The following is a 55,827-nucleotide window of genomic DNA, read 5'->3' on the forward strand; positions in this document are numbered from 1 at the left end:
ACGGGCCTGGGCCTGTCGCTGTCGTACGGCATCGTCAACAAGCACGGCGGACGCATCGACGTGGCCTCGGAAGTGGGCCGCGGCACGCGCTTTACCGTGCACCTGCCGCTGCAGCCGCCGGGCGCCGCGAGCGCCTAGGCTTCCTTCACGGGCGCATACACGCGGATGCTCAGGCGCCCGCCATTCTTGCTTTCGAAGTCGAGCAGCTGGGCGATCACGCGGGCCGTCAGCACGTGTTCGGCCGCCAGCAGCATCAGGCCGTCGCGGCTGATCAGGTCGCGCGACAGCACCATGCCCGGCTCCAGCTGGCCCGACAGCACGGTCAGGTCGCGCGCCGGCGGTTCCGTCTCTTCCATGATGCCGCGGAAAGCGGCCACCACGGCCGGGTCGTAGCGCTTGCCGACGCTGTCGTAGATCAGGGTGCGGGCTTCGTCGGCGCGCAGGCTGCGCTGCACCATGGCGCCGATCTGCAAGCCGTCGTAGTCCGACGCCAGCGCCAGGATGCGCGCGCCCAGCGGAATGGCCAGGCCCACCATGCCATCGGGAAAGCCGCCGCCGTCGAAGCGTTCCAGCTGCGAACGCAGGATCACGGAAACGGCGCGCAGCTCGTCGAGCGCCATCAGCAATTGTTCGGCGCGCAGCGGATGCTTGCGGAACGCGGCCAGCTGCTCGCCCGTCCAGGCGCTGGCCGGCAGCTCCAGCACATCGTCGCTCAAGCTGAGCTTGCCGATATCCTTGAGCAGGGCCGCGATGAACACGTCGCGCGCCTCCTGCCCTTCCAGGCCCAGCGCCTGCGCCAGCTTGCGCGACAGCTCGGCCACCCGCCGCGCATGGCCGGCCAGCTTGCCGCCGCGCATCTCGATCAGGTTGGAAAACACCTTGATGGTCGTCACGAACGTGGCCTTCAGGCGCTCGTTGGCCGCCTGCACCTCGTCGTGCGACAGTTTCAGCTGCTGCGTGCGCGTGGCCACCTTCGCTTCCAGGCTGGCGTTGAGCGCCTGCAGCTCCACGTTCTGGCTGGCCGTCAGCGCTTCCAGGCGCCGTTTTTCCTGCTCCAGCGCGCGCCGTTCCAGCGCGTGGCGCACCACCAGCACGATATCGTTCTCGTCCCAGGGCTTGGTCACGTAGCGATAGATCTCGCCCTGGTTGATGGCGTCGAGGATGGACTGGATGTCGGCATAGCCGGTCAGCAGCAATCGCATGGTGCCGGGCCAGCGCTGGCGCACCTGGGCCAGGAATTGCGCGCCATCCATGTGCGGCATGCGCATGTCGGAGATGACCAAGTCCACCGTCTCGCTGTCGAGCAGAGCCAGGCCGGACGCGCCGCTCTCGGCCGTCAGCACGCGGTAGCCGTGCGGGCGGAACAGGCGGCGCAGCGACGACAGGATATTCGGTTCGTCGTCGACGCACAGGATGGTGGGCGGCGGCGCGGCCGCGGTGCTGGTGCTCATGTTGTCCTGTTCGGTCATGGTGCGACGGCCTGCGCCTGGCGCACGGGCAAGGTGATGCGGAAGGTGGTGCCGCGGCCGATGACGCTGCGCACGTCGATGCGGCCGTGGTGTTTCTGCACCGTCGTGTAGGCCAGCGACAGGCCCAGCCCCGTGCCCTTGCCGACGGCCTTGGTGGTGAAGAAGGGGTCGAAGATGCGCGACAGGTGTTCGGGCGCGATGCCGCCGCCCGTGTCCTCGACTTCGATCCACACTTCCGTGGCGTTGTCGCTGCCCGTGCGCAGGGTGATGCGTCCGCGCTCCTCGCCCATGGCGTGGGCCCCGTTGACGACCAGGTTCATGATCACCTGGTTCAGTTCGGAAGGCTGGCATTCGATATCGGGAATGTCGGCATACTCGCGCACCACGTCGGCCTTGTACTTGACCTCGTTGTTCACGATATTGAGCGTGGTATCGATGCCCTGGCGCAAGTCGGCCCAGACCCACTCCTGGTGCGCGTCCGTGCGCGAAAAATCCTTCAAGTCCTGCACGATGCGGCGCACGCGCGCAATGCCTTCCTTCGATTCGCCCATCAGCATCGGTATGTCGGTGCGCAGGAAATCCAGGTCGATCTGCTCGCGCAGCGCCCGCAGGCGCGCCGCCACCACGGGGTCGGCGACGGCCGGCTCGGCTTCCTCATAGGCGTCGAGCATGGAAAACAGGTCGTCCAGGTAGCCTTCCAGGGTGCCGACGTTGGAAAACACATAGCCGATGGGATTGTTGATCTCGTGCGCCACGCCCGCGGCCAGCTGGCCGATCGAGGCCAGCTTTTCCGACTGCAGCAGCTTTTGCTGGGCCAGCGACAGCTTGCTGTTCAATTCCGTCAGGGCCAGGTTGCGCTCGCGCAACTCCAGATCGGCGATCTGGCGCTGGCGGATATCGTCGGCCAGGCGCTCGTTCATTTCGGCCAGCTGGGCCGTGCGCTTGGCCACCAGGTGTTCCAGGTTGTCGTGCGCCTTGCGCAACGCCAGTTCCGCCAGGCGCCGCTCGCTCACGTCGCGCAGGGTTTCGATGGCGCCCACCAGGCGTCCCTGGCGGTCGCGCAGGGGTGCCGCCGTGAAATGCAGCCAATGGCCGTCCGGGCCGATATCGGCAAAGAAATCCTCGGCCTCAAAGGCGCCGGGGATCACGGGAGAGCGCTTCAGCTTGCCCAGGTAAAGGTCATTTTCACCGAGCGCGATATCGTCGGCCACCAGCAGGTCGGCCAGGCAGGCGCGCGGCTGCGGATAAAACGCCTTCCAGTGGTCGCGCGTGCCGACCATCTCGGCGGCCGTAAAGCCCAGCAACTGTTCGCAGGCGCTATTCCAGTGCGTGATCACATGGTCCGTGTCGATGGCGAACGTGGCCACGGGATGGCCGTCGAAAAACGCCGACAGCGCGATGGTGTCTCCCTGGCGGCGTTCCGGCGTGGCGGGCAGTGCCTGCCCTGCTTCTGTGTCCATGGCCTGTATCCTGTTCATGCCAGCATGATCCGCGACATTTCATCGAAGGTGTGTTCCGTTTGCCGCAGCAGCGCCAGCCAGGCGGGCTCGTCCAGGGCGACGCTGCGCCAGCCCGTGGCCGACAGGGGCGGCACGAGCGCATCGTCGACGCCGGCCAGGTCGAGCCCCAGGGCGACGGCATTGGCCAGGTGCACGGCCAGCGGCAAGCCGCCCGCGTCCAGGCGCTCGATGGCGTGGTGGTCGGCCACCGCCTGTTGTATCGCTTCGGGAAACTTCCAGTAAGCGGCCAGGGCGCTGCCCACTTGCGCGTGATCGATGCCGATGACGGCCAGTTCCGCCTCGGCCATCTGGCAATCCTGCGCCTGGCGGTGGCTGCGCACGAGCGCGTGCTCGTCCGGGAAGCGCGTCACCAGCACCAGGGTGCCCAGGTCGTGCAGCAGTCCCGCCGTGAACGCCGTTTCGGGATTGACGCGCAAGTGCGGCGCCAGCAGGCGCGCGGCGATGGCCGTGGCCAGCGAATGGCGCCAGAACGCCTGGAAATCGAAGCCGCCGCTGACGGGCGCGAAGCTGCCCGTCAGGGCGCAGGCCGTGACGACGGTGCGGATGCTGTGAAAGCCCAGCACGGAAACGGCTTGCGGAATGCTGGTGACCTTCGATTGCATGCCGTAGAACGAGGAGTTGGCAATGCGCAAGGTCTTTGCCGCCAGGGCCTGGTCCAGCTCGATCTTTTGCGCCAGCACATGCACGTCCGTGTCGTCCTGGTCCATACTCGACAACAGTTCCAGCACCACCACCGGCAGCGAGGGCAGTTCCTGTATCTGGCGAATGATGTGTTCAAAACTGAGGCGTGTCATGCCGCACCCCCTTGCCGGTAGCGCTGCAGCAGCGCCAGCAGTTCCGCCCCCGCGGAATCGGGCGGCGTGGCGCGGAACAGCACGGCCAGCCGTTCCAGGCGGCGTACCCGTTCCTGCTCGGCATGCGCCTGCGCGGCGGGGTCAGGCTCCGCTTCCATGACGACGTGGCAGCGCTCCACATTGCGCCTGCGCAAGGCCGTCAGGTTCGCCGCCGTCAGCGTGGCACCCTGGGCCAGCAGCACGGCGCCGCTGGCGTCATTCAAGGCTTGCGCCAGCACCATGCCTTCCTGCGCCTGCTCCATGGAAATCTCGCGGCCGCTTTCACTCACGCTTGCACTCACGCTTATACTCATGTACCCGCTCCATGACGACTCAGGGTGACCAGGCTGCCGCGCGAGCGCGAATGCAAGCCCATGGGATGGACGGCCACGACATACGGCTGGCCATCGATGGCGGCCAGGCGAGGCGTGCCCTGCCCGTCGAACAGCTGCGGCAGGACGATCGCCGCCTCGTTGCCCAGCAAGGCCGCACCCCGTTCGAACAGGCTGGCGGCTGCCCCGTTGATGAAAGCGATCATGCCTTCGTCGTCGAGCCCGATCACGGGCAGCGGCAGGAATTGCAGCACTTCGCGCGCGATGCCCAGGCTGACCTCGTCGCGGCTGATCTGGTGCTGCTGCTGGCACACCAGCGCCTGCATGGCGGCATTCGCGGCCGCCAGCGCCTGGTTGACGTCGCGCAACTGCGCATTCAGGCGCACATTGTCGTCGTCGATGCCCTTCAGGCGAAACGCTTCGGCGATATGCTCGCGCAGCTGATGGTCTTCCCAGGGTTTGGTAAGAAACTTGAAGATGGCGCCTTCGTTGACGGCGTCCGTGACGGCCTGCAATTCGGTATAGCCCGACAGCATGATGCGGATGGTTTGCGGACACAGCAGCTTGGCCTTGCGCAGGAAGTCGGCGCCCAGCATGCCGGGCATGCGCTGGTCCGACACGATGACGTCGACGGCATGGCTGGCCAGCACTTCCAGCCCTTCCTGGCCGCTGCCGGCCGTCAAAATATGGTAACCGTCGCGCCGCAGCAGGCGCTTCAGGGAAGCGAGGATATTCGGCTCGTCATCGACCAGCAGCAAGGTGCGCGGCGACGCCACGGCGTCCGCCGCCACAGTCCCTGGCATACCATGCTCATCGTGCACATCCATCGGACCATCCTCTCATCGCCATGGCGATACGGGAGCTTGCCTGAAGGGGGGATCCGCCGCGCGGGAGAGTCTTGCGCGGCAGCCAGCCTGCCTTGAAATTATACGACTAAATATTCCTCTATGGCACTTATCCGCCATTTATCCGGCACTTATCCGCGCCGTGCCGGACACGGCGTGTCGCGGTAAAACACAAAGCCGCCCAGGCCGATGGCTTGCGTATCGGCTTTCACGGCGTACACCAGCGTGTTCCTGGCCGCCTCGACCCTCAGCAGGTTCTGGTGCAGCACCGTTTGCGCGTGCGCCAGTTCCAGCGACGGGGTCGGCGCCAGCTGCAAACGCAGTTCGGACGTGGCCCCATCGTAGGCCCAGCGGCCCGGATTGAAAAAGGCGAAACCGCCGTCGAAACGCAGGCTGCCATCCTTGAACTGGGTCAGGCAAATACCGGGAAATTCGCTGGGTGGGTTGTACCAGGTGGCGGCCACGGCGGCATCGGCCGGCGTATTGCCCGGCATCTGCATGCCGGACGTGCCGTGGTTGCCGCCCATGCCGGCGCAAGCGGCCAGCGCCGCGAGGCAGGCGGCAGCGGCCGCCCGTTTGATGATGATCCCGTGCATTTCCGTCCCCTTGCTTTATAGAAACACAATCTTAGTCCGGGAAACGTGGCCGTTCAAGCGGCTAGCGCACATAAGGTGGATTTAATTGCCCTCGGCCGCCTTCGCCGCCAGGGCCGCCGCTTCGCGCAATTTGTCCTTTTTGCTCTTGCGCGCACCCTTTACGCCGCCGTTGACCGTATCGGTGACGGGATGCACGGGCGCGGGCAGCTCCGTCGGCTCGAAACCGGCCACCACTTCGCGCACGATGCGCAAGTCGTTGCGGTTTTCGATCAAACGGAAATGCGCTTCCGTATCGGCCGTCACGAAACTGATGGCCGTGCCGCTTTCACCGGCGCGGCCCGTGCGGCCGATGCGGTGCGTGTAGTCGACGGCCGAACGGGGCAAGTCATAGTTGACGACGGCCGGCAGGCCGGCGATGTCGATGCCGCGCGCGGCCACGTCGGTGGCCACCAGCACCTGCAAGCGGCACGCCTTGAAGTCGGCCAGCAGCTGGCTGCGCGTGCCCTGGCTGAATTCGCCGTGGAAGGCGCCCACGTGCAGGCCAGCGCGCTGCAGCTTGTCGGCCACGTGTTCGGCCGCGTACTTGGTGGCGACGAACACCAGCACGCGCTCCCACTGCTGCTGCAGGATCAGGTAGCGCAGCAGCTGCGTGCGGCGCGGCACGTCCACCGTGATGGCGCGCTGCACGATGTCGGGCTTGTCCTGCGGTTCGGACGCCACTTCGATGCGCACGGGTTCGCTGAGCAGGCCGTCGGCCAGCGCCTGCACGTTGTCGGGGAAGGTGGCGGAGAAGAACAGGTTTTGCCGCTGCTTGGGCAGCAGCGCCAGGATGGCGTTGATCTCTTCGCTGAAACCCATGTCGAGCAAACGGTCGGCTTCATCCAGGACGAACAGCGACACGCCGCCCAGTTTGACGGCATTCTGGCGCACCAGGTCCAGCAGGCGGCCCGGCGTGGCGACGACGATATCGGCGCCGCCGCGCAAATCCATCATCTGCGGATTGATCGACACGCCGCCGAACAGCACGGAAATCTTCAGTTTGATCGGCAGCGGCTTGGCCAGCGCGTGCACCGTCTGCCCCACCTGCGCCGCCAGCTCGCGCGTGGGCACGAGGATCAGCGCGCGCACCTGGCGCGGGCCGGAAACGGGCGCCATCAGCGCCTGCAGCAGCGGCAGCGCATAGGCGGCCGTCTTGCCGGAACCCGTCTGCGCCGCGCCCAGCACGTCGCTGCCGCGCAGGATGGCGGGAATGGCGGCCGCCTGGATGGCCGTCGGCGCGGCATAGCCGGCCTTGTCGACGGCGCGGACCAGGGCGGGAATCAGACCCAGTGAGGAAAATGGCATAGCGGGCCTTCTTATTATTTAGTCATGAAGTGAGACCGGCCGCAATGTGCGGCCGGTCGGGATAGCGACAGTATAAAGCAATGACAGATAACGCCCAACCAAGCCTACTGCGCGTCGGCATAGGCGGCCTGCGATGCTCACTGTACTAAAGTACAGTTCCGCTTCTCGACCACCTCTTCCTTCCGCTCGCTACGGTTTGGTTGGACGTTGTGCTGCAAGTTGATTACTGCCTGGGCATTTGCAGCTTCGGGTGGCCCGTTTCATCGTAGCCCGGCATGCCGCGGCGGATCGCATGCGAAAAGTCCGCGTCGTCGTTGGCCGCCCGCGCGCGCGCCGTGACGTGGCCGCCATCGCGCAGCTGCTGGAAGGTCTGGCCGGGCACCAGGCCCTTGACGTCGAACAGGTAGCGGTCCAGGTAGCCCGAAGCCATCAGCCGGTAGTCGAGCGGCAGGCCCGGCACGATGCGGCGCACCATCTCGAAGACGATGGTGGTGCAGTTGGCCGTCAGGGTGTTGTAGAACTGCGGCTGGTTCTTCAGCGATTGCGCTTCGTCCAGGTAGGCGAGGAACAGCGAGCGCATGGCCGCCTTGGGCATCATCACGCGGTACAGATGCATGTCCTCGCCCCGCGCATTCGTGCGCACGCGCAGGATGTCGCGCTCGTCGGCGGCGATCAGGCTCATCTCGAAATGCTTGAAAAAGCCGCCGATGGCGGAAAAGCTCTCGCCCTTTTCCTTGCGGATTTCGATGGAAAACGTCAAAAAGCGCCCGTCCGCAAAGCCGAACGAGATCAGGGTGTGCGCAATGTACGGCCCCGTCCAGTACGACAGCGCCGTGTCCACCGTGCGCAGTTCGTCGAGGTCGTAGCTGCGCCGTTCCCACTTGACCGTGTAGTCGTCATCGCTGCGCCAGTCGAAATTGCGCACATTGTCCAGGGTGACGGTGTTGCCCTTGACCGTGCCCGTGACGTTGCGCGCCACATCGTCGGCCCACACGCGCTGCTGCTTCGGCGTGATCAGGCTCCACCACAGGAGCAGCAGGAGAAACCCGGCCGCATACGGCAGCAGCACGCGCGCATCGCCGCGCGTCCACCACAGCGCGACGCTGGCCACGCCCAGCGCGCCCCACAGCAGCGCGCCGACGGCTTGCGCGGCCGTGCCGCCGGACAGCTGGTACCACAGCGCCAGCGCGCCCCACAGTGCGGTCGACAGGAGAATCAGGGAAACGGCCATTTTGCCGATACTGCCCAGCACGGAGCGGGCACGATGTGATAAGAAAGTCATGCCGCAATTATAGGGCCAAGCGCAGGAACAGGTACGTTCAGGCAAGTACCGCGGCAACAGGCCCCGACGGCGCAATCATTGCTTGCCTGCTAATTTATTTCATGAGAGCATATTGCCAAAATAAAATGTATAGACAAGGTGGCCTGTCACGGCGGCGGCGCCTTGGCTTTCCCAGGAGATACCTTGCAACCCCCTTCCCTGTACGCCCTTGCCGGCAGCCTCAATTCCCTCTTCATCGTCGTCAGCCTGTACGGGCTGTGGTCGCAGCTGCAAAAAATCTGGCAGCGCAAGCGCGATGCCGGCATCGGCGCCGGCAAGACGACCGACATCCTGTCCATCAACCAGTTCACCGTCAGCTTCCTCGCGTATTGCGCGTTCTTTGTGTACGGCTATTCGATCACGCCGTTCAACCACTACATCGTCTGGCCCCGTTTGATCGCCTCGCTGATCGCGCTGGCCATCCTGTATGAAATCCACCGCGACCGCCGCAGCTTGACATCGCGCAATGCGCTGCTGGCCTGCGCACTGCTGCTGGGCGCGGGCATGGCGGGGCTGGCCTTCGGCCCCACCTTCAGCGATGAAAAGCGCGTGATCTCGCAAGGCCTGCTCGTCGCCGTCACCGTGCTGCTGGCGCAGGGCTACGCGCACCAGATCCGCTTGATCTGGCGCTCGGGCAAGACGGGCGCCGTCTCCCTGAAAATGAGCCAGTTCATCCTGGCGATGGATGCCAGCACCATCTTCTTCGCCTGCGTCATGGGGCTGGAAACGGGCTGGCCCCTGCTGCTGCTGGCCTGCGTCAGCGCCACGACCAAGCTGATCATCATGTGGCTGTTCCGCTGGGAAAAGAGCAGCCCCGCCGCACAGATGAAACGCCAGGCGCCGGCCTGAGCCTATTGCCCGCTCAGCGCGCGCATTTCCGCATACAGGTTCGCCTTGCCCTCGAAGCCGATGCCGACCAGGTCCGGCATGGTGATGTGGCCGTTTTCCACTCTGACGCCGTCGGGGAAGCCGCCGAACGGCTGGAACAGATCGGGATACGATTCATTGCCGCCCAGGCCCAGGCCGGCCGCGATATTCAGGGACATCTGGTGGCCGCCGTGCGGAATGCAGCGGCTGCGCGACCAGCCGTGCTGCTGCAACATGTCCAGGGTGCGCAGGTATTCCACCAGGCCGTAGCTGAGGGCGCAGTCGAACTGCAGCCAGTCGCGGTCGGCGCGCATGCCGCCGTAGCGGATCAGGTTGCGCGCATCCTGCATGGAAAACAGGTTTTCGCCCGTCGCCATCGGCTTGTCGTAATAGCTGCGCAAGGTCGCCTGCAGCTCGAAGTCGAGCGGATCGCCCGCCTCCTCGTACCAGAACAGGTCGTACTGGCGCAGCGCCTTGGCGTAGGCGATCGACGTGTCGAGGTCGAAACGGCCGTTGGCATCCACGCACAGCTTCTGGCCATCCTGCAGCACGTCCATGATGGCGTCGATGCGGCGCAAGTCTTCGTCCAGCGAAGCGCCGCCGATCTTTTTCTTGACCACCGTGTAGCCGCGGTCGACATAGCTGCGCATCTCGTCCTGCAGGGCGGACAGGCTCTGGCCCGGGTAGTAATAGCCGCCGGCCGCATACACGAACACTTGTTTGTCCGGCACGCCCGTGCCGTGGCGCTCGGCCAGCAGCTGGAACAGGGGCTTGCGCTCGATCTTCGCCACGGCATCCCAGATGGCCATGTCGATGGTGCCGATGGCCACCGAGCGCTCGCCATGGCCGCCCGGCTTTTCATTGGTGTACATGCAATCCCATACCTTGTGCGGGTCGAGATTGGCGCCGTCATCCGTCACGAGGCTGGCGGGATCGGCGTCGAGGATGCGGGGAATGAAGCGCTCGCGCATCAGCATGCCCTGGCCGTAGCGGCCATTCGAATTGAAGCCGTAGCCGACGACGGGCTTGCCGTCGCGCATCACATCCGTGACGACGGCCACCAGGCTTAACGTCATCTTGGTGAAATCGATGTAGGCGTTGCGGATGGGGGAAGAGATGGGGATGGTCTTTTCGCGGATCTCGACGATTTTCATGCGGGTCTCCTGTGCTTGAATGGTGACGCCAGCTTAACCGCGATATACAGTCGTATAATCGATAGCAATTTAAACCATTCTTCACTTGAAGTTAATAATGAAAAGCGACGCCACCACGGAAATGGCCTTCTTTGTGCTGCTGGCCAAGCTGGGCAGCCTGTCGGCCACGGCGCGCGAACTGGGCATCACGCCGCCCGCCGTCAGCAAGCGTCTGCAGCTGATGGAGCAGCGCCTGGGCGTGCGCCTGCTGAACCGCAGCACGCGGCGCATCAGCCTGACGGGAGACGGCGAAAGTTATTTGCAGCAGGCGCGGCAAATCCTCGACGATATCCGCGCCATGGAAGAGTCGCTGGCCAGCGGCAGCGCCGAACCGCGCGGGCTGCTGCGCGTGAATGCCACCTTGGGTTTCGGCCGCACGGTGATCGCGCCCCTGCTGTCGCAATTCGCCCTGCGCCACCCGCAGCTGGAAGTGCAGCTGCAACTGACGGACAGCCCCATCAACCTGGTCGAGCAGGCGTACGACCTGGGCATCCGCTTCGGCGACTTGCCCGACACGCGTTTGTCGGCGCGCAAGATCATGTCGAACCGGCGCTTCCTGTGCGCCTCGCCCGCCTACCTGCAGGCGCACGGCACGCCGCACACCCCGGACGAGCTGGCGCAGCACCGCTGCATCGTGCACCGGCAAAACGATGACGCCTACGGCATCTGGCGCTTGAGCAAAGGGCGTGCCACCCACACTGTGAAGGTGCGCGGCACGGTGGCCAGCAACGATGGCGACGTGGTGCTGGGCTGGGCCCTGGACGGGCACGGCATCCTGCTGCGCTCGGAATGGGACCTGGCCCGCTACCTCGACAGCGGCCGCCTGCGCGTTGTGCTGGACGATTACGCGCTGGCGCCGGCCGACCTGTACGCCTATTATCCGAGCCGTCACCAATTGCCCGCCAAAGTGCGCGCTTTTATCAATTTTCTCATCCAGCAATTGCAGCCGGACGCGGCTACCGCAGGCAAATCGGGTTACACTACAATATTGCGATATGGCAATATTATGAAGGAGTAGGTTTTGCTAGTCATACTCGGATTTCTCGTCGTGCTGTTTTCCGTCTTCGGCGGCTTCGCCATGCAGGGCGGCCATTTGGCGGCCCTGTTCCAGCCGCTGGAACTGCTGATGATCGGCGGCGCGGCGCTGGGCACCTTCTTTGTCGGCAACGACGCCAAGGCCATCCGCGCCACGTTCGCGGCCATCCCCACCCTGTTCCACGGCTCGCAATACACGAAGGCCCGCTATATGGAACTGATGGGACTAATGTATGAAATCCTCAGCAAGATCCGCAAGGAAGGCTTGATGTCGGTCGAGGACGATATCGACGACCCGTACCGCAGCCCCATCTTCGTGAAATACCCGTACACGCTCGGTGACGAGCACATCCTGGAATTCATTACCGATTATCTGCGCCTGATGGTGTCGGGCAATATGGATGCTTATCAGATCGAAAACCTGATGGATAACGAGATCGAGACGCACCACGAAGATGCGGAAATGCCGATCCAGACGATTTCGCAGCTGGCCGACGCCATGCCCGCCTTCGGCATCGTGGCCGCCGTGATGGGCGTGGTGCACACGATGGCGTCCGTCGGCTTGCCGCCGGCCGAGCTGGGCGTGCTGATCGCGCAGGCGCTGGTGGGCACCTTCATCGGCATCCTGCTGGCCTATGGCTTCATCGCGCCGCTGGCCAGCTTGCTGCGCCGCAAGCACCATGAAACGGCAAAGATGTACCAGTGCGTGAAAGTGACCCTGCTGGCCAGCCTGAACGGCTATGCCCCGGCGCTGGCCGTGGAATTCGGCCGCAAGGTCATTTCCGCCACGGAACGCCCCTCGTTCAGCGAACTGGAAAACCACGTGCGCCAGGTGCGCACGAAAAACTGATCCGGCCTGTTCCGCTTGCTCGGCGCTTCAGGCTTCCGGCGCCGTCCAGACCAGGTTCCACAGGTGGCCATCGATATCCTCGAAGCCCTGGTCGTACATGAAGCCATGGTCTTCCGGCGGATGCGGTATGCGGCCACCGGCGGCCTTGGCCCTGGTGATCAGGCTGTCCACCTCTTCCCGGCTTTCGCAACTGAGGCAAATGACCACTTCATTGGCCTCCTTTGCCTTCGCCACCGGCTTGCCGATCAGGGACTGGAAGAAGGCTTCGGTCGTCAGCATGGCCTGGATGGTGTCGTCGACGATGTTCATGAAGGCCGCGTTCTCGCCGCTGAAGCGGGAATTGAAGGTAAAGCCGAGGGCGGAAAAGAAGGCCCTGGATTTCTCCAGGTCCTTCACGGGCAGGTTGAGGATGATCTGTTTGTTCATGGCGCTTCCTTATTTCCCTGGTGAAAGTGGAATGGACAACCGGTGCGCCGTCCCGGCGACGGGTGGCGGCACACCAAATTGACACGCTGGCGAAAAAAGAACCCCTCCAGAATATCAACAAATGACAAGGAAAGGCGCAGACCATGCTCAGGGCTTGCCGCCGAGGCTGGCGGCGGCGCTGGCGCGGGCCAGGCTTGAGCGTGCGCCAGCCACCGCGCGCAGGCGTTCTTCAAGGTAGGCGCTCACGCGGGGATGCTGGCTGAAGGCGACGTTGAAGCGGATGTGCTGGTCGGGCGTGTCGTTGGCCGAGAACGCGGCGCCGCGCATCAGCAGGATCTTGTTGCGGTAGGCGTCCTGCACCAGCAAGTCCACGTCCAGCCCTTCGGGCATGCTGCCCCACAGGAAAATGCCGGCGTCGCCGGGCTGCTCGAACAGCACGCCGGCCGCGCTCAATTGCCGCGTGCTGGCGTTGCGCGCCACCATGATCTTGCGTTGCAGCCGCTCCAGGTGCTTGCGCAGGTTGCCGGCCTTGAGCACTTCCAGCAAAACGTATTCGTTCAGCGCAGGCAAAGTCATGATGGCGTGAATCTTGGTGCGCATCAGCAGCTTGAGCAGGGCGGGCGCCGCGGCCAGGTAGCCCATGCGCAGGGCCGGGCTCAGCGCCTTGCACAGGCTGGAGTAGTAGATCACGCCGTCCAGCCCGGACAGCGATGCCAGCCGCGTGCTGTGGCCCGGCTGGAAATGGCCATGCACGTCATCTTCGGCGATCAGGAAGCCATGCTGCTGCGCCATGATCAGCACCTTGTGCAGATTGGCGGCGCTGCTGCTCCACCCGGTGGGGTTGTGCAAGGCCGTCTGCACGAACAGCAGGCGCGGACGGTGCGCGCGGCAGGCCGCTTCCAGCTCGTCCAGGTCGAGGCCATCGGGGCGGCGCCTGATGGGCACCAGGCGCACGCCATCCTGGCGCAGCCTGCCGAACATCAGGAAATATCCGGGGTCTTCCACCAGCACCGTATCGCCGGGCTGCAGAAACGTGCGGCAGATCAGATCGATTGCATGGGTGCCGCCGAACGTGGTGAGGATGTGGCTGGCGTCCGCGGCGACGCCGATGCCGCGCAACAGCAGCGCGATCTGCTCGCGCAGTTCGGCCAGCCCTTGCGGCGGACAGCGCGAGGCCATGCCGGCCGCGCTGCGCGCCAGGCCGCGCTGGACGGCGGCCGCCGGCAGCGCATCCTGCAGCCAGGTGGGCGGCAAGGCGCCGCTGCTGGCCAATATCACGCCCGGACGCTGGTCGTTCACTTGCTGGCTCAGCCACACCGGCTCCTGCTCCTGGCCCGCTTCCAGCGCCACCTCGTCGGGAATGGCGCTGCCGGCGTCAGCTGGCGTGCAGACGAAGAAGCCCGTCGTGCCGTGGGTATCGATGACGCCTGCGGCCACCAGCCTGTCATACGCCACCACCACGGTGTTGGTGCTCACCGCGAGCTGCGTGGCGAGCTGGCGGATCGACGGCAGCCTGGTCCCGCCGGGCAGGACGCGTTGCGCGATCTGCTGGCGCAATGCGGCCTCGATCTGCTGGAACAGGGCGATGGGCGAGGAGCGGTCGATGGCGAACATGGGTGGCAGTCTAACGCAAAAACAGCACGGCGAGGACCAGCAGGACGGCCCCCATCGCCAGATTGAAGATGCGCTGGTTGCGGGGCGCTTTCAGCACGCTGCGGATCGAGACGCCGAACAGCGCCCACATGGCGTTGCACGGCGTGCCCACCACGGTGCCGGTCACGGACACCAGCAGCGCGCTGGCGAGCATATTGCCCTGCGCAGGCATGAAGACGGACGCCATGGTGACCGCCTTGAGCCAGCTCTTGGGGTTCAGCGCCTGAAACAGCGCCGCCTGCGCAAACGACACGGCCTTCGGCGCGCTGCTTCCCGCCACCGAGGCGCCGGCCAGCTTCCAGGCCAGGAATATCAGGTACAGCGCGCCCGCGACCCGCAGCACCTGCTGCGCCATCGGATACGCGACGAACACGCTGCCCAGCCCCACGCACATGAGCACGGTCTGCACGAAGATGCCGGCCTGGATGCCGAGGATCACCGGCAGCGCACCGCGATAGCCGAAATTGGCGCCGGTGGTGGCCAGCATGACGTTATTCGGCCCGGGCGTGGCGGACATCACGAAGCAATAGCTCATCAGGGGCAAGAGTTCGGTCATGGCAGGCAATCGCAGCGTGGAGAAGGCCCCAGTCTAGAAGCGCGGCACGCCAGGGACAAGGCACAAGGCGACGCATACAAGCACATGCTGTATCAGTCGAACGACTGCTACAGCGGCCCCCCGCCCGGACAAGCATGCGGAAAGCTCTGCTCGCGGCCTGAAGCGGAACCGTCTGCGTCAGCCCGGGGAATCGATGCGTTTGTCCAGCGGCTTCGCGTGGAGGGCATCGGCGGCCCGATCCACGAATTGCCTGACGTCCCCCACCTCGGCAAACAAGCCGGCATAGGCCGCCCGTATCAGCACCGTGCACTGCCCGAATTTCGCCAGCTGCGACAAACCCTCATCAGTGGGCATGAATATCCGTCGCCGGGCATCATTGTCATCGTTCCGATGCTGTATCAGGCCCAGGCGGAGCAGCTTGGGTATCTTTTGCATGACCAGCTGGTGCGAATGTCCGAGTTCGCGCGCCAGGTCCGAGGCGGAGGCCGTGCCGAGCGTCGCAAGAACAGTCATCAGCGAACACGAACGCACCGGGATGACGATCCCCATCGTGTCGAAGACGCTCTTGGATTGCTCAGCGATCAGGACGCTCAGCCGTTCGACGGCGCGGCCGAGAAACACGGCGTCATCGATCGCGGCCGGGTGAGGTGTCTTCTCAGTCAAGGCGCTTGTACCTCTGGATGCTGCCGTCCTGGTTCACGCGTTCCAGCGCCGTCACTTTCCCACGCGAAACATTCAAGCGGTATCGAAAATCCGACACGCCTTCCACCGCGAACAGGTCGGGACCGATCGGCTCCAGCGCGACGCGAAACCGGTCGCGCCAGATAGTGTAGAGCGTGCCCTTGTCCAGGACGATCTGGCGGCCTTCATATTTTCCGGCGGCTTGCGTCAACAGCCCGACATCGACATGCGGGCGCTCGATCGCTGCCGTCAAGCCGGGGAGCAGCCAGGCAAGTTCGGTTCGCCTGGCCTCATCGGTCTTCGCCAGATGTTCAAGCGCCAGCTTGTGCGCCAGAGGCAGCGCGCGGATGGACGGGCTTGGAATATCGGGTTGCACGCCGGTTCCTTCGAAATCGCCATGCTCCACGGGATCCTGGATCTGGCCGATCGGCACTTGCACGAAGAAATCGTCGTTGAGCGGCTTGCGCGCCACCGGATGCGCACCACCGGCGGTGCGCTCCCCGATCAGTGTCGCTCGCCCGAGCTTCTTCATCGCATAGGAAAACCATTCTGCGGAGGAAAACGACGTGGAGCCGGTCAGGATATACACGGGCTTGTCCACCATGCGCTTGCCCGGCAAGCCCGGCAACACCCATTGCCCGCGCTGGATACGCTTGCCATCCTCATTATAGTAATAGTCGAAGAGCAGCTGGTCTTTCTCGCTGGAGAAGAAATAGCTCGCCAGAAACTGCGCCATTTCCAGATGCCCACCATTGTTATAGCGCAAATCGATGATGAGGGCGTCCGTATTGCCGACGAAGCGCATAACGGACGCCGCCGTATCATGGGCAAGTTCCGGATCGGCAAAATAGCTGAAGCGTAGGTAGCCGATGTTTCCCTTCAGGCGAGCGACCTCATCGAAACCGAAATTGGTCTCCTCCAGCCGGCTCAATTCCTCTTTTCGTATCTTGGCCTTGAGCGTCGGGTTGGCCTTTGCCTTGAATTCCGCGATCCATGCTGGGTCGGCGCCCACGAAGAAATGCAGGTCGCCGCTGACTTTGACGAGGTCGTCCGTCAGCTTGCCCGCAAACTCTGCCTGCGTCGTCGCCGAGTCATAATCGCCCTTGGTCAGATGTTCCTGAAGCACCGGCGCAATTTTTCTTGCGATGTCCGGAAACGCGTAGTTTGCATTCAAGGTGCTATTGAGGGAGGCGATGATCTCGCTCTTTTCATTGCGCGAAAGGCCAGGCTCCCCGGCAAAAGCGCCCGGTGCGCACAGGATGGACAAGGCCGACAGCGTTTGAAGCAGACATAAGTGATAACGCATTCTGATGTTCCCCCCTCGGTGAGATTCAATCATACAATATATTGCGCAACATATTGCAGAAAAATTAAATCACCTCGGTGAGGAAAATAAACAACCTCCGCTTCCGTCCGATCTGCTCTCGCCAGAAGGGGGCTTCGGCCAGCGCCGTCAGATTCAACGCTTCAGTGGCAGCCTCCGGCCGGCCATCGTCATTCGCAGCTTCCGCCGATACGGGACCGTCGCAATGATTCAGTGCACGACCTTGCTGCCTTCAGGGCACGCTGGCGGTTCCATCCCGCGCTGCAAGCCGCGCTACAAACCCCGCTGCGCGCCCGCTTCCTGCCATCTACGGGACCGGCGCCGTCTCGTCCGGGCAGCTGACCTCGTCCTCCGGTGTATACAAGGTCATCGGCACGCGCTGGCCGTCCACTTCCAGCTCGCGTACCTTCGGCGGCACCAGCTGGAACTGGCCCGCTTGCAGCTTCTCGCGCAGGGGCTTGCAGCGCAGGGCATCGGTGGGGATTTGCCCGCGCGCCGTCCAGCTGCCGTCTTCTTTTTCCGCCAGCAACACCGACGAGGCGCGCGGATCATTGCTGATCAGCAACACGTCCTGCTTGCCGTCGCCATCGAAATCCAGCAGGTAGGCGTCGCACTGCGGCCCTGCCCGCTTCAAGCAGGCGGGCAGGCGCCAGGCGGGGCCCACTTGCGTCCAGTCCTGGCGCAGGAAACTGTCCGGCAGCTTCGCCGTCGCCGGACGCAGGGTCAGGTTGATCGACACGTCGCTCAGCGCGCCCGTCTCGTCGAGGCGATTCTGGCGCTTGAGCATGGCGTCGGCGCGCGCCCGCACGATGGCCGCATCCGGGCCCGTCGTGCGTTTCGTCAATTCCTGCAGGGCCGCCTGGCCATAGCGGGCACCCTGGAAGCGCAGGTATTCGAAATCGAACTTGTCCACGCCAACCTTGCCGCTGTCCAGGCGCGCCATCTGGCTGGCCACGGAAATGCGCGCCGGGTCCGCCAGCGGCGAAAACAGGGCAAACAGCACCAGCAGGGTCACAAAGGCGGTGGCCACGTTGACGTTGGCGATCAGGTGCAGCCAGTCGCCATACTTGCTGGCCGCCCAGGCATAGCCGGCGGCGTAGCAGGTGGCGACCAGCAGGCAGGCGGCCGCGATCAGGCGGTCGGACGTCCAGCCGTGCGACATCACGCGCAAGGTCAGCGCGTAGATGGCGATGCCCACCACCCACGGCAGCAGCAGGCAGGCCAGACGCGTGCCCAGGCGGATGCCGCGCGCCACGCCATGGCCCACTTCGCCATTCTGGAAGGCGGCATTGATCAGCACCACCAGCACGCCGGCCATGCCCAGCAGCACGGACGCCGCATGGCGCGTGGCCCACAGGCGCTCGAAGCCGATGAAAGGCAAGGTCAGCAGGAAACCGGAGACGAGCACGGCGGCGATCGGCATCAGCCACGACAGCAGCACCAGCAGCAAGGTGCGGATGCCGCGCACGATGGATGGGCGCACGTCCGTGATATGGATGGCAAAGGAAAACGCGAAGCAGATGACGGGAATCACGAACCAGGCCTGGCCCAGCAGCTTTTTCAGGAAACTGAGCTTAATCAGCAGGAACAATTGCCCGCCCAGCCACAGCACCAGCCACAGGCCCAGCACGAACAGCAGGGAAAACAGCAGCTGGATACCCAGCTTCCAGGCGATTTCAAAGTAGGTCGGGTAGCGGGCGATGCGCCGGCCATCCTGGGCGCTGGCCAGCACCAGCGCGTGGGCGATATAAAACCCCACCACGCAAAAACCGAACAGCTGGGCCGAAATCACGCGCAGCGGCGCGCCCGGCTTGTAGTTGCCCCAAATCACATGCTCGGCGCCGCGCGCCACGTCGTGCCAGGCCAGCACGGCCAGCACGACGGCCGCGCCGGCCATCCACAGGGCGATGCGCTTGAGCGACATGTGGCCCAGGCTGGATACCAGCAGGATGGGCAACAGCAAGCTGATCAGCATCAACGGGCCCAGCAGATAGGCTTCCGTGGCAGGCCACACCTTGTCTTGCGCCGTGCTGTACAGCCAGTACAGCAGCAAACCTTGCAGCAGGCCCGTCACCAGGCGCGTCACCGCGATACGCGGCGCCACCACCGGATCGAGCAACGCCATGTTTTTTCCTACGGCATCCTGCTGCATAGTCATTCCCTTAATAGTCGTTCATTGCAGTCATTGTTGCACTGCGAGCACGGCCATTATTGCATTTCGTTATCGTCATCTCAACAGCGATTCGCGCGCGCCCCCTTCCCGCCCACCCTCGCTGCGGCGCACCGGCAAGCTTTGCGCGAGGCCCCAGGCCAGCTCCGGCACGAGGAATAGCCACAGCAGAGGCTGGCCCGTCATGAGCAAGGCCCACGCCATCCAGGTGGAAAACAGGTAGCGGGCCACCGCGTCGTAGCGGCCGAAGCGCGGCTGCGGATCGAGCATGCGCAGCACCGACCAGACCATCACCACGCTGCCCAGCAAGCTGCTGATGAGCAAATGCAAGGGTTCGAACACTGGCAGTGGCGCGCCGCCCAGGGCCAGGTTGATGGCGTTCAAGTGCTCGCGCAGCAGCAAAAACGTCCACGGCGTGGTAAACGGGGCAATCATGAGCACATCGTAAATGGCGCTGGCGCGCACCACGCGGCGGAAGGCGGAAACGGACAACATGGCAACTCCTGTGTATGGAAAGCATCCATTCTCAAGGCTGGAGTACACTCCATGGTCAAGCATTTTATGAAGGAATATTTCCATGCAGATCGGCGAGATGGCGCAGGCGACGGGCTTGAGCCGCGACACCCTGCGCTTCTATGAAAAGCGGGGCTTGCTGCGCGCGCGGCGCGGCGCGAATGGCTACCGCGACTATCCGCCCGAGGCGGCGGACTGGCTGCGCTACCTGCGCACGGCGCAGCAGCTGGGTTTTACGCTGGCGGAAATCGAGGCCGACATGCCGCTGCTGGCCGGCGCAGGCGATCCAGCCATGGCGGAACTGCTGCGCGCGGCGCTGGCGCGCAAGCTGGCCGACATCGATGCGCGCATCGCCGGCTTGACGCAGTTGCGCGGCGAACTGGCGCGGCGGATGGAGCCGCAGGCGGCCGCCTGTCCGTTGCGGGGAGATGCCGATGCAGCACCAGCTCCCTGAAAAACAAAAACCGCCTGGGCATGGCCGCAGGCGGTTTTGACGTGGCGCAAGGCTGAAATTACTTGGCGGCCTTGCGGCGGCGCAGGAAACCCATCAGGCCCAGGCCGGCCAGCAGCATGGCGTAGGTTTCCGGTTCCGGCACGGCGGCCATCACGGAAACATTGTCGATCACGGCGCCCGAGTAATTGTCGAACGGCGTGCCGGCCTTGGCGGCGCTGGCAAACGACAGGGTCGCCAGGCCCGTGGAAGCGGCCGTGAAGCTCAGGGTGTTGCTGTACAAGGTATTCGAGGCGGCGGCCGTCGAGTAGAAATCCCCCACCACGCCACCGAAATTGACGCTCACGCCCTGGCCTGCGGGGCCGCCGGAATTGCGCGCCATGTCAAAAGTCAGGCTGTAGGTCTGGCCGGCAACGACGCTGAAATTTTGCGACAGGAAACCCGGACCTGGCGTACCCAGCAAATCGACGCTGTAGCCGTTGATGGCGTTATACGCATTGCGGATCAGGTCGACGGAACTGGCGCCCACGGTCCAGCCCGTGATGGCCGACGAACCGCTGTTGACGACTTTAAAGCCGCTGTCGAAGGTATAGCCGGAAGCAACTGTTTCAAAATTGCCATTCGTGATCAGGTTGACGGGGCTGGCGCTGGCAGTGCCGGCAGCAAACAGGGCGACAACGGCTGCGATGGTGGCGATTTTCATGAGTTGATTTCCTTGCCTTATTGGCATTAAAGTTACCTTAAGTGAAATCATATCTCAGCCAGGATGAAAATCCAAGAACTTTGCAAAAATATATTTAATGTGAGCAATTTGCAACGTCTTCAGGCGCCCGTCCCCCTTCCTCCGGAGGGCGACACCTCAATCAAGCTCTTGCCGCGCCACCAGGATGCCATCCGCATCGGCGTAGATCCAGTCGCCCGGATGCACGGCCACGCCGCTGATCTGCACGCGCACGTCGCGCTGGCCGGCGCCCGTCTTGTTGCTCTTGCGCGGATGCGTGGCCAGGGCGCGCACGCCGATCTGGCAGACATTGATTTCCTCGCTGTCGCGGATGCAGCCATCGACGACGATGCCGGCCCAGCCGTTGCTTTCGGCCAACACGCCCAGCTGGCCGCCCACCAGCGCGCGGCGCAGGCTGCCGCCGCCATCGATCACCAGCACATGGCCCTGGCCCGGCGTTTCCAGGGTGCTGCGCACGAGGGCGTTGTCTTCGAACACGTGCAAGGTGGTGGCGGGGCCGCTGAAGCGCACGCGCTGGCCGAAGGCCCGGTACACGGGCGGCAGCACGGCCAGGGTGCCGTCGTCCAGCATGGCTGCATAGTCGTCGCACAGGTCGGTGGTGGCAAAGGTCATGGGGATTCCTTTCGTGGCAGATGGCAACGATTCTATGCCTTTTGCAGCGCCGCGGCACGTGTTTTGCCGCCCACGCCCACGGCCGTGGCGATCGCCAGCGCCTGGAACAGGCCGATGAAGACGAACAGCATGGCCGGATGGTCGCCATCCATCAGCGCGCCAAAGAACAAAGGACCCACGGCCAGGCCGCTGTCGAGGCCCGAATACACGACGCCATACACGCGCCCGGTGGCATTCTTCGGCGCGGCCGCGCGTATCATCAGGTCGCGCGACGGCCCCGCCACGCCCGACATCAGGCCGATGGCGCCCATCAGGACCACCGCGCCCCAGGCCGGCACGACGGCCATGGCCAGCAGCACGGCCAGCAGCGCGGCGGCGGCAAAGGCGATCGCCACGTTGCGGTCCGGCTGCTTGCTGCGCGCGCCCACCACGCCGCCGGCCAGCATGCCCACGGCCGAGGCCAGCATATAGGCCGTGTAGGCGCTCGTGGCCAGCGCCAGGCTCATGCCGTACAGCTTGACGAGGGCCACGCTGGCAAAGCTCTGGATGCCGCCCAGGGCGATGGCGGTAATGAAGAAGAAGGCAAAGCACATCCACACGGCAGGCAGGCGCAGGAAGTCCAGCGTGCCTTCGCCGCCCGCGGCCTGGCCCGGCGCGGCCTGTTTCACGGGTTCGGGGCGGATGGCGTGGCGGTTCAGGAACAGGATCAGCAGCACGCCGAACGGCAGCACGGCCGCGCATTGCAAGGCCACCCGCCAGTCGTAGTTGGTGGCGACATACGTCATGAACAGGGGCGCCAGGGCCCAGCCGATATTGCCGCTGATGCCATGCACGGAAAAGCCGTACGCCACGCGGGCCGCCGACACGCGCTGGTTGAGGATCGTGTAGTCGGCCGGATGGAACACGCTGTTGCCCATGCCGGCCAGCATGGCGCCCAGCATCAGCGCCGCATAGCTGTGGGCGGTGGACAGAGCCAGCGCCGACACGCCCAGCAAGAAAATACCGGAAAACAGCACGGCACGCGCGCCGAAACGGTCGACGACGAAGCCGGCCAGCGCCTGCCCCACGCCCGAGATGATGAAAAACACCGTCATCAGCAAGCCCAGTTCCGCATACGACAGGTCGAAGGCGGGTTTCAGCCAGACGAACAGGGCCGCGAGGATCAGGTGATAAAAGTGCGACACGCCATGCGCCAGCCCCACCAGGGCGATGACGCGCGCATCGCCGCGCAAGGTGGGAAGTCCGGATGCCGAGTTAGTTGTTATCATGTCATACCCTGTCTTATACTGGTGAAGCTCAAGTGTATGCAAAATACCATCGTCTGTTTTCCGACAGAACGACATAATTTATCGAATTAAGGCCAAGCTGATGGGTGTACCTATCCTCCACCATACCCGCATGTGTCCGCCACGGGAAGCGCCCAGCGCCACCATTCCCGTGACCATGATCGCGCGCGACCTGCAACCCGATGAATTTTTATTGCCTCACAGCCACCCATGGGGACAGGTCACGATGGCGCTCGAAGGCGTGCTGCGCATCACCGCCAACAACAGCAGCTGGGTGCTGCCGCCCATGCGCGCCATCTGGATCGCGCCCAACGTGGAGCATGCCGTCACGATACTGGAAAAGACCCGCTTGCGCCCCCTGTGCATCCATGCCGCGCGCGCGCCCTTTGCGGGCCACGATTGCAAGGTGCTGGAAGTATCGAATTTGCTGCGCCAGCTGATCATGGCGCTGGAACAGCTGGATCCGGGGCAGGAACCGGCGCGCGAGGCGCTGCTGGCCGAACTGATCCTCGACGAATTGAAACGCTCGGCCACGCGCCCCATCCGCGTGCCCTTGCCGGGCGACAAGCGCCTGAAAAGCCTGTGCGACAGCCTGATCGAGAAACCGGGCTTGAACCAGACCCTGGAACACTGGGCGCAGCAGGTCGGCGCCTCGGAGCGTACCCTGGCGCGGCTGTTCGAACGGGAATTGGGCATGAGTTTTGGCCAGTGGCGCCAGCAAGTGCGCCTGGCGCACGCGGCGCCCCTGATCGCGCGCGGCGTACCCCTGTCGCAAGTGGCCGAAGAACTGGGCTACGCCAGCCAGTCGGCCTTTTCCGCCATGTTCAAGAAGACTTTCGGCAGTTCGCCGTCGGCCTTCTTTGCCCAGGGCGACAGAATCTAGCCAACTGGAAAGCGCGCCGATACAGCGCTCAGGGCAAGGCGCAGCGCCGCAGGCAGTACGCTGGCACGGCAAGGCGATGCAACGCCGCCATGGGCGCTTTAGCGGTGCGCTCTCAAGCCATGAAGTCGAACAGGGAATTCTTGCCGGTATAACCCGGCAAGGCCGAGTTCGTTCCCATCTGTTCCTGCGCGGAATACGCTTTCACCAGCGCCTGCGCCTGGGCCGTCAGCGCCTTGGCCAGCACGGCTTTCTTGTTGGTGAGCGTCGTGATGTCTTTGCCGACCGTCTGCACTTCCTTGCGGATGATGCTCGTTTCACCCGTCAGCTCGCCGATCTTGGTGGCGAACTGGTCCGCCACACCCTTGCCGTTATTCGTGAACATCTTGCTGACGGCGTCCGGATCGGCCGCGATGGCGGCCTTGAGTTTTTTGTCGTCGAGCACCAGCTCGCCGCTCTTGCCCAGGGTCACGCCGGCGCTGCCCAGCACCGACGATGGCACGCCCGTGCTGGCCGTGCGCAGCACTTGTTCCATCTGTGAGCGCACTTGCCCCAGGGCCGTGTCGGACTTCAAGTCGCCCTGCTGCAGGCTCTGCAGCTTGCTGTTGAGTTCATTGTAGGCCGTGACGAAGCTGGCCACGTTGCTGGCGATCTGGCTGCTGTCCTTGGCGATGACGAGGTCGGTCGTGCCTTTTTTCTTCAATTCGATGGTGGCGCCCTCGACGGCCGTCGTCAGGGTATTCGTGGCGCTCTTGATTTCCTTGCCGTCGACGGTCAGCAGCGCATCCTGCGCGGCGGCCGTCTGCTGCATGCCCTTGCCGGCGCCGGGCGCATAGCTGAGCAGATTGCTGACGGCCGCGTCGCCGGACACGCTGATGCGCATGCTGCTGTCGGCGCCGCTCTTGCCATTGATGGCCAGCGAATAGCCATCGGCGCCCTTGACCACGCTGGCGTCGACGCCCTGCTGCTTGAGCGCGGCGGCGATGCCGTCGAGGCTATTGTTGCTGCTGTCGATGGTCACCGCAATGATCTTGCCGCTGCCGGGCGTAAATTGCTTGCCGTCGGCCGAGCCCACTTCGATCTTGACCAGCGCGGGCGCACCGGTGCCGATGGCCGCGCTCGAGGATTTCTGCGCGCCGCTGAGCAAGGTCTGTCCCTGCGCCAGTTGCTTGACGTTCATTTCATGGCTGCCGCTGACCGCCTTGTCGGTGGTGGTGGCGCTCAGCACATCCTTGCTGCTGGACGTGGCCGACGTGGCCAGGCCGCTGCCGGCCATGTTCTTGGCCACGGTCTGGAATTTCGCCAGCGCCGATTGCAGCTGGCCCAGGCCCGAGAACTTGGCCTGGTCGCGCGCCAGGCTGGCGTTGAGCTTGACGACGCCCGTGTTTTGCGACTGCATCTGGCGCTCCACCTTCGCATACACATCGGCCGAGATATTGCCCTGCGTCGTCTGCTGCGTGTTATTGGTGTAGGCCCTGCTGTTGATGGTCGAATTAAACATGGTAGGCGCTCCCGTCGGGTATAAGGTCATGGCGCACGGTTCAGGTCGTGACCGTGCTGCGCTGGAAACGGACGGCAGGCGCGCGTGGCGCGGCAAGGTCCCTCTTCTGGTTGATAATTATGCAGTATTACCGGAATATCAAAACAGCGAACAGAACAGGTTTTTCCTGACTGCAAACCCATATGCACCATTTTAGCGCAATCACTTGCCGTTTATCTTCGGACGTGCCTCAGCGCATGAATTTCGAAATGGCGCTGCTGACGGCCATGTCCAGCTGCTGGAAAGTGAGTCCCACCTTGAAACCGGCACTGCTGAAAATACAGTGCGAGACGGCCACGCGCGCCTCGATGATGTGCGCCGCGCCATCGTAAAACAATTCGAACAGCACCTTGCCCTTCTTGCCTGTCGGCACCGGTTCCGCGATGACGGCCGACATGCCGCCCGGTCCCACATCGAGGGTGCGCGCGGCCACGGGACCCGCGCCCTCCATTACCAACATTGCCTTGGCACGCAATATCTTGCGTGCGCCCTGCCTTTGCTCAACTGACACTGTATTCCGCTTCTCTATCTATGCATTGTCGATGCGGATGCGCGAGGCGCATCCATCGGACAAATATTATAGTTCTAAACGGAAATTTTGTTTGACTTGTCTCAATCTTGGCATTTAAACCATACCAAGCCAAACCTTTAAACACCTAGCATAACCGTAGCGAGCGGAAGTGAGTTGTAGCCGAGAAGCGCAGCTGTGCGAATGCACGGGGACGCCGAGTCAGTGAGCACCGCAGGCTGCAAATCGCGACGCGCAGTAGGTTAGGTTCGGTGTTTTTACTCCAGGTCGCGCAGCTTGTTAAATGCTTCATCGATGCGCTCGACGCCGATGACCTTGAGGCCCTCGATGACTTGCTTCGGCAAGTTCGACTTGGGCACCACGGCCAGGGTAAAGCCCAGCTTGGCCGCTTCGCGCAAGCGCTCCTGGCCCCGTGGCGCGGGACGGATTTCGCCGGCCAGGCCCACTTCGCCAAACACCACCAGCCCTCGCGGCAGCGGCTTGTTGCGCATCGACGAGTTAATCGCCAGCAACACGGCCAGGTCGGCCGCCGGTTCCGTGATCTTCACGCCGCCGACGGCGTTGATGAACACATCCTGGTCGAAGGCGGCGATGCCCGCGTGGCGGTGCGCCACGGCCAGCAGCATGGCCAGGCGGTTCTGCTCCAGGCCGACGGACAAGCGGCGCGCATTCGGCAAGTGGCTCGTATCGACGAGGGCCTGGATTTCCACCAGCAGCGGGCGCGTACCTTCCTGCGTCACCATCACGCACGAGCCCGGCACCTGGTTGTCGTGCTGCGACAGGAACAGCGCGGACGGGTTCGACACCCCTTTCAAGCCCTTTTCCGTCATGGCGAACACGCCCAGTTCATTGACGGCGCCGAAACGGTTCTTGATGGCGCGCACGAGGCGGAAACTGGAATGGGCGTCGCCCTCGAAGTACAGCACCGTGTCGACGATGTGTTCGAGCACGCGGGGACCGGCCAGCGCGCCCTCTTTCGTCACGTGACCCACCAGGATGATGGTCACGCCCGTCTGCTTGGCCGCGCGCGTGAGCTGGGCCGCGCATTCGCGCACTTGCGCCACGGAACCGGGCGCCGAGCTGAGCGCGTCCGAATACACGGTCTGGATGGAGTCGATCACCACCACTTCCGGTTTTAAATCGGCCAGGGTGGCGAGAATCTTTTCCAGTTGGATCTCGGCCTGCAGTTTGAGTTCCTTGGCGTCGATGACGAGGCGCTTGGCGCGCAGGGCGATCTGCGCGCCCGATTCCTCGCCGCTGACGTACAGCACGCGCTTGTGGTGCGACATATTGGCCAGCGCCTGCAGCAGCAGGGTAGACTTGCCGATACCGGGGTCGCCGCCGATCAGCACGACGCCGCCCGCCACCATGCCGCCGCCCAGCACGCGGTCGAATTCCTCGATGCCCGTGCCGAAGCGGGGCACGTCGATGGCGTCGATATCGTCGAGCGACAGCACGGGCGCCGTCTGCGCCAGCGACATGTGCTGCGGGTTCGAATAGCGGTTGTTGCCGCCCGTCTCGGGCAGGGTTTCCACCATGGTATTCCACTGGTTGCACGAGGTGCACTGCCCCATCCATTTGTTGCTGATGGCGCCGCAATCGCTGCAGGTGTAGATGGTCTTGACTTTTGCCATGGTGTACTTTGCCCGGGTAAGGTGAAACTGCTGTCTATATATACAGTATATACAAACAGCGGGCCGCCGTCACTGTGTCGCTTCGACCACGGGCACGCGCGGCGCCAGTGCGCACATCAGCTCATAGCCGATGGTGCCGGCGGCCAGGGCCACCTCGTCGATCGGCATGCCCTGGCCCCACAAGGTGACGGCACTGCCGACTTTTGCACCGGGCACGTGCGTCAGGTCGACCATCAGCATGTCCATCGACACCCTGCCGATGAGTCCCGTGCGCACGCCGTCGACGAGCACGGGCGTGCCTTCGGGCGCGTGGCGCGGGTAGCCGTCCGCATAGCCGCACGCCACCACGCCCACCTTGATATTGCCGGCCGCTTCGTAGCGGCTGCCGTACCCAACCACTTCACCGGCGGCGATATCCTGGATGCCGATAATGCTGCTGCGCAAGGTCATGGTGGGCAGCAAGCCGAACGCCTGCGCGGACGTGCCGCCGGGAGCGCCGCTGGGCGTGCCGCCGTACAGCATGATGCCGGGGCGCACCCAGTCGCTGTCCAGATGGTGCAGCAGCACGCCGGCCGAATTGCACAGGCTGCGCGGCAAGGGTACACCGATGCTGGCCGCGCCCGCTTCGAAGCGCAGCATCTGCTGCTCCAGGGGCAAGCGCGTGGGCGCCGCCTCGTCCGCGTTGGCGAAATGCGTCATCAGGGTGATCGTGCCGATATGCGGCATGGCGCGCAGGCGCGCATATGCACCCGCCACGGCGTCCGGCGTGAAGCCCAGGCGGTTCATGCCCGTATTCATTTTCAGGTGCACATCGATGGCGTGCGGCAGGCGCGCCACTGCCAGCAGGGCGATCTGTTCCTCGCAATGCACGCTGCCGTTCAAGCCATATTGCGCCATGACGGGCAAATCGCTGGCGTCAAAAAAGCCTTCCAGCAGCAAGATGGGCTTGGTCCAGCCCAGTTCGCGCAAACGCACGGCGTAGTCGACCTCGACCAGTGCCAGGCCATCGGCCCCGGCAAAGCCCCGCATGGCCCGTTCCAGGCCGTGGCCATAGGCATTTGCCTTGACGACGGCCCACACCTTGGCGCCGCGGGCGCCGGCACGGGCGCGCTCCAGATTGTGTTGCATGGCATCGAGATGGATGGTGGCGAGAAGGGGCCTGGGCATATGCGTCGTTCACGGCGGGTGGGAAAGCCGTATTTTACCGGATGCACCGTACGCGGACACGGCAGACGCCCAAGGTCGTATGCAGAGGACATCATTTATAAAATGCTCACATGTATGTGTATTTTTCTACGGCAGAAAAATTAAGGTTCGCTTAGGCAAGAGTATGCAAAGCGGCCCCTTCCAAACTTGGGGTTTGCCGTTTTTTCGTGGTATAAAGCAAGCCAGATATGATTTCAGGCAATCCAGAATGAATCGTGGTTTTTATACCATCATGGCGGCGCAGTTCTTTTCCTCGCTGGCAGATAACGCCCTCTTTTTTGTCGCCGTCGATTTATTGGTGTCCATGAAATCCCCGGCGTGGATCACGCCGCTGCTCAAACTGTCGTTCGTGCTGTTTTACGTGCTGTTGGCCGCTTTTGTCGGCGCCTTCGCAGATGCATTGCCAAAAGGCAAGGTCATGTTCATCGCCAACATGGTCAAGATCTTCGGCTGCGCCCTCGTCTTCTTCCACGTACACCCGCTGCTGGCCTACGCCGTCGTCGGTTTTGGCGCGGCCGTGTACTCGCCCGCCAAATACGGCATCCTGACGGAACTGCTGCCGCCGGAAAAGCTCGTGGCGGCGAATGGCTGGATCGAAGGCTTGACCGTCACTTCCATCATCCTCGGCACCGTCATGGGCGGCGCGCTCGTCAGCGGCCACGTGTCCGACATGCTGCTGTCCTTCGACTTCCCCCTGATCGACACAGGCATCACCAACAAGACGGAAGCGGCCCTGTGCGTGGTGGTCGGCATTTATGTGCTGGCGACCCTGGCCAACCTGAAGATTCCCGACACGGGCTGCGTATATCCGCACCAGGAACGCAATCCTATCAAACTCATTACTGATTTTGCCAATTGCTATTCCATCCTGTGGAAAGACAAGCTGGGCCAGATCACCCTGGCCGTGACGACCCTGTTCTGGGGCGCCGGCGCCACCTTGCAACTGATCGTGCTGGAATGGGCCAAGCAATCCTTGAACATGCCCTTCGACAAGGCGACCAGCCTGGTGGGCGTGGTCGCCATCGGCGTGGCTGCCGGCGCCGTGCTGTCGGCCCGCTTCATTCCGTTGCGCAAATCGCTGACCGTCATTCCACTGGGCATCGCCATGGGCGTAATCGTCATGATGATGACGCAAGTGCATTCCGTATGGATCGCCTACCCGCTGCTGATACTGATCGGCGCCCTGTCCGGCTTCTTTGTCGTGCCAATGAATGCCTTGTTGCAACACCGCGGCCACGTGCTGATGAGCGCAGGCCACTCCATCGCCGTGCAGAACTTCAATGAAAACCTGTCGATTCTGACCATGCTGGCCGTGTATTCGATCATGATCCGCTTGCACCTGCCGCTGAACATCATCATCACCCTGTTCGGCCTGTTCGTCGCCGGCACCATGTACATGATCATGCGCAAGCACAAGCTGAACCAGGCCGAGCACGACAATTTATCGCTGATCGGCGAGCAAAAGCATTAATTTCGGAGACTGACCCAGCGGATCAGCCCCCGGCATTACGCTGGCAGCATGCCAGCCAGCCGCCGCGCGGCAGCCTGCTCCGTCCAGTCAGGCGGCACGACAAAACCACGCGTGCACTCCACTTCCCAGCCTTCGACATTATCCACCGTGGCCACCATCACCGGTTGCGCCAGATCAAACAAGCGCGCACGCAAGGCCTCCACGTCCAGCACTTCCACGTCGCGGCCCTTGAACGGCGCCAGCCATTGCAAGCGCGGCAGCACGACATAGCGCTGCTGCGGCAATTGTGTGGGCGCGCACCAGAAGCCGTGTCCATGGTCTTCGGAAATACCGTCCAGGGCGGGCGTGGCGTCCGGGGCATAGAACAGCCAGCCCTTGACCAGCGCCTGCGCCGCCCGCACGGGCTGCGCCAGCAGGGTTTGCGCGGCCGGATGGCGGGACAAGGCCAGCTGCTTGTCGAGGATCTTGCGCATCTTCAATCCCAGGGTATCGGCCAGGTTGGGGCCGATCAAGTGATTGAAGACGCCGGGATCGGGCGCGCCTTCCAGCAGGTAGAACTTGGTGGCGAATTCCCAGTGCAGCAACGCGTCACCCTGCGCTCCATCGCGCAGCAGGAAATCGAACTCGCCCACCGTGTCGTTGCGGTTCACTTGCACTTGCAAACCATGCGCTTGCAGCAGTCCGTGTTGCTCAAAATAAAAGGCCAGCAGCTTTTCAGCGTACAGGCCCAGGCGGGAATAGAATTTCGGCCCCAGCGCCGCATCGAGCGGCGACGGATCGTCTTGCAGCGCGCCCAGCCAATCGACAACAGAAGGCGTGACGGGCGCGAGGCTGGCGATGCGCCCGCCCCAGTGGGAGCTGGACGGGTCCAGCAAGTCGGGCGAGTCGAGCAGCCAGGCCAGCGCACGCACGCGGGGGTGCGTCAGATGCCCCCAGCGGCGCTCGAAGCGGGCCTGGAAGGCGCCGGCGGCGGCATCACTCACCGTGCGAATCACCATGCGTGCTTTTCGCCAGGCACAGATCGGCCCAGGCACGCGCCTTGGCCTTGCCCGTCTCGTCCTGCAACAGCATTTCCGGGTGGAAAGTGGCCACGACGGCAGCCTTGCCCAGTTGGCGCACGGTACCGCGCACGGGTTTTTCGCCGGGATTGATGCCGGCGGCGGCCATCGAGCCGAGCGTCAAAATGGTGCGCGGCTGCAGCAGGGCCAGTTCGCGCTCGAAATACGGGCGGCAAGCGGCCGACTCGGCTTCTGTCGGCAAGCGTTCCTGGCCCGCCTCGTCGAGCGGACGGCACTTGAGCAAGTGCGTGATGTACACATCGCGATCCGCATCGACGGCGATGGCTTTCAGCATATTGTCGAGCAATTTGCCCTGCTCACCCGGCAAGGCGCGCCCTTCCCGCTCTTCCAGGCGCGACGGGCTGCTGGCCAGCATCAGCCAATCGCCCTGGCGGTCGCCGCGGCCCATGACGACGCCCTTGCGCGTCTTGCACAGGTCGCAGCGCGCGCACTTGGCGACGGCTGCCGTCAAGCCATCCCATTCGAGGGCGGCGATATCGGCATCGCTCAGCTGTCTGGCGGGCGGCGGTGGCGGCGCATCGTCGAACCAGGCCGTATCGTCAGATGCGGCGGGAGCGGCAGGCGTGGCAGGAGCGGGAGCGACAGGCGCAGCAACGTCAACGGCTTTCACCTCAGCAACAACCTCCGCTACCGGTATGGGCGGCGCGGCAGCTTCAACCACGGCGGCCACCGGTGCCGCTGCTGCTTCCACGATCTCGGCAACGTCAGCCGCTTCAGCGGCCTCGGGCGCGCCACCCTGGCGCAAGCGCCACAGGGGGCCGACGCCCATTTCATCAAGGAAAACGGCGCTGCGGCTCATAAGGTATAACGCATCACGATGGCGTCCTCACGTTGCGAGTTACTGGCCGGATAGTATCCCTTGCGCCGGCCGATCTGTTCAAATCCATAGCGCTGGTAAATATCGAGCGCGCGCACGTTCGACGGGCGCACTTCCAGCAGCATCGATTCCATGCCCAGCTGGCGCGCGCAGGCGCAGGACTGGTTCAGCAGGAAGCGGCCCAGTCCCTGGCCCTGGATGGCGCCTTCGACGGCCACGTTCAGCAAGTGCGCCTCGTCGACGACCAGCATCAACAGGAAGTAGCCGAGCAGGGTGCCATCCACGTCGCGCAGCACCCAGGCCGGATATCCGCTTTTGAGCGAATCGACAAAGTTGCCGTGCGTCCAGGGATGCGGATACACGCGCTGCTCCAGCGCCAGCACCTCGGTCAAGTCCGCTTCGGCCATCGGCTGATAGTCGAGGCGCAGCAAGTCCCAGCCGGCAGCGCGGTCCTGGTCCGCCACACTCATTGCGCGGACTCCGCAGCGGCCTTGGCCTGTTGCATCTCTTGCCGTTCCGCGCTGGTAAAGGCGATCTTGTTGCGCAAATACAAAGGCTGCGCCTCGGCCGCCGTCACGAACTGGCCGGCCGCAAAGGCGATGCGCGCCAGCTGCGCCACTTGCACGGCGTGCGGCATGATGGCGGCGTCGGCAGTCGCGGCGCACGGCAGCGGGGCCAGCGCTTCGGCGTATGCACTGAAACCGTTGCCGCAAGCGGCGACATCGCCTTGCGGCGCCACGCCGGCCGGTGCGCTCAGGGCCGGTGGCGCAACAATCTGCAAGCCATCCTGGTAATCATATTGCGCCCAGTACACTTCGCCCATGCGGGCGTCGAGCACGGTCACGATGCGTTGCGCGCCATGCTGCTGGTGGCACGCGAGCGCCATGGCGTCGAGGGTGACGACGGGCACGACAGGCAGCTTGGCGCCGTAGGCCAGGCCTTGCGCGATGCCGCAAGCCGTGCGCACGCCCGTAAACGAGCCGGGGCCGGAGCCATAGGCGATGGCGTCGACGTCGGCCAGGGTCGCGCCCGCTTCAGCGAGCAATTCCTGCACCATCGGCAAGATGGACTGGGAATGGGTGCGCACGCCCGACGACGCGCGGGACAGGACGACATCGCCGCGCAACAAGGCGCAGGAGGCGAGTTCGGACGAGGTTTCAATGGCAAGCAGGGTGGGAAGTAAGGTAGACATAGCGTATTTTACCTTGCCGCGCCATGGCATGGCACTCCCCGCTGCGGCATGCCGTGGCAGGCCGGGCAGCCCTCACGCCGATGCGGCTTGCACAGCGGCCCCGCGAGGACGGCTATAATGAAAGACGCGGCTCATTATTTGACCGGCATCAAGTCTGCCGCGCCAAGCAATCGCCTAGCAATCGCTGAGCAACATCGTCTTTCCACTCTTGCCCTGGTCCGTTCCGTGAATCCACTTCTTGCTAAACTGCAACCATATCCCTTTGAAAAGCTGCGCCAGCTGTTTGCCGGTGTGACGGTCAATCCCGAGTATGCGCCCATCAGCCTGGGCATGGGCGAACCCAAGCACCCGACGCCGGCTTTCATCGAGCAGGCATTGGTCGACAATATCCATGGCCTGGCCAGCTATCCGACCACCATCGGTTCGGAAGCCTTGCGTACAGCCATCGCCGGCTGGCTCGAGCGCCGCTATGGCATCCCCAAGCTCAATCCTGCCACGCAAATCCTGCCCGTGAACGGTTCGCGCGAAGCGTTGTTTGCGCTGGCGCAAACGGTGATCGATCCGGCCGCCGGTTCGCTCGTGATCAGCCCGAATCCGTTTTACCAGATCTATGAGGGCGCCGCCTACCTGGCCGGCGCCGAACCGTATTTCGTCAATTCCGACCCGGCGCGCAATTTCGGCTGCGACTACGACAGCGTACCGTCCAGCGTGTGGGAAAAAGTGAAACTGCTGTTTTTGTGCTCGCCAGGCAACCCGACGGGCGCCGTGCTGAGCCTGACCGACTGGGAACATCTGTTCGCCCTGTCCGAGCGCTACGATTTCGTCATCGCCGCCGACGAGTGCTATTCCGAGATTTACCACGGCGACACGCCGCCGCTGGGCGCGCTGCAGGCGGCGCACATGCTTGGCCTGTCCACCATCGAGCGCCCGTATGCCCGCCTGGTGGTGTTTTCCAGCCTGTCGAAGCGCTCGAACGTGCCGGGCATGCGCTCGGGTTTTGTTGCCGGCGATGCCGAAGTATTGAAAAAATTCCTGCTCTACCGAACCTACCACGGCGGCGCCATGAGCCCTGCCGTGCAGGCGGCCTCCGTCGCGGCCTGGAACGACGAAACCCATGTCGAGGAAAATCGCGCCAAGTACCGCGCCAAGTTCGACGCCATCACGCCGCTGCTGCAATCGGTGATGGACGTGCAATTGCCGGACGCCGGCTTCTACCTGTGGGCCGACGTCAGCCGCACGGGCCTGTCCGACACCGAATTCGCGCAACGCCTGTACGCCGAATATAATGTGACGGTATTGCCTGGCAGCTACCTGGCGCGCGACGCGCACGGCATCAATCCGGGCCGCAACCGCATCCGCATGGCCCTCGTGGCCGAAACGGCCGAAGGGCTGGAAGCGGCCTTACGCATAGTAAAATTCTGCCAGCAGCTTTCCGCATCCGCATTAACTCACTAATAAGACATCATCATGAGCCAACAACTGCAAAACATCATCGACCAGGCCTGGGAAAACCGCGCCGAGATCAATCCGGGCAACGGCACGGCCGAACTGCGCGACGCCGTCTCCCACGTCATCAATGGCCTGGACAACGGCAGCATCCGCGTGGCGGAAAAAACCTCGGGCGACTGGGTCGTCAACCAGTGGGTCAAGAAAGCCGTGCTGCTGTCGTTCCGCCTGGAAGACAACGTCGTCCTGCCATCGGACGGCACGATGCAGTTCTACGACAAGGTCCCGACCAAGTTCGCCAACTACACCAAGGAAGACTTCGTCAAGGGCGGTTTCCGCGTGGTGCCGCCAGCCGTCGCCCGCCGCGGCAGCTTCATCGCCAAGAACGTCGTGCTGATGCCGTCCTACGTCAACATCGGCGCCTACGTCGATGAAGGCGCCATGGTCGACACCTGGGCCACCGTCGGTTCCTGCGCGCAAATCGGCAAGAACGTCCACCTGTCCGGCGGCGTCGGCATCGGCGGCGTGCTGGAACCAATGCAAGCGAACCCGACCATCATCGAAGACAACTGCTTCATCGGCGCCCGTTCGGAAATCGTCGAAGGCGTCATCGTCGAAGAAAACTCCGTCATCTCGATGGGCGTGTACATCGGCCAGTCGACCAAGATCTACGACCGCGCCACGGGCGAAGTCACCTACGGCCGCGTGCCAGCCGGCTCCGTCGTGGTCTCGGGCAACCTGCCTTCGGAAGACGGCAAGTACTCGCTGTACTGCGCCGTGATCGTCAAGCGCGTGGATGCGAAGACCCGCGCAAAAACGGGTATCAACGAGCTGCTGCGCGGTATTTGATGACACCTCTGTAAACCTACTGCGCTGCCCACTATCGGGTTTCCGTTGCTCACTGTACTACATGTACAGTTCCGCTACTCGACCCGATATTGAGCGTGCTCGCTACGGTTTGCAGAGGCGTCGTGACGCACGTAAAAAATCATGTCCTGCCAACCGGCGGGACATTTTCATTTCCAGATAGCAACTTCAATCGTCGCGCAGCCATCACCCATCCTGTCCTATACTGGATGGCATGAATACTCCTCCCGTATTGATCGTCGGCGCCGGTCCTACCGGCCTCATGCTTGCCTTGCGCCTGGCGCGCCATGGCGTCGATTGCCGCATCATCGATAAAAACAGCGGACCGGGCCAGGCGTCGCGGGCCATGGCCGTGCATGCACGCACCCTGGAGTTTTACCAGCAGCTGGGCTTTGCCGACGAACTCGTCAGCCTGGGCATCAAGATCAATGCCATGCACATCCACGAAGGCGGCGAGGAGCTGGTGAAACTGGCGCTGGGCGAGATCGGCGAAGGCCTGAGTCCCTACCCCTTCGTGCTGAGCCTGCCCCAGGACGAGCATGAACGCTTTCTTATCAGCAAGCTGGCGGCGGCCGGCGTGCATGTGGAATGGAACGTCGCGCTGGACCTGTGGACGCAGGACGATAGCGAAGTGCAAGCCATCCTGCTCAACAATGGCGAGCGACAATATTGCACGTTTAACTATATTTGCGGCTGCGACGGCGCGCGCAGCAAGGTGCGCGAAATCGCCGGCTTCGCGTTCTCCGGCGGCACCTACGACCACCTGTATTACGTGGCCGATGCGCAAGTGGCCGGCAAGAATACGGATTTGCACGCTCACCTGGGCGCGAACTCTTTTGCGCTGATGTTGCCCGTGCGCACCAGCGGCATGCAGCGCCTGATCGGCATCCTGCCCGACCGCCCGGAAGGCGCGCCCGCGCCCGTCTTCGACGACGTGCGGGAACAGGTGGAAAGCTTGCTGAATATCCAGGTCGAGCACGTGAACTGGTTTTCCACGTATAAAGTGCATCACCGGGTGGCGGCACAGTTTCGCGAGCGGCGCTGCTTCATCCTCGGCGACGCGGCCCACCTGCACAGCCCCGTGGGCGGCCAGGGCATGAACACGGGCCTGGGCGACGCCGTCAACCTGGCCTGGAAACTGGCGCAAAAGCTGCGGGGACAAAGCAACGACGCCCTGCTCGACACCTATGAAAGCGAGCGCATCGTGTTTGCCCGCAAGCTCGTCGCCACCACCGACCGCGCCTTCCAGGCCATCGTCGCGCAAGGCATCGCCGGGCAATTCCTGCGCCGCTGGCTGGTGCCGCACGCGCTGCCCTTCCTCTCCGGCTTCGGGCGGGCGCGCCGCTTGCTGTTCCGGACCGTGTCGCAAATCCAGATCAGCTATGAAGACAGCGCCCTGTCCGCGGGGCACGCGGAATACTTGCGCGGCGGCGACCGCCTGCCGTGGTTCTCGGACGGCACGCAAGACAATTTCACGGCCCTGCGCAGCATGGATTGGCAATTGCACATCTATGGCGAAGCGGCGCCCGAACTGCTGGACGAAGCGCGCGTGCTGAAACTGCCCGTGCATTGCTACACCTTCAATGTCGCCGCCAAGCTGGCCGGCCTGGGCCGTGACGCGGCCTACCTGGTGCGCCCCGACGGCCACATCGCGCTGGCCCTGCACCTGCAGGAAAGCGGCGCCCTGCGCGCCCTGGCCCTGCGGCTGGGCCTGCATTTCGGTCCAGCCGAATCGGGCAAGGCGGCGCCACGGCCTGTGTAAGCCAGCCACACTCAAGGTTTGTGATACATCAAAGTGTAGATATTTAATTTCCTTGCTTTGTTTGCTTTGTTTGACTTCCTGTCCTATGCTGAAACATGCGTTTCAAGGATAGGGCCATGTCGAACACATCGAACACACGCTCCCCTGCCGGCAAGGGCGACACCGGCACGATCGATGAGGCCGCCGCCGACACCAGGCATGCGCCTGCCACGCCCTCGCTGGCCAGCAAGCTGGCGGACACACTCGCATCCAGCGCCACCGGCTTGCGCTTTAATATTGCACAAGATACGTTCCAGGAAGCGTATGCATCGCTGCTGGACGCCGTACCGCGCGACGACCGGCCCGCGCTGCTCGCGCAAATGCGGCGCGACCTCGATATCGTGGCCGAGCGGGAGTTGAACCGGGTTTCCGGCATCGACGCGCATGCCGGCCACGTCAGCACCCGGCAATTCATGCGCGGCCTGGAAGAGCAGGAACGGCAGCAGCGTGAAAAAGACTTGGCGTCGCACAGCTTGCTATCCGGCCCGGAACTGCGCGCCCGGCTGGAAGTCACGCCGCAAGCGCTCAGCGCGGCACTCAAAGCCAGACGCCTGTTTGCCTTGCGCGGCGCCTCCGGCGAATATGCCTATCCAGCATTTTTCGCCGATCCCCGCCACGACCGCCACATCCTGGAAAAAATCAGCAAAATCCTCGGCGACTTGCCCGGCGCCGCCAAATGGGATTTTTTTACTGTCCCGCGCCTGTCTCTGGGCGGCAAGTCGCCGCTGGAGGCCCTAGCCAAAGGGAAACTCGATGCCGTGATGGCGGCCGCCCGCGCCTACGCAGACGAATAACAGCACAACCGTGGCAATCTTGCGCCTGCCCCGTCTGCCGCAACTGCCCGCAGCGCTGCAGACGGCGCATTGCGATCCCGCCACGCTGTACCGGATCTCCGGCCATGCCACGGGCGAACTGATACGACACGTGCTAACTGGGTAGTTCGCTGGCGTCCACCGCGCCGCGCCCAAGCTCGCGCTGGCGTCCGCCACGCCGCTCTCGGCCCATCCAGACTTCGGCCAGGCCGCCACGCTGCTGGGCATCCGCAGCGCCTGGCCCTGAACCTGCCATGAACATGCAACCTTGTTGCACTGCCGCATCGACTGCGCATCGACTGTATAATGTCGGCTGACATCGCATATCGCGCCAGCGCAAGCGCCGCGATCAAGCGAACCGCATTCATACCCCCTTAGCCCTACCCATGACGACCATTACACTCTACGGTATCCCCAACTGCGATACCGTCAAAAAGGCCCGCACCTGGCTGGCCGCGCAGCAACTCGATTTCACCTTCCACGACTTCAAGAAGCAGGGCCTGGAACGCGCCACCGTCGAGGCGTGGCTGGCGCAATTGCCGTGGGACGTGCTGGTCAACAAGAAAGGCACGACGTGGCGCGCCCTGTCCGACGAGCGCAAAGCATCGATCACCGACGCGGCCAGCGCCCTGGAGCTGATGCTGGAAAACCCGTCCATCATCAAGCGCCCCGTGCTGGACAAGGATGGCCAGTTCAGCGTGGCGTTTTCGGATGCGCAGTACCAGACCCTTTTCTCGCTGTAACCATACTTAGTTGACCACCGGAACGATGTTGCCGGCACGACCTTACCCATGACCACCTCCAAAACCCTCGCCCTGACCGAAAAACTGATCGCCCTGTCCTCGGTCACGCCCGACGACAAGGGCTGCCAGCAGCACCTGATCGACATCCTCACGCCGCTGGGCTTTGTCTGCGAAACGATACAGTCGAACGACGTCACCAATCTGTGGGCGCGGCGCGGCACGACGTCGCCCGTGTTCGTCTTTGCCGGCCATACGGACGTGGTGCCGACCGGCCCCGTCGAGCAATGGCGCTCGCTGCCCTTCATTCCCACGCACCGCGACGGCAAGCTGTACGGCCGTGGCGCGGCCGACATGAAGACCTCGATCGCCGCCATGGTAATTGCCTGCGAGGAATTTATCGCCGCCACGCCCGGGCACACGGGTTCGATCGCCTTTTTGATCACCAGCGACGAGGAAGGCCCGGCCACGGACGGCACCGTCATCGTGTGCGAGCAACTGAAGGCGCGCGGCGAACAGATCGACTATTGCCTGGTGGGCGAGCCGACGTCGAGCGCGCAGCTGGGCGACATGATCAAGAACGGCCGCCGCGGTTCGCTGTCGGGCCGTTTGACGATCAAGGGCGTGCAGGGTCACATTGCCTATCCGCACCTGGCAATGAATCCCATCCACGAAGCGGCGCAGGCGCTGGCCGACCTGGTCGAGGAAAAATGGGATGCGGGCAACGAGTATTACTTGCCGACCTCGTGGCAAATGTCGAACATCAACGCGGGTACGGGCGCGAATAACGTGATTCCGGGCGACATGGTGATCGACTTCAATTTCCGCTTTTCCACGGCCAGCACGGCCGAGGGATTGCAGGAACGGGTGCACGCCATCCTCGACCGGCATGACTTGCAATACGATTTGCAGTGGACCCTGAGCGGCCTGCCCTTCCTCACGCCGCGCGGCACCCTCTCCGATGCGCTGTCGGCCGCCATCCTGGAAGAAACGGGCCTCGCGACTGAGCTGTCGACCACGGGCGGCACCTCGGATGGCCGGTTTATCGCGCAAATCTGCCCCCAAGTGATAGAATTCGGGCCGCCCAATGCCAGTATTCACAAGATCGACGAGCACATCGAACTGCGCCACATCGATCCTCTGAAGAATATTTACCGGCGCACCCTGGAGCATTTGCTGCCCGTCTGAACCAGAATACCGAGGCCCGTCACGGCGGGCCAGAACACCGTCTTTTCGAGAATGCCATGACCCCGAACCCGTTTTCCACGCCACGCGACCTGCTGCGCTACGCCGTTACCCGTTTTAATACCGCCAAGCTGTTTTTCGGCCACGGCAGCGCCGAAGCGTTCGACGAAGCAGCCTATCTGATCCTGCACACGTTGAAGTTGCCGCTCGACAAGCTCGAACCGTTCCTCGACGCCAAGCTGCTGCCATCGGAAGTGGCCAGCGTGATGAGCGTCATCGACCGCCGCAGCATCGACCGCGTGCCGGCCGCCTACATCACCAAGGAAGGCTGGCTGGGCACGTATAACTTCTACGTCGACGAGCGCGTGATCGTGCCCCGCTCCTTCATCGCCGAGCTGATCCCTGAATACTTCTCGCCGTGGGTGGCGGAACCGGAAGCCGTGGAAAACATCCTGGAACTGTGCACCGGTTCGGGCTGCCTGGCTATCATGATGGCCGACGCCTTCCCGAACGCCCAGGTCGACGCCGTGGACATTTCCGCCGATGCGCTGGCCGTGGCCAAGCGCAACGTCGACACGTACAAATTACAGGATCGCGTCACCCTGATCGAATCGGACCTGTACACGAACGTGCCGACCAAGAAATATGATTTGATCATCAGCAACCCGCCGTACGTGAATTCCGCGTCGATGGGCGCCCTGCCCCAGGAATACCTGGCCGAACCGCAAATCGCCCTCGACGGCGGCAGCGACGGCATGGACCTGGTGCGCAAGATCATCGCCGGCGCGGCCGAGCGCCTGACGGATGACGGCATCCTGATGATTGAAATCGGCAACGAACGCGCATACGCGGAAGCGGCCTTCGGCGAACTGGGCCTGACCTGGCTGACGACGAGCGCCGGCGACGACATGGTCTTCCTGCTGACGGCCGAGCAGCTCAAGCTGGTATAAGCGCTGGCGTCAGCGCGCAGCGCCTTAATTTACAACACAAAGAAAAAAATGATACGTTTCCTACAAGTAAGCCTGATGCGCGGCATCAAACCGTTGCTCGAACAAGTCGATGTCACCCTCAATCCGGGCGACAAGATCGGCCTGATCGGCGCCAATGGCGCGGGCAAATCGAGCCTGTTCGCCATGATGCGTGGCGAATTGCACCCTGACCAGGGCGAGATCGATTTCCCGGCCAAGTGGCGCGTGGCTTACGTGGCGCAGGAAACGCCGCCGCTGGACCGTGCCGCGCTCGACTATGCGATCGATGGCGACGTCACCCTGCGCAAACTGGAAGCGGAACTGGCGCGCCTGGAATCGGAGCCTGCCACGTCGGAAAACGGTATCGCCATCGGCGAAATCTACAGCGCCATGGCCGATGCCGACGCCTACACCGTGCAATCGCGCGGCGAGCAATTGCTGCTGGGCCTGGGCTTCACCCTGGACCAGATGCAGCAACCTGTGGCCAGTTTCTCCGGCGGCTGGCGCATGCGTTTGAACTTGGCGCAAGCGCTGATGTGCCCGTCCGACCTGCTGCTGCTCGATGAACCGACCAACCACTTGGATCTGGACGCCATCATCTGGCTGGAAGACTGGCTCAAGCGTTACGCCGGCACCTTGCTGATCATTTCCCATGACCGCGACTTCCTCGATGAAGTCGTCAACGTGGTCGTGCATATCGACGAGCGCAAGCTGAAACGCTACTCGGGCAACTATTCGAGCTTCGAGCGCCAACGCGCGGCGCAGATGATCCTGGCCGCCGGCGCGCTGGAAAAGCAACAGCGCAAGCGCGCCCATCTGGAATCGTTCGTGAACCGCTTCAAGGCGCAAGCGTCCAAGGCCCGCCAGGCGCAAAGCCGCATGAAGGCGCTGGCGAAGATGGAAGAGCTGGCGCCACTGCGCGCCGCCGCCGAATTCTCGTTCGAATTCCGCGAGCCGCTGTCGGCTCCGAACCCGCTGCTGGTGATGGAAGACGTCGATGCGGGCTACAAGATCGAGAACGAAGCGACGGGCGAAATCACGCATAAAACCATCGTCAACGGCATCAAGTTTTCGCTGCAGATCGGCCAGCGCATCGGCTTGCTGGGCCAGAATGGCGCCGGCAAATCGACCCTGATCAAGACCATCGCCGGCGAACTGATGCCGCTGATGGGCGACGCCACCATGGGCAAGGGCTTGAACATCGGCTACTTCGCCCAGCACCAGGTGGAAATGCTGCGCCACGACGAATCGCCGCTGTGGCATCTGGCGAAGATCGCCCCGACCGTGCGCGAGCAGGAATTGCGCAACTTCCTCGGCGGATTCAACTTCCCCGGCAACATGGTCACCGCGTCGATCGCACCGTTCTCGGGCGGCGAAAAAGCCCGTCTGGCGCTGGCCCTGATCGTCTGGCAGCGTCCTAACCTGCTGCTGCTCGATGAACCGACCAACCATCTGGATCTGGAAACGCGCGAAGCGCTGACGGAAGCGCTGGCCCAGTTCGAAGGCACGCTGGTCGTCGTTTCCCATGATCGCCACTTGCTGCGCGCCACCACCGACGAATTCATCATCGTTGCCGACGGCAAGCTGCAACCGTTCGACGGCGACCTGGACGACTACAAGGATTGGCTGTTCAAGACCAAGCTGGGCAAGGGCACGGACGTGCTGCCGGCCGCCGGCAAGGCCAACAAGACGGACTTCCCCGTGACGTCTTCCGTACCTTCGCCGGTAGCCGCCGCCCCTGCCGCGCCCGTGCGCGACAAGCGCAAGGAAGCGGAAGAGCGCCAGAAAACGGCCGCCCTGCGCAAGCCGATCGAAAACAAGATCAAGCGCCAGGAAGAGCAGATCGCCAAGCGCAATGCGCAAAAGGCGGAAACCGACGCCAAGCTGGGCGAGCCGACCATCTACGACGCGGCCAACAAGGCCAAGCTGAAGCAATTGCTGGCCGACCAGACCTTCTTCACCAAGGACCTGGCGCAGCTGGAAGCGGAGTGGCTCGATCTGCAAGATCAACTCGAAAAGCTCGGTTAATGCAGTAGCGACAAAAGACGACTCCCGGGTCGTCTTTTTTTATGCCGCCTGCATGGGGCTGGGGCTGCGGATCGCCATCAGGCGGTCGATGTCGACGAGGATCAATCGGCGTCCCGCCACCGTGCCCAGGCCCAGCAGGTAATCGGCTTCCGTCTCGCCCAGGCCGGGCACGGCGGCGATGTCGGCGGGCGCCAGGCTGACGATATCGGTGACGCCATCGACCACCATGCCCATCACGCCATTGCTCAGCTGCAGGATGATCACGTCGGTGGCCGGGTCGGGCGCGCCGTGGGCGCTGCCGAACGCGGCGCGCATGTCGACGATGGGAATGATCACGCCGCGCGAGACGGCCACGTTGTGCAGCACTTCCCCTTCCGAGGAAAAGCGGTCGAGCTCCTTCAGGGGGCGCAATTCCCGCACGCAACGGTAATCGAGGCCGTATTCCAGGCCACCCAGCCGGAAGCTCAAGTACTGCGTCAGGTATTGCGCGGTTGCGGCGCCAGGCGTGGTCGTGGGCTGCATGATGTTCCTTTCATCCGGTAAGCGCTGCCAGGATGCGCAGTGGCGCAACGTTGGCCCCATGCTAACCAGCATCGCCGCAGGCGGCGTTGAGAAAACTCAACTTTCCCGGAAGGCCAGCCTGTACTCAACACCCCGCCTTGCGCCGGCGCAGCCATCTTCCCTTACAATACCGACATCCCCCCCCCAACAGGCAGGCCATGCAACACCTCGTCAACCCCGCTGAAGTTGAATTTTCCGCCATCCGCGCCCAGGGCCCGGGCGGGCAGAACGTCAACAAGGTATCCAGCGCCATCCATCTGCGCTTCCCCATCGCCGCCTCGTCGCTGCCGGAAGCGTACAAGGAACGGCTGCTGGCCCTGCGCGACAGCCGCATCAGCAAGGATGGCGTACTGGTGCTCAAAGCGCAGCAGTCGCGCAGCCAGGAGCAGAACAAGGAAGAGGCGTTGCGGCGCTTGCAGGAAATCATCGACAGCGTGACTTTCCTGCCCGCCGTGCGCCGCGCCACCAAGCCCACGCGCAGCTCGCAGCGGCGCCGCCTCGACAGCAAGAGCACGCACAGCGTCCTCAAGCAATCCCGCGGCAAAGTTATCGACTGATCAGGGCGGTGGCTGGTAAGTCCAGTCCAGGCTGCCCGTGCTGTCCGCGAACACGGGCTGCGTGGCTGGCGTGGCGCTGCGCAGCAAGGCCTTGATTTCTTTCGGCGGCCGGTCGTAGACCTTGGCCGGTCCGGGCGGCACGACGAGGGCGCGCACCGTCGTCTCGCCATCGACGAGACCCAGGGTGCAGCGCGACTGGCCCGCCGTCGCCTGCCGCGACTGGCGCAATTGTTCCACCAGCGCCAGCATCTGCGCGTGCAGGATTTCCGACTGTTTCACTTCCACGCGCAGCCGCGCCACCTCTTTCAGCACGGGAGCGATGCGCGCGGCCAGCTTGTCGTACTGCAGCTGCTGCGCTGGCTGCAACTGCAATTCGCCGCGCCGCAGCTGGCCCGCCAGGGTCAGGTAGTTGCGCACCTCGGGCAATTGCGCGATGGCATCGATTTCCTGCTGGCGCTTGTGCTGCACCTGCAGGAATTGCGCCGCCTTCGCCAGGCTTTCCCCGATCTTTTGCTCCAGCGCGCTCAAGTCGGGCACGAGGGGGAACAGCAGCATTTCCACCTGCCTGCGGGGACCGGCGCTGCCGATGCGGATGGTGCGCGCCGCCACGGCGCAGCCTTCGGCCAGTTCGATGACGACCTCGTCGGCGATGATCTCGCAATTGCTGGCGCTGTCGATCACCACGCGCGTGCCGGCGATGACGCAGCTTTCGGCCCGCTTCACGTGCACTTCGCCGCTCAGCGCCTGCAGCACGGAACCGGAGGCGACGCCCTCGACGCGCACGTCGCCGTGCTCGTTGAAGGCCGTGCCGCCCACCAGGTTGCGCTTGAGCCATATCAACCCGCCATGCGAGTGCAGATGGCCATACACGTCGCCATGGATGGTGATGTCGCTGCCGTCGAGCTGGCGCTGCTCCTGCACTTCGCCATACTCCTCGTAGGCGGCGCGCAGCTTCAGATTGCCCGTGGTGCGGCTGCTGACGCCTTCGCGGCTGACGATCTTGTTTTCGATCGACATCTTGCCGTGCTCATCGACATTCACATAACCATCCATGGTGGCGACGACGAAAGCGCCATCGCTGAAATACTCGACCGACGTGCCTGGCCCCGCCACCGCAGCCAGGTCCAGCTCCAGCGGCGCGGGCGGCGGCATTGGCTTGCCGGCCAGGTCATAGCCAGGCAAGCCGGGCGTGCCCGGCAGCAGGCGCAGCAGGCGCGCGTGCTTTTTCACTTGCGGGAAGCGGTTCTTGAAGCTGAGCAAATCCAGGCGGCCATCGGAGCGTTCGCGCGGCGCATCGTCGCGGTGGATGCCTTGCGACACTTCGACCAGCTGGGCGTCGCGCCCCGGCTGCGGCGGCAGCACCCGCGCCACCGTGATGCGCTCGGCCTTGCCGCTGGCGAGCATGGCGCGCACGGCCACGCTATCGATGCCGTAGTGCACGTCCTTGCACCACAAGTCAGCCACCAGCTCGTCAAACTCGCGGCGCGCCGGCGCCTGGCCATCCGCGTCGGCAGGCAAGGTTTCAAAATAAAACTCGGCGCTGTCGCCCCGGATCTTGACCTGTTTATACAGCGCGCGGCGCTGGGGCGGGAACGGCGCCACGCGCACGGCGATGCGCAGCAAGGCGTCGCCCTTGGGCGCGGCGCGGGGTGCGGGCGCATGGAACAGGGTCAGCAGGAACAAACCGTAATCTAGGCCCGCCAGCAACTGCCCCGACTGGAACAGCTGGTCGACGGCGGCGCGCAGCTGCGCCGGCGCCAGCGACAGGTCCAGGAACACGCCCTCGTCGCGCTGGACCAGGCCGTGCGGCAAGCCGCCTGCGGGGACCGCATCCGGAACGGGTGTGTCGTCGTCGCTCACGCCTTGCCTCCCCCAACAGCCATTTCAAAGAATTGCCTCCGTGCACTAGAACAATATCACGGGGCGGGGCCGTGTGCCTGACTGAGCGACAATGCGGGCGGCCAGATGCAACAGGGCCATGTCTTGCGAGATGGCCCTGTCGGAGGGGGGATGGCCGCCTAGCGGCGCGGCGGGTTGGAATAGATATCCTGGCCCACTTCGTTGATCTGGCGGCGCAGGTCGCGCCGCTCGTCGGGCGTCATGCGGCCCGTGCGGCGCGAGGCGTCGGCGCCTTCGTTGGCGCGGCGCTGCTCTTCAGCGCGCGTGTCGAAACTGCGTGCGTCACGCTGTTCGCGCAGTCGCGTATCATTGCTACTGGTGCGCTGTACCTGTTCATACCGCTGGGCCTGCATTTGCTGCTGGTCGTCACGGCGTGGCGGCGGCTGGTTTTGCGCTGACGCCAGGCTGGCGGCAAACACGGAGCAAACGGCAAATGCGGACAGCACAGTTGTACGTGCGGCAATAGCTGCGCTGGGAGCGGCGTGAATTTTTTTAGTAAAGATATTCATTGAGTTCCTCTTCCGCGATGCCGTATAAACTTAAAGCTGATTTCCACTGTGGCCCCAGTGTATGATGCTTTACACGGTGCAGTAAGAGTAATTGGGTAAAGTTTGTAACACTTTGTAATGGGTCGCCACAGCCCCTTGCCGACGCCGCGCGAGGCGTTACTATAGCAACTAATATAAGATAACACGACACCCTAAATGACCACAACCTCCACTTCCGGCAGCAACACACCAACGCAATCGATCCACGGCCACCAGGCAAAAATCATGGTGGTCGATGACGATGTGCGCCTGCGCGACCTGCTGCGCCGCTACCTGACCGAACAGGGTTTCAATGTCTTCACGGCAGAGAGCGCGACGGCCATGAACAAGCTGTGGCTGCGCGAACGCTACGACCTGCTGGTGCTCGACCTGATGCTGCCGGGCGAAGACGGCCTGTCGATCTGCCGCCGCCTGCGCGGCGCGGGCGACCAGACGCCGATCATCATGCTGACGGCCAAGGGCGAAGACGTGGACCGCATCGTGGGCCTGGAAATGGGTGCCGACGATTACCTGCCGAAACCGTTCAATCCGCGCGAGCTGGTGGCCCGCATCGGCGCCGTGCTGCGCCGCAAGGGTCCCGATGAAATCCCGGGCGCGCCGTCGGAAACGCCGCAAACCTTCGAATTCGGCGACTTCGTGCTGGACCTGGGTACGCGTACCCTGAAAAAGAATGGCGAAACGGTGCCCCTGACCACGGGCGAGTTTTCCGTGCTGAAAGTGTTTGCCCGCCATGCGCGCCAGCCCCTGTCGCGCGAAAAACTGATGGAACTGGCGCGCGGCCGCGAATACGAAGTGTTCGACCGCAGCCTGGACGTGCAAATCTCGCGCCTGCGCAAACTGATCGAGCCAGATCCGTCGAGCCCGCTGTTCATCCAGACCGTGTGGGGCCTCGGCTACGTCTTCATCCCGGACGGACAGCCGCGCTGATCGCTGGCGAGGCATGATGAAGCTTTTTCCCGATATCAGCCTGGCGCGGCTGAAAAGCGGCTTGTTCTGGCGCACCTTTTTGCTGCTCGGCACCTTGACCACGGTCAGCATGATCGCGTGGTTCAGCATGATTTCCTTCATCCAGCGCGAGCCGCAGGCGCAGCAGATTTCCGCCCAGATCATTTCCGTCGTCACCATCACGCATGCGGCCTTGACGCACTCGGCGCCCGAACTACGGCGCGAGCTGCTGTTCGACCTCGTCAGCAATGAAGGCATCCGCATCTTCTCGCTGGAAGAAGACGACCGCATCGAGCCGCCGCCCGACAATTACCTGATGCCCGACATCGAGGCGCTGGTGAAGGCCAAGCTGGGCAAGGACACGCGCTTTTCCGCGCGCGTCAACGGCGTGGCCGGCTTCTGGGTCAGCTTCAAGATCGACGACGACGAGTACTGGCTGATGCTGGACCGCGAGCGCCTGCGCGGCCTGACGGGCTTCCAGTGGCTGGGCTGGGCCAGCCTCGTGTCCCTGCTGTCCCTGCTGGGCGCGGCCATCATTTCCAGCCTGATCAATCTGCCGCTGTCGCGCTTGACGGCGGCCGCGCGCGACATCGCCAAGGGCAAGCAGCCGGCGCCGCTGCCGGAAAAGGGCCCGATCGAAATCATCGAGGCGAACCGCAGCTTCAATCAGATGGTCGACGACCTGAAACAGGTGGAATCGGACCGCGCCGTGATCCTGGCCGGCATTTCGCACGACTTGCGCACGCCGCTGGCGCGCATGCAGCTGGAAGTGGAAATGGCGAACCTGTCGGACGAGGCGCGCGAAGGCATCCAGTCCGATATCGGGCAAATGGACGCCATCATCGGCCAGTTCCTAGACTATGCCAGGCCGACGGAGGCGTCGAGCTTTACCGACGTCGACCTCAGCGGTTTGCTCAACGACATGACGCGCGAAGCGATGCGCCTGCCGGACGTGAAGATCAACGCCAGCATCGCCGACGGCGCGCATGCGATGGGCAACCCCACCGACCTGCGCCGCGTGCTGAACAACCTGATCGAGAATGCGCGCCGCTATGGCAAGACGCCGGGCAGCGACGTGACGGAAATCGACATCGCCTGCCAGGTGCGCACCAGCCATGGCGCGAAAAAGGTGATCATCGAGGTGCAGGACCACGGCACGGGCGTGCCGGCGGAAAAGATCGAACAGCTGATGAAGCCATTCACCCGCCTCGACACGGCGCGCGGGCAGGCAAATGGCGCCGGACTGGGCCTGGCCATCGTCGACCGCGTGCTGCTGCGCCATGGCGCTGAATTGCAAGTGCGCAACCGCGAAGGCGGCGGCCTCGCGTTTCAGATCAGCTTGCCAGCGGCATAAACGGACGGGAACGGTACAGTTGTGCCGTTCCCTGCCGCTCAGGCGGACGCCTGTTCCTGCGCCAGCAATTTATTCATCAACAATTCCGTCGCCCCATAACCGTACAGGGAATCGCTTTCCATGCCCGGCGTATCGAAGGGAATCGATTCCTCGCGGTTCAGCTTGGCAGGGTCGGCATCCGCATAGCTGGCGCGCCAGGCGCGCTGCAAGGATTCATTGCGGCGGATAAAGGCCGGCATGGGCCAGGCATCGCGCTCCCAGTGGCGGCTGTCGCCCAGCAGGGGCCAGCGCTCGTTGAGCAGGGCCATGTCGCCCGTGCGCAGGCGGCGCACGGCCTGTTCCGGGCGCAAGCCTTCCAGCTCCTCCAGCGTGGGCAAGCTGTCGCGCTTCGGCCCGAACATATACGCCAGCATGATGCGCCCGGCAGGCGCCCTGCGCGCCACCACGCCGACGGCATAGCCGCCGCCCGGCAAGGGCACGGCAAACCAGCTGCCTTCTCGGTATGGTAATGATCTCATTTCTTGAAGCCCCCTGAAATACACCGGACAGCCGCTGCTATCCGACGTTAAATTTAATTAGGGGCACAGTCTACGCGAAGCGATGCGAAAGTGGCGCATGGTACGCCACAGCAACAAACCAATAGTTACAATATTTTCTCGTCATAGTGATATTGGGCAACAATCGGCCCCGCCTTGAACAGCGCTTCCTTCATGGCCGTGTCCAGGCGCGCGTCGCGGCGGCGCATCCATTCGAGCAGCATGGCCGCTTCCTTGCGGCTGGTGTCGCCCGCGTGCGCGAGCACGCGGCGCAGTTCCGGGTCCGTGCACGCCTCGAAACGCTGACTGTTCAAGTCCAGCGCCTGCAGTGCGGCGATGGTGGCGCCGATGGCGCGGTGCATGTCGAGCGCGGTGGCCGGCAAGCCGGATTCTTCCAGTGGGACGGTGGTCATGCGCATTCCTTTTCGCGTGGTGGTGACATCGGCTGCATTCTCCACCGCGCGGACGAAAAGCTCAAGCGTCCACGGCACGTTTCCACCCATTCGGCCATAATCATGGCTCAGCAACAGCCTAAACCTCAGCGGCAGGAGCCCCATGTTCAATTTCGACTTTTACAATCCGACGCAAATCCTTTTCGGCCAGGGCCAGATCGCCGCCATCACGGCGCTGATCCCGCCCCAGGCCAGAGTGCTCATGACGTATGGCGGCGGCAGCATCAAGCAGAACGGCGTCTACGATGAAGTCAAGGCGGCGCTGGCCGGCCATACGGTGCTGGAATTTGCCGGCATCGAACCCAATCCCAGCTATGAAACCCTGATGCAGGCCGTGGCCATGGTGAAAAGCGAGCGCATCGATTTCCTGCTGGCCGTCGGCGGCGGTTCCGTGGTCGATGGCACCAAGTTCATCGCCGCGGCCGCCCTGCACGAAGGCGTGGCCTGGGACATCCTGGCCAAAGGCGGCAAGATCGTCGAAGCCGCCCTGCCCTTCGGCACCGTGTTGACCTTGCCGGCCACGGGTTCCGAAATGAATGGCTCGGCCGTGATCACGCGCAAGGCCACGCAAGAAAAGCGCTCGTTCATGAGCCGCAAGGTCTATCCTAAATTCTCCGTGCTGGACCCGTCGAAGACGTTCACCTTGCCGCTGCGCCAGGTGGGCAATGGCGTCGTCGATGCGTTCGCGCATGTGATGGAACAGTATTTGACCTACCCTGTGAACGCGTCCGTGCAAGACCGCTTCGCCGAAGGCATTTTATTGACGCTGATCGAGGAAGGCCCGAAAGCCCTGTCGCACCCGGACGACTACGACGTGCGCGCCAACGTGATGTGGAGCGCCACCCTGGCCTTGAACGGCCTGATCGGCGTGGGCGTGCCGCAGGACTGGTCCACGCACGCCATCGGCCACGAATTGACGGCCTTGTACGAGCTCGACCATGCGCAAACCCTGGCCATCATCCTGCCCAGCATGTTGCGCGTGCGCAAACAAGCCAAGCGCGCCAAGCTGCTGCAATACGCGGCCCGCGTGTGGGGCCTGGACGGCGGCGACGAGGATGGCCGCATCGAGGCCGCCATCGCGCGCACGGAATTCTTCTTCCGCCACATGGGCGTCAAGACGCGCCTGGCCGACTATGGCCTCAACCACGCCAGCGTGGACGCCGTCGTGTCCGCCCTGGAAGCGCACGGCATGACGGCCCTGGGCGAACAGCGCGAAGTGACGCCAGCCGTCAGCCGCAAGGTGCTGGAACTCAGTCTGTAGATTCGCACCACACTGTTGTAAAACGGTCAGCCGGGTGGGACAGCTGGCCGTGGTTCATGCTAAGCTGTCATTTCGCTAGGGGTCCTGGAGCAGTCATCCGGGTGAGAGATACCCTTCGTACCTGATCTGGATAATGCCAGCGAAGGAAAGCGCAAAGTACCTCCCTCCTTTGATAGCTCCTGCGTTGGCGCCAGCCGAACAAGCAGCCTGCCGTGCTCTTTTTACAGAGACGGCTTGAACCACGAGCAATCTATGTCCACACCGAATTTATCCGTTTCTGTATTGACCCTGGCCATCCTGCACGCGTTTGCCGCGCCCGCCCTGGCTTCCGACGCAGCCGACCCGCAGGCGCAAAGCATGGCCGAAGTCGTCGTCACGGCCAGCAAGGCGCCGGCCGCCAAGCGCGCCTCCGTGGGCGGCTTCAGTGACGCGCCGCTGCTGCAGACGCCGGCATCCGTCACCGTCATTTCGCAAAAAGACATGCAGGACTTGCAGATCCGCAATCTCAGCGATGCCGTCAAGCTCGACACCAGCATCAACGACGCCTACAACGCCGTCGGCTATGCGGAACAGTTTTCCATCCGCGGCTTCAAGCTCGATAACAATTCCAGCTACCGCAAGGATGGCGTGGCCATTCCTGGCGACACACAAATCCCGCTGGAAAACAAGGAACGCATCGAAGTGCTGAAGGGCCTGGCCGGCTTGCAGGCAGGCGTGGCCGCGCCAGGCGGCGTGATCGACTTCATCGTCAAGCGCCCCACCGCCGCCCCGCTGCGCACGGTCACCGTGGAAACGCGCGAACGCGGCACCGTGTACGGCGCCATCGACCTGGGCGGCCGCCTGGAAGACACGCGCTTCGGCTACCGCGTCAACGTGGCGGCCGAGCGCCTGCGCTCCTACATCAAGGGCGCGGACGGCAACCGCAAGTTCATTTCCGGCGCCTTCGACTGGCAGATTTCGCCGCAAGCGCTGCTGCAAATCGATGCCGACTACCAGGACAAGGCGCAGGCGACGGCGCCCGGCTTCCAGCTGCTGAACAATAAAACCTTGCCGACCGGCATCAGCGCCGACGCCATGCTCAACCTGCAGCCGTGGACGCGTCCCGTGGAAACCGTCACCAGCAATCTCGGCCTGCGCTTCCAGTACGCGTTCAATGACGACTGGCATGCCACCCTGTCGGCCAACCAGCACTCGTTCAAGCGCGACGACTACACGGCCTTCCCTTACGGCTGCAGCGCGCAAGACCTGTACCCAGGCTTCTGCGGCAATGGCGACTTCGACGTGTATGACTACCGCAGCCTGGGCGAGACGAAAAAACCGCTGAGCGCGCAAGCCATGATCCAGGGCAAGTTCGCCACCGGTTCCCTGCGCCATGAATTCACGGCCGGCGTCTCGACCTTCCGCCGCAAGGACCGCGCCGGCCTGTACGTGTACGACTGGGCTGGCGTGAGCAACATCTACCGCCCGCAGATCGTCGACATGTCGACGGGCGTGCAAGGCCCCGTGCGCCTGGTGCGCAAGGACACGGAAAACTCCGTCTTCGTGCAGGACATCGTCAGCCTGGCGCCGGACTGGAAGCTGCATGGCGGCTTGCGCCATATCAATGTCGACGGCTACCAGTATGTACTCAAGGCCGATACGGAAATCCGCGCCAAGCACGATTTCCTGCTGCCCAACGTCTCGCTCGTCTACACCCCGCTCGACAATCTGTCCGTGTACGCGGCCTATTCGCAAGGCATGGAACATGGCGGCACGGCCGACCGCAAGGCGCTCAATGCCAACGTGGAATTGTCGCCCAGCCGCTCGAAGCAGGTCGAACTGGGTGTGAAGATGGATGTGACGCCGGACTTCATGCTGGCGGCCAGCCTGTTCCAGATCCGCAAGGGCCTGGAATTCAACCAGTACGTCGACAGCAGCAAGAGCGCCTACAACTTCGTGCGCGAAGGCCAGGCCCAGCACCGGGGGCTGGAATTGTCGGCCCAGGGCAAGGCATCGTCCAGCCTGAGCCTGGGCGCGTCCGTGACGGCCCTGAACAGCCAGCAGTCAGGCACGGGCAATGCCGACCTCGACGGCAAGCGCGTACCCAACGTGCCGGCCTTCAAGGCGGCCGTGCATGCGGATTACGCCGTGCAACAGGTGGCGGGCTTGAGCGTGAATGGCAGCTGGGAATATGCGGGCAAGAAAGCGTTTGAGTACAGCAACACGACCTTCGTGCCGTCGTACAACGTGTTCAACCTGGGCGCCGCGTACGCCACGCGCATCGCCGGCACGCGCGCCGTGCTGCGCGCCGCCGTCAACAACGTGGCCGACAAGTTCTACTGGCGCGACGTGACGCCGGAATCGGATGGCTATCTGTATCCGGGCGCCAGCCGCACCTTCAAGGTCTCGGCGCAGTTTGACTTTTAATTGAGGGAAATGGCAGGCGCCGCAGCGAGCGCCTGCTGCAGCAAAGGCGCCGCCTGTTCCAGGCGCGCCTCCAGGCTGTCGCGCAGCACGTGGTAGACGATGCCGCGCGCGTCGAGCTCATCGAGCAGGTAGCGGTAGATCAATTGGCGCACGGCTTCCGACTCGCGCTGCAAGCCATCGGCCACCCAGGGGCTGTCGGGTGCCGTGACCAGGGTCAGATCGTACTGCGTGGCATCGGCCAGCGCCGCCAGTTGCGCATCTGCACCGTGAAAATAATGGCGGCTGTACACCACCGTCATCAAGGGCGTCGTGTCGCAAAACAGGAAGTGGCGGGCTTGGGCGGCAGCGACCGCCTCGCGTTCGACTTGCGTACGCGCAATACCATACTGATCCGCCGCGACGGGCACCCTGCCTTGCGTTTCCACAAACTCGCGTAAATACTCGGGCACCCACACCGTGCCATAGCGCTCGGCCAGGGCCGCCGCCAGGGTCGACTTGCCCGACGATTCCGCGCCCAGGATGGCCACGCGCACGCAACGCTCCATCACTTGAGGACCATCGCGCTCGGCGCGGCCGGGGCCGACTTTCTCCACGCCAGCAAGCCGATGACGGCCATCACGACGAAGAACGCGTACAGCACGGCCGTCAGGGTCAGGCCCTTGTGCACATACAGCCACACGTACAGCACGTCGACGATGATCCAGGCGATCCAGTTTTCCAATTTCTTGCGCGACAGCAGGAATTGTCCCACCAGGCTGCCTGCGGTGAGGAAACCGTCCGCATGGGGCACGTCCGTGTCCGTCGTCGTCAGCAGCCAGGCGATGAGCAGGAAGCCCACCAGCCAGCCGACGGCGCATGCCAGCCAGCCGCGGCCGTCGAGGCGCGTCACGGGCAGGGTCTTGCCGCCGCTGGCCGGGTGCAGCCACTGGTACCAGCCCCAGAACGAGACGCTGATGAACAGCAGTTGCAAGGCCATGTCGCCATACAGGCGCGATTCGAAAAACACGAAACCGTAGGCGGCCGAGGAAATGATGGCGAACAGCCACGCCCAGTGATTCTGGCGGATGTTCAGCGCAACGGTTGTCAATGCCAGGACAAAGGAAATCAGTTCAAGCGGCGTGGTGGCAAAACCCAGCAGGAGAAGCGTATCGTTCATGGGAATCGTGATGAGGCTGGTGGTGCAGTATGCAATACCAGCCATGAATAAGCAAGATTGCCCGCACCGCCAGCCGCCTTCCCCGCTCAGGCAAAGCCGCCCTTGACGGCGCGCGCCAGCGAACGCTGCACGATCAGCTTGTGGAAGGGCCGGATCAGCAGGATGTAGGCGCGTCCCACCCGATTATGGCAATGCACGACGCTGGACATGGTCACGCTGCCATGCCGTCCCGCGTCGCGGTTGCGCAGCACCGACAAACGGAAGTCCAGGTGGCTGTCATCCTCGCCCACGATGATTTCATCGTCGCTGACGGCAAAGATGCGGAAGATGCCGATGCGCTTGCCAGGCCTGGCTTCCATCTGCCTGGCCGTCCGGATGCCGAAGCGCGCCACGATGGCGTCGCGCACCACCATCAGCTTGCGCGCCCAGCCGGGCTGACTGCCCAGCAGCACGCGCGCCAGGCTTTCCATGTCCATCTGGCGCGCCTGCGCAGTCGGCAGCTCGACGGCATACGCGTCGGCCAGGTGGCTGCCCGGGTACAAGGGGGCGATGCTGGCGCCCGGCGGCAAGGCCACGGCGCGTACCGCATTGTTCATCTCTTGCATGTGCTCTCCATGTGTTCAGTGATAACATGGCCATCATACACGACAATGTGAACAGCGATAACATAACATGAGCACGAACAGCAATTATCACCATGGCAACCTGCGCGACACCCTGGTCGCCGCCACCATCGCGCAACTGGCGCAGCAGCACGACGCCGCCCTTTCCCTGCGCGAACTGGCACGCACGGTGGGCGTGTCGATCGCCGCCGTGTACCGCCACTTCCCCAGCAAGGAAGCCTTGCTGGCCGACGTGGCGGCGGCCGGCTTCGCCAGCCTGATCGCCAAATGGGAAGCCGAACTGCCGCCGCAGGGCAGCCTGCCATCCGAACAGCGTTTTCAGCTGCTGGGCCAGCAATACATCGAATTCGCCCTGGCCGCGCCGGCCCACTACCGGCTGATGTTCGAACACCAGGACGTGCGCCAGTTCCCCGCCTTGCAGGACGCGGCGCAGGCATGCTTCCAGTACGTGCTGCAGACGGCAGGCGCGGCCGTGCGCGAAGCGGGCCTCGATGCGCGCTGGGACAAGGCCGCCGCCAGCGCAGGCTGGTCGCTGGGCCACGGCTACGTGATGCTGCTGCTGAGTGGCCGCCTGGCCATGGCGGACGGCGGCGACGAGCTGTCGCCGGCCATGGTGCCGCGCTTTTTTCAGTTGCCAGTGGAGGCGCTGCGGCAGCTGCCTTGCCAGGCGGGACAACCGCAATAAAGCCAAATTGACTCGGTTATCGGCAAGTGC

The 55,827-nt window shown here is 63.7% G+C and carries 55 protein-coding genes, 1 pseudogene and 1 riboswitch (1 of these 57 running past the window's edge); of the genes and pseudogenes, 21 read left to right on the forward strand and 35 right to left on the reverse strand.

Going from position 1 to position 55,827, the window contains the following annotated elements; translation table 11 throughout:
* Nucleotides 1-138, forward strand: the end of a protein-coding gene (locus NCG91_RS24665) for an ATP-binding protein (protein ID WP_251351641.1). Its footprint begins 1,188 nt before the window's first position; only the last 138 of its 1,326 coding nucleotides appear in the window; the start codon falls outside the window, past its left edge; it ends in the stop codon at nt 136-138.
* Here NCG91_RS24665 and nosR read toward each other — a convergent pair.
* The 8 genes from nosR to NCG91_RS24705 all read right to left on the reverse strand — a co-directional run bounded on the left by nosR (nt 135) and on the right by NCG91_RS24705 (nt 8,221).
* Nucleotides 135-1,451: a response regulator c-di-GMP phosphodiesterase, NosR family gene (nosR, locus tag NCG91_RS24670; protein WP_251351598.1), complete on the reverse strand. Its 1,317-nt coding sequence runs from the start codon at nt 1,449-1,451 to the stop codon at nt 135-137. The genes NCG91_RS24665 and nosR overlap by 4 nt on opposite strands.
* Nucleotides 1,452-1,465: 14 nt before the next feature.
* Nucleotides 1,466-2,929 (reverse strand): ATP-binding protein, encoded by a 1,464-nt coding sequence (locus tag NCG91_RS24675; RefSeq protein WP_251351599.1) that lies wholly within the window; start codon nt 2,927-2,929, stop codon nt 1,466-1,468.
* A 14-nt stretch (nt 2,930-2,943) separates the two neighbouring features.
* Nucleotides 2,944-3,783 carry an HDOD domain-containing protein gene (locus NCG91_RS24680; RefSeq protein ID WP_251351600.1) on the reverse strand — a complete coding sequence of 280 codons (840 nt, stop codon included), beginning with the start codon at nt 3,781-3,783 and terminating at the stop codon, nt 2,944-2,946.
* A complete protein-coding gene (locus NCG91_RS24685) occupies nt 3,780-4,136 on the reverse strand; it encodes a hypothetical protein (RefSeq protein ID WP_251351601.1) in 357 nt (118 codons plus the stop codon). The genes NCG91_RS24680 and NCG91_RS24685 overlap by 4 nt, the downstream gene beginning before the upstream one ends.
* Nucleotides 4,133-4,957 (reverse strand): response regulator, encoded by an 825-nt coding sequence (locus NCG91_RS24690; RefSeq protein WP_251351602.1) that lies wholly within the window; start codon nt 4,955-4,957, stop codon nt 4,133-4,135. The genes NCG91_RS24685 and NCG91_RS24690 overlap by 4 nt, the downstream gene beginning before the upstream one ends.
* A gap of 173 nt (nt 4,958-5,130) precedes the next feature.
* The gene (locus NCG91_RS24695; RefSeq protein ID WP_251351603.1) at nt 5,131-5,595 is read right to left on the reverse strand and encodes a hypothetical protein; all 465 of its coding nucleotides are present in this window, start codon (nt 5,593-5,595) and stop codon (nt 5,131-5,133) included.
* 81 nt (nt 5,596-5,676) lie between these two features.
* On the reverse strand, nt 5,677-6,939 hold the full coding sequence (locus NCG91_RS24700) for a DEAD/DEAH box helicase (RefSeq protein ID WP_251351604.1): 1,263 nt from the start codon (nt 6,937-6,939) through the stop codon (nt 5,677-5,679).
* A gap of 223 nt (nt 6,940-7,162) precedes the next feature.
* The gene (locus tag NCG91_RS24705) at nt 7,163-8,221 is read right to left on the reverse strand and encodes an Lnb N-terminal periplasmic domain-containing protein (protein WP_251351605.1); all 1,059 of its coding nucleotides are present in this window, start codon (nt 8,219-8,221) and stop codon (nt 7,163-7,165) included.
* Between the two features lie 183 nt (nt 8,222-8,404).
* On the opposite strand from NCG91_RS24705, the gene NCG91_RS24710 reads away from it, so the two are divergent.
* Nucleotides 8,405-9,109, forward strand: a complete 705-nt coding sequence (locus tag NCG91_RS24710) for a hypothetical protein (RefSeq protein ID WP_251351606.1) — start codon at nt 8,405-8,407, stop codon at nt 9,107-9,109.
* A 2-nt stretch (nt 9,110-9,111) separates the two neighbouring features.
* Here the strand turns inward: NCG91_RS24710 and NCG91_RS24715 are convergent, their stop codons facing one another.
* On the reverse strand, nt 9,112-10,281 hold the full coding sequence (locus NCG91_RS24715; protein ID WP_251351607.1) for a mandelate racemase/muconate lactonizing enzyme family protein: 1,170 nt from the start codon (nt 10,279-10,281) through the stop codon (nt 9,112-9,114).
* A gap of 97 nt (nt 10,282-10,378) precedes the next feature.
* Between NCG91_RS24715 and NCG91_RS24720 the strand changes: the two genes are divergently transcribed.
* Both NCG91_RS24720 and motA read left to right on the forward strand, forming a co-directional pair.
* The gene (locus NCG91_RS24720; protein WP_251351608.1) at nt 10,379-11,338 is read left to right on the forward strand and encodes a LysR family transcriptional regulator; all 960 of its coding nucleotides are present in this window, start codon (nt 10,379-10,381) and stop codon (nt 11,336-11,338) included.
* 3 nt (nt 11,339-11,341) lie between these two features.
* The gene (gene motA / locus NCG91_RS24725; RefSeq protein ID WP_077406831.1) at nt 11,342-12,205 is read left to right on the forward strand and encodes a flagellar motor stator protein MotA; all 864 of its coding nucleotides are present in this window, start codon (nt 11,342-11,344) and stop codon (nt 12,203-12,205) included.
* Nucleotides 12,206-12,232: 27 nt separating this feature from the next.
* Here motA and NCG91_RS24730 read toward each other — a convergent pair whose 3' ends face one another.
* The 7 genes and pseudogenes from NCG91_RS24730 to NCG91_RS24760 form a co-directional block, all read right to left on the reverse strand.
* Complete coding sequence (locus NCG91_RS24730; protein ID WP_251351609.1) at nt 12,233-12,631, reverse strand: VOC family protein; 399 nt, start codon at nt 12,629-12,631, stop codon at nt 12,233-12,235.
* 147 nt (nt 12,632-12,778) lie between these two features.
* On the reverse strand, nt 12,779-14,245 hold the full coding sequence (locus NCG91_RS24735) for an aminotransferase-like domain-containing protein (RefSeq protein ID WP_251351610.1): 1,467 nt from the start codon (nt 14,243-14,245) through the stop codon (nt 12,779-12,781).
* Between the two features lie 10 nt (nt 14,246-14,255).
* On the reverse strand, nt 14,256-14,840 hold the full coding sequence (locus NCG91_RS24740) for a LysE family translocator (protein ID WP_251351611.1): 585 nt from the start codon (nt 14,838-14,840) through the stop codon (nt 14,256-14,258).
* A gap of 177 nt (nt 14,841-15,017) precedes the next feature.
* Complete coding sequence (locus tag NCG91_RS24745; protein WP_251351612.1) at nt 15,018-15,503, reverse strand: MarR family winged helix-turn-helix transcriptional regulator; 486 nt, start codon at nt 15,501-15,503, stop codon at nt 15,018-15,020.
* The gene (locus NCG91_RS24750; RefSeq protein WP_251351613.1) at nt 15,496-16,827 is read right to left on the reverse strand and encodes a S41 family peptidase; all 1,332 of its coding nucleotides are present in this window, start codon (nt 16,825-16,827) and stop codon (nt 15,496-15,498) included. The genes NCG91_RS24745 and NCG91_RS24750 overlap by 8 nt, the downstream gene beginning before the upstream one ends.
* A gap of 325 nt (nt 16,828-17,152) precedes the next feature.
* Nucleotides 17,153-18,799 (reverse strand): annotated as a pseudogene (locus NCG91_RS24755) (DUF4153 domain-containing protein); the annotation flags it as partial.
* Nucleotides 18,800-19,072: 273 nt separating this feature from the next.
* Nucleotides 19,073-19,510, reverse strand: a complete 438-nt coding sequence (locus NCG91_RS24760) for a hypothetical protein (RefSeq protein WP_251351615.1) — start codon at nt 19,508-19,510, stop codon at nt 19,073-19,075.
* Nucleotides 19,511-19,592: 82 nt separating this feature from the next.
* Here NCG91_RS24760 and NCG91_RS24765 point away from each other — a divergent pair, with 82 nt between their 5' ends.
* Nucleotides 19,593-19,982, forward strand: a complete 390-nt coding sequence (locus tag NCG91_RS24765; RefSeq protein ID WP_251351616.1) for a MerR family transcriptional regulator — start codon at nt 19,593-19,595, stop codon at nt 19,980-19,982.
* Nucleotides 19,983-20,040: 58 nt separating this feature from the next.
* On the opposite strand, the gene NCG91_RS24770 is transcribed toward NCG91_RS24765, so the two are convergent.
* The 3 genes from NCG91_RS24770 to NCG91_RS24780 all read right to left on the reverse strand — a co-directional run bounded on the left by NCG91_RS24770 (nt 20,041) and on the right by NCG91_RS24780 (nt 22,601).
* The gene (locus NCG91_RS24770) at nt 20,041-20,682 is read right to left on the reverse strand and encodes a choice-of-anchor C family PEP-CTERM protein (protein ID WP_251351617.1); all 642 of its coding nucleotides are present in this window, start codon (nt 20,680-20,682) and stop codon (nt 20,041-20,043) included.
* 156 nt (nt 20,683-20,838) lie between these two features.
* The gene (gene rraA, locus NCG91_RS24775; RefSeq protein WP_035820358.1) at nt 20,839-21,333 is read right to left on the reverse strand and encodes a ribonuclease E activity regulator RraA; all 495 of its coding nucleotides are present in this window, start codon (nt 21,331-21,333) and stop codon (nt 20,839-20,841) included.
* A 32-nt stretch (nt 21,334-21,365) separates the two neighbouring features.
* Nucleotides 21,366-22,601 (reverse strand): MFS transporter, encoded by a 1,236-nt coding sequence (locus NCG91_RS24780; RefSeq protein ID WP_251351618.1) that lies wholly within the window; start codon nt 22,599-22,601, stop codon nt 21,366-21,368.
* Nucleotides 22,602-22,701: 100 nt separating this feature from the next.
* Here NCG91_RS24780 and NCG91_RS24785 point away from each other — a divergent pair, with 100 nt between their 5' ends.
* Nucleotides 22,702-23,502: an AraC family transcriptional regulator gene (locus NCG91_RS24785; protein WP_180278731.1), complete on the forward strand. Its 801-nt coding sequence runs from the start codon at nt 22,702-22,704 to the stop codon at nt 23,500-23,502.
* A gap of 112 nt (nt 23,503-23,614) precedes the next feature.
* Here NCG91_RS24785 and fliD read toward each other — a convergent pair whose 3' ends face one another.
* From fliD to alr, 4 genes are all read right to left on the reverse strand, one after another.
* Nucleotides 23,615-25,000, reverse strand: coding sequence for a flagellar filament capping protein FliD (gene fliD, locus NCG91_RS24790; RefSeq protein ID WP_251351619.1), 1,386 nt, complete (start codon nt 24,998-25,000; stop codon nt 23,615-23,617).
* A 229-nt stretch (nt 25,001-25,229) separates the two neighbouring features.
* Nucleotides 25,230-25,550 (reverse strand): PilZ domain-containing protein, encoded by a 321-nt coding sequence (locus tag NCG91_RS24795; RefSeq protein WP_305056307.1) that lies wholly within the window; start codon nt 25,548-25,550, stop codon nt 25,230-25,232.
* 275 nt (nt 25,551-25,825) lie between these two features.
* Nucleotides 25,826-27,202: a DNA repair protein RadA gene (gene radA / locus NCG91_RS24800; protein WP_230540493.1), complete on the reverse strand. Its 1,377-nt coding sequence runs from the start codon at nt 27,200-27,202 to the stop codon at nt 25,826-25,828.
* A 69-nt stretch (nt 27,203-27,271) separates the two neighbouring features.
* Nucleotides 27,272-28,369, reverse strand: coding sequence for an alanine racemase (gene alr, locus NCG91_RS24805; RefSeq protein ID WP_251351621.1), 1,098 nt, complete (start codon nt 28,367-28,369; stop codon nt 27,272-27,274).
* A 247-nt stretch (nt 28,370-28,616) separates the two neighbouring features.
* Between alr and lplT the strand changes: the two genes are divergently transcribed.
* The gene (gene lplT, locus NCG91_RS24810; RefSeq protein WP_034779369.1) at nt 28,617-29,879 is read left to right on the forward strand and encodes a lysophospholipid transporter LplT; all 1,263 of its coding nucleotides are present in this window, start codon (nt 28,617-28,619) and stop codon (nt 29,877-29,879) included.
* A 35-nt stretch (nt 29,880-29,914) separates the two neighbouring features.
* Here lplT and NCG91_RS24815 read toward each other — a convergent pair whose 3' ends face one another.
* From NCG91_RS24815 to tsaB, 4 genes are read right to left on the reverse strand one after another with little or no spacing between them, the layout of a single operon-like run.
* A complete protein-coding gene (locus NCG91_RS24815) occupies nt 29,915-30,877 on the reverse strand; it encodes a DUF1853 family protein (protein WP_251351622.1) in 963 nt (320 codons plus the stop codon).
* Nucleotides 30,855-31,757, reverse strand: a complete 903-nt coding sequence (locus NCG91_RS24820; protein WP_251351623.1) for a uracil-DNA glycosylase — start codon at nt 31,755-31,757, stop codon at nt 30,855-30,857. The genes NCG91_RS24815 and NCG91_RS24820 overlap by 23 nt, the downstream gene beginning before the upstream one ends.
* Nucleotides 31,754-32,245: a ribosomal protein S18-alanine N-acetyltransferase gene (rimI, locus tag NCG91_RS24825; protein ID WP_099667211.1), complete on the reverse strand. Its 492-nt coding sequence runs from the start codon at nt 32,243-32,245 to the stop codon at nt 31,754-31,756. Before rimI ends, NCG91_RS24820 begins: the two co-directional genes overlap by 4 nt.
* On the reverse strand, nt 32,242-32,967 hold the full coding sequence (tsaB, locus tag NCG91_RS24830; RefSeq protein ID WP_251351624.1) for a tRNA (adenosine(37)-N6)-threonylcarbamoyltransferase complex dimerization subunit type 1 TsaB: 726 nt from the start codon (nt 32,965-32,967) through the stop codon (nt 32,242-32,244). Before tsaB ends, rimI begins: the two co-directional genes overlap by 4 nt.
* 225 nt (nt 32,968-33,192) lie before the next feature.
* On the opposite strand from tsaB, the gene dapC reads away from it, so the two are divergent.
* The 8 genes from dapC (at nt 33,193) to NCG91_RS24870 (ending at nt 42,814) form a co-directional block, all read left to right on the forward strand.
* Nucleotides 33,193-34,422 (forward strand): succinyldiaminopimelate transaminase, encoded by a 1,230-nt coding sequence (gene dapC / locus NCG91_RS24835; protein WP_251351625.1) that lies wholly within the window; start codon nt 33,193-33,195, stop codon nt 34,420-34,422.
* Nucleotides 34,423-34,434: 12 nt separating this feature from the next.
* The gene (dapD, locus tag NCG91_RS24840; RefSeq protein ID WP_034779378.1) at nt 34,435-35,262 is read left to right on the forward strand and encodes a 2,3,4,5-tetrahydropyridine-2,6-dicarboxylate N-succinyltransferase; all 828 of its coding nucleotides are present in this window, start codon (nt 34,435-34,437) and stop codon (nt 35,260-35,262) included.
* Nucleotides 35,263-35,494: 232 nt separating this feature from the next.
* Nucleotides 35,495-37,042, forward strand: coding sequence for an FAD-dependent oxidoreductase (locus tag NCG91_RS24845; RefSeq protein WP_251351626.1), 1,548 nt, complete (start codon nt 35,495-35,497; stop codon nt 37,040-37,042).
* A gap of 116 nt (nt 37,043-37,158) precedes the next feature.
* Nucleotides 37,159-37,875: a hypothetical protein gene (locus NCG91_RS24850; RefSeq protein ID WP_251351627.1), complete on the forward strand. Its 717-nt coding sequence runs from the start codon at nt 37,159-37,161 to the stop codon at nt 37,873-37,875.
* Between the two features lie 404 nt (nt 37,876-38,279).
* Nucleotides 38,280-38,636: an ArsC family reductase gene (locus NCG91_RS24855; RefSeq protein WP_099667207.1), complete on the forward strand. Its 357-nt coding sequence runs from the start codon at nt 38,280-38,282 to the stop codon at nt 38,634-38,636.
* A 48-nt stretch (nt 38,637-38,684) separates the two neighbouring features.
* The gene (gene dapE, locus NCG91_RS24860; RefSeq protein WP_251351628.1) at nt 38,685-39,821 is read left to right on the forward strand and encodes a succinyl-diaminopimelate desuccinylase; all 1,137 of its coding nucleotides are present in this window, start codon (nt 38,685-38,687) and stop codon (nt 39,819-39,821) included.
* Between the two features lie 56 nt (nt 39,822-39,877).
* On the forward strand, nt 39,878-40,768 hold the full coding sequence (gene prmB, locus NCG91_RS24865; protein WP_251351629.1) for a 50S ribosomal protein L3 N(5)-glutamine methyltransferase: 891 nt from the start codon (nt 39,878-39,880) through the stop codon (nt 40,766-40,768).
* A gap of 48 nt (nt 40,769-40,816) precedes the next feature.
* Nucleotides 40,817-42,814 carry an ATP-binding cassette domain-containing protein gene (locus NCG91_RS24870; protein ID WP_251351630.1) on the forward strand — a complete coding sequence of 666 codons (1,998 nt, stop codon included), beginning with the start codon at nt 40,817-40,819 and terminating at the stop codon, nt 42,812-42,814.
* A 39-nt stretch (nt 42,815-42,853) separates the two neighbouring features.
* Here NCG91_RS24870 and NCG91_RS24875 read toward each other — a convergent pair whose 3' ends face one another.
* On the reverse strand, nt 42,854-43,336 hold the full coding sequence (locus NCG91_RS24875) for a chemotaxis protein CheW (protein WP_251351631.1): 483 nt from the start codon (nt 43,334-43,336) through the stop codon (nt 42,854-42,856).
* Between the two features lie 197 nt (nt 43,337-43,533).
* On the opposite strand from NCG91_RS24875, the gene arfB reads away from it, so the two are divergent.
* Nucleotides 43,534-43,932, forward strand: a complete 399-nt coding sequence (arfB, locus tag NCG91_RS24880; protein ID WP_034779396.1) for an alternative ribosome rescue aminoacyl-tRNA hydrolase ArfB — start codon at nt 43,534-43,536, stop codon at nt 43,930-43,932.
* Here arfB and NCG91_RS24885 read toward each other — a convergent pair whose 3' ends face one another.
* Both NCG91_RS24885 and NCG91_RS24890 read right to left on the reverse strand, forming a co-directional pair.
* A complete protein-coding gene (locus NCG91_RS24885; protein WP_251351632.1) occupies nt 43,933-45,792 on the reverse strand; it encodes a flagellar assembly protein A in 1,860 nt (619 codons plus the stop codon). It abuts the gene before it with no gap.
* A 158-nt stretch (nt 45,793-45,950) separates the two neighbouring features.
* Complete coding sequence (locus NCG91_RS24890) at nt 45,951-46,340, reverse strand: hypothetical protein (RefSeq protein ID WP_099378341.1); 390 nt, start codon at nt 46,338-46,340, stop codon at nt 45,951-45,953.
* Between the two features lie 264 nt (nt 46,341-46,604).
* On the opposite strand from NCG91_RS24890, the gene ompR reads away from it, so the two are divergent.
* Nucleotides 46,605-47,306 carry an osmolarity response regulator transcription factor OmpR gene (gene ompR / locus NCG91_RS24895; protein WP_223278807.1) on the forward strand — a complete coding sequence of 234 codons (702 nt, stop codon included), beginning with the start codon at nt 46,605-46,607 and terminating at the stop codon, nt 47,304-47,306.
* A 13-nt stretch (nt 47,307-47,319) separates the two neighbouring features.
* Nucleotides 47,320-48,678: a sensor histidine kinase gene (locus NCG91_RS24900; RefSeq protein WP_251351633.1), complete on the forward strand. Its 1,359-nt coding sequence runs from the start codon at nt 47,320-47,322 to the stop codon at nt 48,676-48,678.
* A 38-nt stretch (nt 48,679-48,716) separates the two neighbouring features.
* Here NCG91_RS24900 and NCG91_RS24905 read toward each other — a convergent pair whose 3' ends face one another.
* Nucleotides 48,717-49,196 carry an Imm26 family immunity protein gene (locus tag NCG91_RS24905; protein ID WP_099667202.1) on the reverse strand — a complete coding sequence of 160 codons (480 nt, stop codon included), beginning with the start codon at nt 49,194-49,196 and terminating at the stop codon, nt 48,717-48,719.
* 125 nt (nt 49,197-49,321) lie between these two features.
* The gene (locus NCG91_RS24910; RefSeq protein WP_034750230.1) at nt 49,322-49,627 is read right to left on the reverse strand and encodes a ferritin family protein; all 306 of its coding nucleotides are present in this window, start codon (nt 49,625-49,627) and stop codon (nt 49,322-49,324) included.
* 142 nt (nt 49,628-49,769) lie between these two features.
* On the opposite strand from NCG91_RS24910, the gene NCG91_RS24915 reads away from it, so the two are divergent.
* Both NCG91_RS24915 and NCG91_RS24920 read left to right on the forward strand, forming a co-directional pair.
* On the forward strand, nt 49,770-50,927 hold the full coding sequence (locus NCG91_RS24915; protein ID WP_099667201.1) for an iron-containing alcohol dehydrogenase: 1,158 nt from the start codon (nt 49,770-49,772) through the stop codon (nt 50,925-50,927).
* A 67-nt stretch (nt 50,928-50,994) separates the two neighbouring features.
* Nucleotides 50,995-51,092, forward strand: a riboswitch (TPP riboswitch).
* A gap of 87 nt (nt 51,093-51,179) precedes the next feature.
* Nucleotides 51,180-53,333: a TonB-dependent siderophore receptor gene (locus tag NCG91_RS24920; protein ID WP_251351634.1), complete on the forward strand. Its 2,154-nt coding sequence runs from the start codon at nt 51,180-51,182 to the stop codon at nt 53,331-53,333.
* Here NCG91_RS24920 and NCG91_RS24925 read toward each other — a convergent pair.
* The 3 genes from NCG91_RS24925 to NCG91_RS24935 all read right to left on the reverse strand — a co-directional run bounded on the left by NCG91_RS24925 (nt 53,330) and on the right by NCG91_RS24935 (nt 55,094).
* The gene (locus NCG91_RS24925) at nt 53,330-53,878 is read right to left on the reverse strand and encodes an AAA family ATPase (protein ID WP_251351642.1); all 549 of its coding nucleotides are present in this window, start codon (nt 53,876-53,878) and stop codon (nt 53,330-53,332) included. The genes NCG91_RS24920 and NCG91_RS24925 overlap by 4 nt on opposite strands.
* Nucleotides 53,878-54,489, reverse strand: a complete 612-nt coding sequence (gene pnuC, locus NCG91_RS24930; protein ID WP_099667198.1) for a nicotinamide riboside transporter PnuC — start codon at nt 54,487-54,489, stop codon at nt 53,878-53,880. Before pnuC ends, NCG91_RS24925 begins: the two co-directional genes overlap by 1 nt.
* A gap of 86 nt (nt 54,490-54,575) precedes the next feature.
* On the reverse strand, nt 54,576-55,094 hold the full coding sequence (locus tag NCG91_RS24935; RefSeq protein WP_251351635.1) for a DUF2867 domain-containing protein: 519 nt from the start codon (nt 55,092-55,094) through the stop codon (nt 54,576-54,578).
* A 67-nt stretch (nt 55,095-55,161) separates the two neighbouring features.
* On the opposite strand from NCG91_RS24935, the gene NCG91_RS24940 reads away from it, so the two are divergent.
* Complete coding sequence (locus NCG91_RS24940; RefSeq protein ID WP_251351636.1) at nt 55,162-55,797, forward strand: TetR/AcrR family transcriptional regulator; 636 nt, start codon at nt 55,162-55,164, stop codon at nt 55,795-55,797.
* The last annotated feature ends 30 nt before the right edge of the window (nt 55,798-55,827 follow it).

It is taken from the genome of Janthinobacterium kumbetense (assembly GCF_023703445.1).
GTDB classification, from domain to species: domain Bacteria; phylum Pseudomonadota; class Gammaproteobacteria; order Burkholderiales; family Burkholderiaceae_D; genus Janthinobacterium; species Janthinobacterium kumbetense.

Coding starts and splice junctions, on each gene's coding strand:
- NCG91_RS24760 (WP_251351615.1), bottom strand. CDS start 19,510: ATGTTGTCCGTTTCCGCCTTCCGCCGCGTGGTGCGCGCCAGCGCCATT.
- NCG91_RS24765 (WP_251351616.1), top strand. CDS start 19,593: ATGCAGATCGGCGAGATGGCGCAGGCGACGGGCTTGAGCCGCGACACC.
- rraA (WP_035820358.1), bottom strand. CDS start 21,333: ATGACCTTTGCCACCACCGACCTGTGCGACGACTATGCAGCCATGCTG.
- NCG91_RS24935 (WP_251351635.1), bottom strand. CDS start 55,094: ATGCAAGAGATGAACAATGCGGTACGCGCCGTGGCCTTGCCGCCGGGC.
- NCG91_RS24770 (WP_251351617.1), bottom strand. CDS start 20,682: ATGAAAATCGCCACCATCGCAGCCGTTGTCGCCCTGTTTGCTGCCGGC.
- alr (WP_251351621.1), bottom strand. CDS start 28,369: ATGCCCAGGCCCCTTCTCGCCACCATCCATCTCGATGCCATGCAACAC.
- NCG91_RS24850 (WP_251351627.1), top strand. CDS start 37,159: ATGTCGAACACATCGAACACACGCTCCCCTGCCGGCAAGGGCGACACC.
- nosR (WP_251351598.1), bottom strand. CDS start 1,451: ATGAGCACCAGCACCGCGGCCGCGCCGCCGCCCACCATCCTGTGCGTC.
- NCG91_RS24820 (WP_251351623.1), bottom strand. CDS start 31,757: ATGAGCCGCAGCGCCGTTTTCCTTGATGAAATGGGCGTCGGCCCCCTG.
- NCG91_RS24910 (WP_034750230.1), bottom strand. CDS start 49,627: ATGACCACCGTCCCACTGGAAGAATCCGGCTTGCCGGCCACCGCGCTC.
- NCG91_RS24700 (WP_251351604.1), bottom strand. CDS start 6,939: ATGCCATTTTCCTCACTGGGTCTGATTCCCGCCCTGGTCCGCGCCGTC.
- lplT (WP_034779369.1), top strand. CDS start 28,617: ATGAATCGTGGTTTTTATACCATCATGGCGGCGCAGTTCTTTTCCTCG.
- NCG91_RS24870 (WP_251351630.1), top strand. CDS start 40,817: ATGATACGTTTCCTACAAGTAAGCCTGATGCGCGGCATCAAACCGTTG.
- NCG91_RS24940 (WP_251351636.1), top strand. CDS start 55,162: ATGAGCACGAACAGCAATTATCACCATGGCAACCTGCGCGACACCCTG.
- radA (WP_230540493.1), bottom strand. CDS start 27,202: ATGGCAAAAGTCAAGACCATCTACACCTGCAGCGATTGCGGCGCCATC.
- NCG91_RS24915 (WP_099667201.1), top strand. CDS start 49,770: ATGTTCAATTTCGACTTTTACAATCCGACGCAAATCCTTTTCGGCCAG.
- tsaB (WP_251351624.1), bottom strand. CDS start 32,967: ATGTCTACCTTACTTCCCACCCTGCTTGCCATTGAAACCTCGTCCGAA.
- prmB (WP_251351629.1), top strand. CDS start 39,878: ATGACCCCGAACCCGTTTTCCACGCCACGCGACCTGCTGCGCTACGCC.
- NCG91_RS24680 (WP_251351600.1), bottom strand. CDS start 3,783: ATGACACGCCTCAGTTTTGAACACATCATTCGCCAGATACAGGAACTG.
- NCG91_RS24890 (WP_099378341.1), bottom strand. CDS start 46,340: ATGAATATCTTTACTAAAAAAATTCACGCCGCTCCCAGCGCAGCTATT.
- NCG91_RS24740 (WP_251351611.1), bottom strand. CDS start 14,840: ATGACCGAACTCTTGCCCCTGATGAGCTATTGCTTCGTGATGTCCGCC.
- NCG91_RS24730 (WP_251351609.1), bottom strand. CDS start 12,631: ATGAACAAACAGATCATCCTCAACCTGCCCGTGAAGGACCTGGAGAAA.
- NCG91_RS24685 (WP_251351601.1), bottom strand. CDS start 4,136: ATGAGTATAAGCGTGAGTGCAAGCGTGAGTGAAAGCGGCCGCGAGATT.
- NCG91_RS24815 (WP_251351622.1), bottom strand. CDS start 30,877: ATGGTGATTCGCACGGTGAGTGATGCCGCCGCCGGCGCCTTCCAGGCC.
- NCG91_RS24735 (WP_251351610.1), bottom strand. CDS start 14,245: ATGTTCGCCATCGACCGCTCCTCGCCCATCGCCCTGTTCCAGCAGATC.
- rimI (WP_099667211.1), bottom strand. CDS start 32,245: ATGAGTGTGGCGGACCAGGACCGCGCTGCCGGCTGGGACTTGCTGCGC.
- NCG91_RS24875 (WP_251351631.1), bottom strand. CDS start 43,336: ATGCAGCCCACGACCACGCCTGGCGCCGCAACCGCGCAATACCTGACG.
- NCG91_RS24780 (WP_251351618.1), bottom strand. CDS start 22,601: ATGATAACAACTAACTCGGCATCCGGACTTCCCACCTTGCGCGGCGAT.
- NCG91_RS24750 (WP_251351613.1), bottom strand. CDS start 16,827: ATGCGTTATCACTTATGTCTGCTTCAAACGCTGTCGGCCTTGTCCATC.
- NCG91_RS24720 (WP_251351608.1), top strand. CDS start 10,379: ATGAAAAGCGACGCCACCACGGAAATGGCCTTCTTTGTGCTGCTGGCC.
- NCG91_RS24925 (WP_251351642.1), bottom strand. CDS start 53,878: ATGGAGCGTTGCGTGCGCGTGGCCATCCTGGGCGCGGAATCGTCGGGC.
- NCG91_RS24695 (WP_251351603.1), bottom strand. CDS start 5,595: ATGCACGGGATCATCATCAAACGGGCGGCCGCTGCCGCCTGCCTCGCG.
- NCG91_RS24705 (WP_251351605.1), bottom strand. CDS start 8,221: ATGACTTTCTTATCACATCGTGCCCGCTCCGTGCTGGGCAGTATCGGC.
- NCG91_RS24675 (WP_251351599.1), bottom strand. CDS start 2,929: ATGGACACAGAAGCAGGGCAGGCACTGCCCGCCACGCCGGAACGCCGC.
- NCG91_RS24905 (WP_099667202.1), bottom strand. CDS start 49,196: ATGAGATCATTACCATACCGAGAAGGCAGCTGGTTTGCCGTGCCCTTG.
- pnuC (WP_099667198.1), bottom strand. CDS start 54,489: ATGAACGATACGCTTCTCCTGCTGGGTTTTGCCACCACGCCGCTTGAA.
- dapE (WP_251351628.1), top strand. CDS start 38,685: ATGACCACCTCCAAAACCCTCGCCCTGACCGAAAAACTGATCGCCCTG.
- ompR (WP_223278807.1), top strand. CDS start 46,605: ATGGTGGTCGATGACGATGTGCGCCTGCGCGACCTGCTGCGCCGCTAC.
- NCG91_RS24920 (WP_251351634.1), top strand. CDS start 51,180: ATGTCCACACCGAATTTATCCGTTTCTGTATTGACCCTGGCCATCCTG.
- dapD (WP_034779378.1), top strand. CDS start 34,435: ATGAGCCAACAACTGCAAAACATCATCGACCAGGCCTGGGAAAACCGC.
- NCG91_RS24690 (WP_251351602.1), bottom strand. CDS start 4,957: ATGCCAGGGACTGTGGCGGCGGACGCCGTGGCGTCGCCGCGCACCTTG.
- NCG91_RS24845 (WP_251351626.1), top strand. CDS start 35,495: ATGAATACTCCTCCCGTATTGATCGTCGGCGCCGGTCCTACCGGCCTC.
- NCG91_RS24855 (WP_099667207.1), top strand. CDS start 38,280: ATGACGACCATTACACTCTACGGTATCCCCAACTGCGATACCGTCAAA.
- fliD (WP_251351619.1), bottom strand. CDS start 25,000: ATGTTTAATTCGACCATCAACAGCAGGGCCTACACCAATAACACGCAG.
- NCG91_RS24715 (WP_251351607.1), bottom strand. CDS start 10,281: ATGAAAATCGTCGAGATCCGCGAAAAGACCATCCCCATCTCTTCCCCC.
- arfB (WP_034779396.1), top strand. CDS start 43,534: ATGCAACACCTCGTCAACCCCGCTGAAGTTGAATTTTCCGCCATCCGC.
- NCG91_RS24900 (WP_251351633.1), top strand. CDS start 47,320: ATGATGAAGCTTTTTCCCGATATCAGCCTGGCGCGGCTGAAAAGCGGC.
- NCG91_RS24785 (WP_180278731.1), top strand. CDS start 22,702: ATGGGTGTACCTATCCTCCACCATACCCGCATGTGTCCGCCACGGGAA.